Origin of the sequence: Pseudomonas sp. PB105, from assembly GCF_009764655.1 — a bacterium.
GTDB lineage: Bacteria > Pseudomonadota > Gammaproteobacteria > Pseudomonadales > Pseudomonadaceae > Aquipseudomonas > Aquipseudomonas cyclaminis.
In genome coordinates this window covers 1-55,731 of record NZ_RWIO01000042.1, presented here as the reverse complement: position 1 = coordinate 55,731, position 55,731 = coordinate 1, and the positions used below count along the sequence as shown (strand labels likewise).

At 60.2% G+C, this 55,731-nt stretch carries 55 protein-coding genes and 1 tRNA gene; 26 read left to right on the top strand and 30 right to left on the bottom strand.

The annotated features are described in order from the left end of the window. Positions 1–102: 102 nt before the first annotated feature. The 9 genes from EJD88_RS10885 to EJD88_RS10845 all read right to left on the bottom strand — a co-directional run bounded on the left by EJD88_RS10885 (position 103) and on the right by EJD88_RS10845 (position 8,257). The gene (locus EJD88_RS10885; protein WP_112193352.1) at positions 103–1,020 is read right to left on the bottom strand and encodes a sigma 54-interacting transcriptional regulator; all 918 of its coding nucleotides are present in this window, start codon (positions 1,018–1,020) and stop codon (positions 103–105) included. A gap of 323 nt (positions 1,021–1,343) precedes the next feature. Beyond that, the gene (ychF, locus tag EJD88_RS10880; RefSeq protein ID WP_099583947.1) at positions 1,344–2,444 is read right to left on the bottom strand and encodes a redox-regulated ATPase YchF; all 1,101 of its coding nucleotides are present in this window, start codon (positions 2,442–2,444) and stop codon (positions 1,344–1,346) included. Positions 2,445–2,466: 22 nt separating this feature from the next. After that, positions 2,467–3,051, bottom strand: a complete 585-nt coding sequence (pth, locus tag EJD88_RS10875; RefSeq protein ID WP_003171596.1) for an aminoacyl-tRNA hydrolase — start codon at positions 3,049–3,051, stop codon at positions 2,467–2,469. A gap of 168 nt (positions 3,052–3,219) precedes the next feature. Beyond that, positions 3,220–3,819: a 50S ribosomal protein L25/general stress protein Ctc gene (locus EJD88_RS10870; protein WP_158877931.1), complete on the bottom strand. Its 600-nt coding sequence runs from the start codon at positions 3,817–3,819 to the stop codon at positions 3,220–3,222. Between the two features lie 138 nt (positions 3,820–3,957). Then, a complete protein-coding gene (locus tag EJD88_RS10865; protein ID WP_003171603.1) occupies positions 3,958–4,899 on the bottom strand; it encodes a ribose-phosphate pyrophosphokinase in 942 nt (313 codons plus the stop codon). 46 nt (positions 4,900–4,945) lie between these two features. After that, a tRNA-Gln gene (locus EJD88_RS10860) sits at positions 4,946–5,020 on the bottom strand. 37 nt (positions 5,021–5,057) lie between these two features. Beyond that, positions 5,058–5,909: a 4-(cytidine 5'-diphospho)-2-C-methyl-D-erythritol kinase gene (ispE, locus tag EJD88_RS10855; protein ID WP_099583949.1), complete on the bottom strand. Its 852-nt coding sequence runs from the start codon at positions 5,907–5,909 to the stop codon at positions 5,058–5,060. A gap of 1 nt (position 5,910) precedes the next feature. Beyond that, entirely contained in the window at positions 5,911–6,528 is a 618-nt protein-coding gene (lolB, locus tag EJD88_RS10850) for a lipoprotein insertase outer membrane protein LolB (RefSeq protein ID WP_099583950.1), read from the bottom strand. Positions 6,529–6,532: 4 nt separating this feature from the next. After that, positions 6,533–8,257, bottom strand: a complete 1,725-nt coding sequence (locus EJD88_RS10845) for a tetratricopeptide repeat protein (protein WP_099583951.1) — start codon at positions 8,255–8,257, stop codon at positions 6,533–6,535. A 182-nt stretch (positions 8,258–8,439) separates the two neighbouring features. Here EJD88_RS10845 and hemA point away from each other — a divergent pair, with 182 nt between their 5' ends. The 6 genes from hemA to EJD88_RS10815 all read left to right on the top strand — a co-directional run bounded on the left by hemA (position 8,440) and on the right by EJD88_RS10815 (position 13,796). Then, on the top strand, positions 8,440–9,729 hold the full coding sequence (gene hemA / locus EJD88_RS10840; RefSeq protein WP_099583952.1) for a glutamyl-tRNA reductase: 1,290 nt from the start codon (positions 8,440–8,442) through the stop codon (positions 9,727–9,729). Then, complete coding sequence (gene prfA, locus EJD88_RS10835) at positions 9,726–10,808, top strand: peptide chain release factor 1 (protein WP_099583953.1); 1,083 nt, start codon at positions 9,726–9,728, stop codon at positions 10,806–10,808. Before hemA ends, prfA begins: the two co-directional genes overlap by 4 nt. After that, complete coding sequence (gene prmC / locus EJD88_RS10830; protein ID WP_099583954.1) at positions 10,809–11,639, top strand: peptide chain release factor N(5)-glutamine methyltransferase; 831 nt, start codon at positions 10,809–10,811, stop codon at positions 11,637–11,639. It abuts the gene before it with no gap. After that, positions 11,633–12,388: a molybdopterin-synthase adenylyltransferase MoeB gene (locus EJD88_RS10825; protein ID WP_158877930.1), complete on the top strand. Its 756-nt coding sequence runs from the start codon at positions 11,633–11,635 to the stop codon at positions 12,386–12,388. The genes prmC and EJD88_RS10825 overlap by 7 nt, the downstream gene beginning before the upstream one ends. Continuing rightward, a complete protein-coding gene (gene murI, locus EJD88_RS10820; protein ID WP_158877929.1) occupies positions 12,381–13,175 on the top strand; it encodes a glutamate racemase in 795 nt (264 codons plus the stop codon). The genes EJD88_RS10825 and murI overlap by 8 nt, the downstream gene beginning before the upstream one ends. Positions 13,176–13,277: 102 nt before the next feature. Continuing rightward, positions 13,278–13,796, top strand: coding sequence for an acyloxyacyl hydrolase (locus EJD88_RS10815; RefSeq protein ID WP_099583957.1), 519 nt, complete (start codon positions 13,278–13,280; stop codon positions 13,794–13,796). 126 nt (positions 13,797–13,922) lie between these two features. Here the strand turns inward: EJD88_RS10815 and EJD88_RS10810 are convergent, their stop codons facing one another. From EJD88_RS10810 to EJD88_RS10755, 12 genes are all read right to left on the bottom strand, one after another. Further along, positions 13,923–14,228, bottom strand: a complete 306-nt coding sequence (locus tag EJD88_RS10810; RefSeq protein WP_099583958.1) for a YkgJ family cysteine cluster protein — start codon at positions 14,226–14,228, stop codon at positions 13,923–13,925. A gap of 52 nt (positions 14,229–14,280) precedes the next feature. Further along, positions 14,281–14,766, bottom strand: a complete 486-nt coding sequence (locus tag EJD88_RS10805; protein ID WP_158877928.1) for a DUF2878 domain-containing protein — start codon at positions 14,764–14,766, stop codon at positions 14,281–14,283. After that, the gene (locus EJD88_RS10800; protein WP_112193362.1) at positions 14,759–16,030 is read right to left on the bottom strand and encodes a cyclopropane-fatty-acyl-phospholipid synthase family protein; all 1,272 of its coding nucleotides are present in this window, start codon (positions 16,028–16,030) and stop codon (positions 14,759–14,761) included. The genes EJD88_RS10805 and EJD88_RS10800 overlap by 8 nt, the downstream gene beginning before the upstream one ends. Further along, positions 16,017–16,826: a DUF1365 domain-containing protein gene (locus EJD88_RS10795; protein ID WP_158877927.1), complete on the bottom strand. Its 810-nt coding sequence runs from the start codon at positions 16,824–16,826 to the stop codon at positions 16,017–16,019. Before EJD88_RS10795 ends, EJD88_RS10800 begins: the two co-directional genes overlap by 14 nt. Further along, on the bottom strand, positions 16,823–18,070 hold the full coding sequence (locus tag EJD88_RS10790) for an NAD(P)/FAD-dependent oxidoreductase (protein WP_099583962.1): 1,248 nt from the start codon (positions 18,068–18,070) through the stop codon (positions 16,823–16,825). Before EJD88_RS10790 ends, EJD88_RS10795 begins: the two co-directional genes overlap by 4 nt. Next, positions 18,067–18,849 carry an SDR family oxidoreductase gene (locus tag EJD88_RS10785; RefSeq protein WP_158877926.1) on the bottom strand — a complete coding sequence of 261 codons (783 nt, stop codon included), beginning with the start codon at positions 18,847–18,849 and terminating at the stop codon, positions 18,067–18,069. Before EJD88_RS10785 ends, EJD88_RS10790 begins: the two co-directional genes overlap by 4 nt. Continuing rightward, on the bottom strand, positions 18,846–19,268 hold the full coding sequence (locus tag EJD88_RS10780) for a nuclear transport factor 2 family protein (RefSeq protein WP_099583964.1): 423 nt from the start codon (positions 19,266–19,268) through the stop codon (positions 18,846–18,848). The genes EJD88_RS10785 and EJD88_RS10780 overlap by 4 nt, the downstream gene beginning before the upstream one ends. Next, positions 19,261–20,703 (bottom strand): deoxyribodipyrimidine photo-lyase, encoded by a 1,443-nt coding sequence (gene phrB / locus EJD88_RS10775; RefSeq protein ID WP_158877925.1) that lies wholly within the window; start codon positions 20,701–20,703, stop codon positions 19,261–19,263. Before phrB ends, EJD88_RS10780 begins: the two co-directional genes overlap by 8 nt. Continuing rightward, positions 20,704–21,633 (bottom strand): MerR family transcriptional regulator, encoded by a 930-nt coding sequence (locus tag EJD88_RS10770; protein WP_158877924.1) that lies wholly within the window; start codon positions 21,631–21,633, stop codon positions 20,704–20,706. It lies immediately after the preceding gene. A 3-nt stretch (positions 21,634–21,636) separates the two neighbouring features. Next, a complete protein-coding gene (locus EJD88_RS10765; protein WP_158877923.1) occupies positions 21,637–22,596 on the bottom strand; it encodes a DUF523 and DUF1722 domain-containing protein in 960 nt (319 codons plus the stop codon). Positions 22,597–22,708: 112 nt separating this feature from the next. Next, positions 22,709–22,924, bottom strand: coding sequence for a TIGR02450 family Trp-rich protein (locus EJD88_RS10760; protein WP_099583968.1), 216 nt, complete (start codon positions 22,922–22,924; stop codon positions 22,709–22,711). Further along, positions 22,921–23,907 (bottom strand): NAD(P)/FAD-dependent oxidoreductase, encoded by a 987-nt coding sequence (locus EJD88_RS10755; protein ID WP_099583969.1) that lies wholly within the window; start codon positions 23,905–23,907, stop codon positions 22,921–22,923. The genes EJD88_RS10760 and EJD88_RS10755 overlap by 4 nt, the downstream gene beginning before the upstream one ends. A 212-nt stretch (positions 23,908–24,119) precedes the next feature. Here EJD88_RS10755 and EJD88_RS10750 point away from each other — a divergent pair, with 212 nt between their 5' ends. Together EJD88_RS10750 and hemH are read left to right on the top strand one after the other, a co-directional pair. Then, positions 24,120–25,019 carry a TIGR01777 family oxidoreductase gene (locus EJD88_RS10750; protein ID WP_112193373.1) on the top strand — a complete coding sequence of 300 codons (900 nt, stop codon included), beginning with the start codon at positions 24,120–24,122 and terminating at the stop codon, positions 25,017–25,019. A 14-nt stretch (positions 25,020–25,033) separates the two neighbouring features. After that, positions 25,034–26,059 carry a ferrochelatase gene (hemH, locus tag EJD88_RS10745; RefSeq protein WP_112193375.1) on the top strand — a complete coding sequence of 342 codons (1,026 nt, stop codon included), beginning with the start codon at positions 25,034–25,036 and terminating at the stop codon, positions 26,057–26,059. Between the two features lie 103 nt (positions 26,060–26,162). On the opposite strand, the gene EJD88_RS10740 is transcribed toward hemH, so the two are convergent. Next, entirely contained in the window at positions 26,163–28,268 is a 2,106-nt protein-coding gene (locus EJD88_RS10740) for a TonB-dependent siderophore receptor (protein WP_158877922.1), read from the bottom strand. A gap of 112 nt (positions 28,269–28,380) precedes the next feature. Next, entirely contained in the window at positions 28,381–29,535 is a 1,155-nt protein-coding gene (algW, locus tag EJD88_RS10735) for a Do family serine endopeptidase AlgW (protein ID WP_099583973.1), read from the bottom strand. A gap of 102 nt (positions 29,536–29,637) precedes the next feature. Here algW and EJD88_RS10730 point away from each other — a divergent pair, with 102 nt between their 5' ends. The 3 genes from EJD88_RS10730 to cysN all read left to right on the top strand — a co-directional run bounded on the left by EJD88_RS10730 (position 29,638) and on the right by cysN (position 33,385). Next, positions 29,638–30,396, top strand: a complete 759-nt coding sequence (locus tag EJD88_RS10730) for a Nif3-like dinuclear metal center hexameric protein (protein WP_158877921.1) — start codon at positions 29,638–29,640, stop codon at positions 30,394–30,396. A gap of 163 nt (positions 30,397–30,559) precedes the next feature. Beyond that, positions 30,560–31,477: a sulfate adenylyltransferase subunit CysD gene (gene cysD / locus EJD88_RS10725; protein ID WP_032886164.1), complete on the top strand. Its 918-nt coding sequence runs from the start codon at positions 30,560–30,562 to the stop codon at positions 31,475–31,477. 9 nt (positions 31,478–31,486) lie between these two features. Then, positions 31,487–33,385: a sulfate adenylyltransferase subunit CysN gene (gene cysN, locus EJD88_RS10720; protein WP_099583975.1), complete on the top strand. Its 1,899-nt coding sequence runs from the start codon at positions 31,487–31,489 to the stop codon at positions 33,383–33,385. 176 nt (positions 33,386–33,561) lie between these two features. Here the strand turns inward: cysN and EJD88_RS10715 are convergent, their stop codons facing one another. From EJD88_RS10715 to EJD88_RS10705, 3 genes are read right to left on the bottom strand one after another with little or no spacing between them, the layout of a single operon-like run. After that, positions 33,562–34,461 (bottom strand): acyltransferase, encoded by a 900-nt coding sequence (locus EJD88_RS10715; RefSeq protein WP_112193381.1) that lies wholly within the window; start codon positions 34,459–34,461, stop codon positions 33,562–33,564. Further along, a complete protein-coding gene (gene pta, locus EJD88_RS10710; protein WP_099583977.1) occupies positions 34,462–36,561 on the bottom strand; it encodes a phosphate acetyltransferase in 2,100 nt (699 codons plus the stop codon). 60 nt (positions 36,562–36,621) lie between these two features. Continuing rightward, positions 36,622–36,957, bottom strand: a complete 336-nt coding sequence (locus EJD88_RS10705; protein WP_099583978.1) for a DUF3565 domain-containing protein — start codon at positions 36,955–36,957, stop codon at positions 36,622–36,624. Here EJD88_RS10705 and EJD88_RS10700 point away from each other — a divergent pair. Continuing rightward, the gene (locus EJD88_RS10700; RefSeq protein WP_032886172.1) at positions 36,926–37,411 is read left to right on the top strand and encodes a peptidylprolyl isomerase; all 486 of its coding nucleotides are present in this window, start codon (positions 36,926–36,928) and stop codon (positions 37,409–37,411) included. The genes EJD88_RS10705 and EJD88_RS10700 overlap by 32 nt on opposite strands. Before the next feature lie 188 nt (positions 37,412–37,599). On the opposite strand, the gene rpsT is transcribed toward EJD88_RS10700, so the two are convergent. Continuing rightward, positions 37,600–37,878 carry a 30S ribosomal protein S20 gene (gene rpsT, locus EJD88_RS10695; RefSeq protein WP_003188401.1) on the bottom strand — a complete coding sequence of 93 codons (279 nt, stop codon included), beginning with the start codon at positions 37,876–37,878 and terminating at the stop codon, positions 37,600–37,602. Positions 37,879–38,132: 254 nt separating this feature from the next. Here rpsT and murJ point away from each other — a divergent pair, with 254 nt between their 5' ends. From murJ to ispH, 6 genes are all read left to right on the top strand, one after another. Then, complete coding sequence (murJ, locus tag EJD88_RS10690; RefSeq protein WP_158877920.1) at positions 38,133–39,671, top strand: murein biosynthesis integral membrane protein MurJ; 1,539 nt, start codon at positions 38,133–38,135, stop codon at positions 39,669–39,671. 119 nt (positions 39,672–39,790) lie between these two features. After that, positions 39,791–40,729, top strand: coding sequence for a bifunctional riboflavin kinase/FAD synthetase (gene ribF, locus EJD88_RS10685; protein ID WP_160385075.1), 939 nt, complete (start codon positions 39,791–39,793; stop codon positions 40,727–40,729). Positions 40,730–40,743: 14 nt separating this feature from the next. Next, positions 40,744–43,575, top strand: coding sequence for an isoleucine--tRNA ligase (ileS, locus tag EJD88_RS10680; protein ID WP_099583981.1), 2,832 nt, complete (start codon positions 40,744–40,746; stop codon positions 43,573–43,575). After that, on the top strand, positions 43,568–44,077 hold the full coding sequence (gene lspA, locus EJD88_RS10675; RefSeq protein WP_099583982.1) for a signal peptidase II: 510 nt from the start codon (positions 43,568–43,570) through the stop codon (positions 44,075–44,077). The genes ileS and lspA overlap by 8 nt, the downstream gene beginning before the upstream one ends. Before the next feature lie 7 nt (positions 44,078–44,084). Beyond that, positions 44,085–44,522, top strand: a complete 438-nt coding sequence (fkpB, locus tag EJD88_RS10670; protein WP_010213263.1) for an FKBP-type peptidyl-prolyl cis-trans isomerase — start codon at positions 44,085–44,087, stop codon at positions 44,520–44,522. Between the two features lie 172 nt (positions 44,523–44,694). Then, positions 44,695–45,642 (top strand): 4-hydroxy-3-methylbut-2-enyl diphosphate reductase, encoded by a 948-nt coding sequence (ispH, locus tag EJD88_RS10665; RefSeq protein WP_099583983.1) that lies wholly within the window; start codon positions 44,695–44,697, stop codon positions 45,640–45,642. On the opposite strand, the gene EJD88_RS10660 is transcribed toward ispH, so the two are convergent. Next, positions 45,596–46,177, bottom strand: coding sequence for a GspH/FimT family pseudopilin (locus EJD88_RS10660; RefSeq protein WP_158877919.1), 582 nt, complete (start codon positions 46,175–46,177; stop codon positions 45,596–45,598). The genes ispH and EJD88_RS10660 overlap by 47 nt on opposite strands. Positions 46,178–46,379: 202 nt before the next feature. Here EJD88_RS10660 and pilV point away from each other — a divergent pair, with 202 nt between their 5' ends. The 5 genes from pilV to thiO all read left to right on the top strand — a co-directional run bounded on the left by pilV (position 46,380) and on the right by thiO (position 49,692). Beyond that, positions 46,380–46,865 carry a type IV pilus modification protein PilV gene (pilV, locus tag EJD88_RS10655; RefSeq protein WP_099583995.1) on the top strand — a complete coding sequence of 162 codons (486 nt, stop codon included), beginning with the start codon at positions 46,380–46,382 and terminating at the stop codon, positions 46,863–46,865. Further along, positions 46,862–47,569, top strand: coding sequence for a PilW family protein (locus EJD88_RS10650; protein WP_158877918.1), 708 nt, complete (start codon positions 46,862–46,864; stop codon positions 47,567–47,569). Before pilV ends, EJD88_RS10650 begins: the two co-directional genes overlap by 4 nt. A 7-nt stretch (positions 47,570–47,576) precedes the next feature. After that, positions 47,577–48,107: a PilX N-terminal domain-containing pilus assembly protein gene (locus EJD88_RS10645; RefSeq protein WP_158877917.1), complete on the top strand. Its 531-nt coding sequence runs from the start codon at positions 47,577–47,579 to the stop codon at positions 48,105–48,107. Positions 48,108–48,118: 11 nt separating this feature from the next. Beyond that, complete coding sequence (locus tag EJD88_RS10640) at positions 48,119–48,520, top strand: type IV pilin protein (protein ID WP_158877916.1); 402 nt, start codon at positions 48,119–48,121, stop codon at positions 48,518–48,520. A 62-nt stretch (positions 48,521–48,582) separates the two neighbouring features. Then, positions 48,583–49,692: a glycine oxidase ThiO gene (thiO, locus tag EJD88_RS10635; RefSeq protein ID WP_158877915.1), complete on the top strand. Its 1,110-nt coding sequence runs from the start codon at positions 48,583–48,585 to the stop codon at positions 49,690–49,692. Here thiO and EJD88_RS10630 read toward each other — a convergent pair. Both EJD88_RS10630 and EJD88_RS10625 read right to left on the bottom strand, forming a co-directional pair. Then, complete coding sequence (locus EJD88_RS10630) at positions 49,679–49,912, bottom strand: PP0621 family protein (protein ID WP_099583988.1); 234 nt, start codon at positions 49,910–49,912, stop codon at positions 49,679–49,681. The two genes, thiO and EJD88_RS10630, sit on opposite strands and share 14 nt — an antisense overlap. Positions 49,913–50,036: 124 nt before the next feature. Beyond that, positions 50,037–51,062 carry an outer membrane protein assembly factor BamD gene (locus EJD88_RS10625; protein ID WP_099583989.1) on the bottom strand — a complete coding sequence of 342 codons (1,026 nt, stop codon included), beginning with the start codon at positions 51,060–51,062 and terminating at the stop codon, positions 50,037–50,039. A gap of 149 nt (positions 51,063–51,211) precedes the next feature. Here EJD88_RS10625 and rluD point away from each other — a divergent pair, with 149 nt between their 5' ends. From rluD to clpB, 3 genes are all read left to right on the top strand, one after another. Then, the gene (gene rluD, locus EJD88_RS10620) at positions 51,212–52,174 is read left to right on the top strand and encodes a 23S rRNA pseudouridine(1911/1915/1917) synthase RluD (RefSeq protein WP_032886184.1); all 963 of its coding nucleotides are present in this window, start codon (positions 51,212–51,214) and stop codon (positions 52,172–52,174) included. Further along, a complete protein-coding gene (gene pgeF / locus EJD88_RS10615; RefSeq protein WP_158877914.1) occupies positions 52,171–52,896 on the top strand; it encodes a peptidoglycan editing factor PgeF in 726 nt (241 codons plus the stop codon). The genes rluD and pgeF overlap by 4 nt, the downstream gene beginning before the upstream one ends. 131 nt (positions 52,897–53,027) lie before the next feature. Further along, a complete protein-coding gene (gene clpB, locus EJD88_RS10610; protein WP_099583991.1) occupies positions 53,028–55,592 on the top strand; it encodes an ATP-dependent chaperone ClpB in 2,565 nt (854 codons plus the stop codon). Positions 55,593–55,731: the final 139 nt, after the last annotated feature.

Sequence of the window (55,731 nt, the reverse complement as noted above, 5' to 3'; positions counted from 1 at the left end):
TGGCATACGTTGATACTTCGGTTCCTGGCAGTTTGAATATTGAATATTGCTAATTGTTTCTTCGGTCTGAATGATGTGTGAGTCGTGGTTTTGCGGCTGTTATTACGGGATTTCGAGTTGTTTCATCCGATAATACAGCGTGCGCGTTGCAACGCCCAATTCGGCAGCTGTCAAATCCACGTTGCTGCTGTGTCGTTGCAGTGACTCTTCAATCAGCGATTTTTCGATTTGTTGAAGCCGTTTTTTGAGATTCATTTTAGTTGCCTGATAGCTGATCATAGCCTCCGAAAAGGGCGGGAGGCCTAATACGAAGCGTTTGGCTGTCGAGCGTAGTTCACGAACGTTTCCAGGCCAAGGATGGCATAACAACTGTTGAAGCAAAGCGTTTGGGGGTGGGGGAGAAGGGCATTTAAAATTCTCAGCCTCTTGCTGAACCATGTTCAAAAAAAGCGAAATTATTCGGTCTCTACGCTCCCGCAAAGGGGGGAGCTGGATGTTGACTACGCTCAATCGAAAATACAGATCTCGCCGGAAAGCCCCTTGCGTGACCATGGCGTACAGTGACTGCTGTGCTGACGCAATGATGCGCATGTCCACTGGAATAAAGCGGGTTGAACCCAGTCGCTCCACACCCCGCGACTCCAATACCCGTAATAACTTGGCTTGAAGTGATAACGGCATGCTATCAATTTCATCCAGATATAAGGTGCCCAAGTGCGCGGATTCGATGAAACCTGCACGTGATTGGACGGCGCCGGTATAGGCGCCGCTGTTGACACCGAACAATTGGCTCTCTGCTAGGCTCTCCGGGATGGCAGCGCAGTTCACTGCGACAAAGCCTCCTCTTCTTCCCGACAAATCATGTATTCGATGGGCCAAGGTATCCTTGCCGGTGCCGGTTTCCCCTAATAAGAGTATGTCAATATTGAGTGATGCCGTGTGGGTAAGCGTGCTTTCAATATCTGGTATGTCAATGAATGAGATATCCGGTTCGGCTTTCCTGTGGCAGAAGGTTGACATTAAATAAGCGCCTCGTGTTGTTATTGCGCCAGGTAAATTAACGTTAAGCAAGCATGGGGCATGGGTTGATAGTATAAAAAATACTATGTCGAATTAAGGTAGGAATTTGCTGGTTTTGTGTAGGAGGAGTTTGAAGTTGCTTGATTAAAATTGAATTGGGTAATCATCGAGATTACATAGTTGAATAGGGTTGTAGGAGAAAAGCTTGAGAGGCGGTATTTGGCGGGAGTGTGACAGTTTTTATATTTACTTAAAGCTCGGCCACAAAAAAGCCGACGCACTGCGTCGGCTTTTTTGTGTGTTGCAATAAGCGCGTGTGAAGGCTACACGTTAAAGCGGAAGTGCATCACATCGCCATCTTTAACAATATATTCCTTACCTTCCAGGCGCCATTTGCCCGCTTCCTTGGCACCGGCTTCACCCTTGAATTGGATAAAGTCGTTGTAGGCGATCACTTCAGCGCGGATAAAGCCTTTTTCGAAGTCGGTGTGGATCACGCCTGCAGCCTGTGGCGCGGTGGCGCCGACCTTGACGGTCCAGGCGCGGACTTCTTCGACACCGGCGGTGAAGTAGGTCTGCAGGTTGAGCATTTCGTAGCCCGCACGAATCACGCGGTTCAGGCCAGGTTCTTCCAGGCCCAGGGCCTCAAGGAACATGTCTTTTTCTTCGCCGTCATCGAGTTCGGCGATTTCCGCTTCGATCTTGTTGCACACTGGCACTACGATCGCGCCTTCTTCGTCCGCGATGGCTTTTACCACGTCGAGCAGGGGGTTGTTCTCGAAGCCGTCTTCAGCGACGTTGGCAATGTACATCACCGGCTTGGTGGTCAGCAGGTGGAAGCCCTTGATCACGGCCTTCTCGTCGGCGCCCATGCCCTTCATAAGGCTGCGTGCCGGCTTGCCTTCGGTGAAGTGTGCGATCAACTGCTCCAGCAGGCCTTTCTGGACCACTGCGTCCTTGTCGCCGCCCTTGGCGTTACGCGCGACTTTCTGCAGTTGTTTCTCGCAGCTGTCGAGGTCGGCGAAGATCAGTTCCAGGTCGATGATCTCGATGTCGCGTTTCGGGTCGACGCTGTTGGAGACGTGAATCACGTTCTCGTCTTCAAAGCAGCGGACCACGTGGGCGATGGCATCGGTTTCGCGGATGTTGGCCAGGAACTTGTTGCCCAGGCCTTCGCCTTTCGACGCGCCGGCTACCAGGCCTGCGATGTCGACGAACTCCATGGTGGTCGGCAGGACGCGCTTGGGATTGACGATGGCCGCCAAGGCATCCAGGCGTGGATCCGGCATCGGCACGATACCGCTGTTGGGTTCGATGGTGCAGAAGGGGAAGTTCTCCGCCGCAATACCGGACTTGGTCAAAGCGTTGAACAAGGTGGATTTGCCGACGTTGGGCAGGCCGACGATGCCGCAATTGAATCCCATGGTGTTTCCCCTCGGAAAAAAGTCAGGCCTTCTGGCTGTGCAGGTTTTTCATCGCGCGGTTCCATTCCCCGGCGAAGATATCCGGCAGCACGCCGAGGGCAAAGTCGATGCTTGCATCGAGTTTTTCCTGTTCGGCGCGTGGCGCACGACCCAGGACGAAATTTGAAACCATACTGGCAACGCCTGGGTGGCCAATGCCGAGCCGCAGGCGGTAGAAATTATTCTGATTACCCAACTGCGCGATGATGTCGCGCAGGCCGTTATGCCCGCCATGCCCGCCGCCGAGCTTGAGCTTGGCAACGCCGGGTGGCAGGTCCAGTTCGTCATGGGCCACCAGGATTTCTTCGGGTTTGATCCGGAAGAAGCCCGCAAGCGCCGCGACAGCTTGGCCGCTGCGGTTCATGTAGGTGGTGGGAATCAGCAGACGAACATCCTGACCCTGGTGCGAGAAGCGCCCGGTCAGGCCAAAATACTTGCGATCGGCCGCCAGGTTTACACCTTGGGCATGGGCGATACGCTCAACAAAAAGGGCCCCCGCGTTATGCCGGGTCTGTTCGTATTCGGCGCCTGGATTTCCCAGGCCAACGATCAGTTTAATGGCAGTCACGACAGGGGCCCTTCCTTTGGAGTTGTGGATAACATCGCCGCGAACTGAGTGCGGCGAAAGTAGACGACAGGAGCTCACTTATCCAGAGATAAACTTCGCGTTGTCGCCCGCTTTCTCGCTACGTTCCGGTCCGCGATGTTTCCTCAAGCTCCGGCAATACAGAGTGAATTACTCTGCAGCGCCTTCTTCAGCTTCTGGAACAACGCGTGGAGCGTGTACGTTTGCAACAGCTTTGTCGTCACCGTGAGCCAGTGCAACGAACTCAACACCTTTAGGGGCTTTGAGGTCGGACAGGTGAACGATTGCGCCGATTTCCAGAGCCGACAGGTCGACTTCGATGAACTCAGGCAGATCTTTCGGCAGGCAGGTCACTTCGATTTCGTTCAGGACGTGAGAAATCTCGCCGCCTTTCTTGACCGGAGCTTCTTCACCAACAAAGTGCACAGGCACGATAGCGGTCAGTTTCTGACCGGCTACAACGCGTACAAAGTCAGCGTGCAGAACGTGGCCCTTGGACGGGTGACGTTGCAGGGCTTTGATGATTACGTTCTGCTTTTTGCCGCCAACGTTCAGTTCGATAACGTGGCTGTAGGCAGCATCGTTTTCGAGCAGTTTGGCAACTTCTTTAGCCAGCATGCTGATGGATTCAGGGGCTTTCTCGCCACCGTAAACTACAGCTGGAACCAGGCTTGCGAGACGACGCAGGCGGCGGCTCGCACCTTTCCCCAGGTCGGAACGCACTTCAGCATTCAGAGTAAAATCGTTCATGTTGTATCTCCAAAATAACCACATTCGCCCCAGCGTTTGCGACCAGCGCTAAAGGCGATATGGGCAAAAAAGCCCCGCCCCAACAGAATGCTGGGGCGGGGCGCTTTTCGTCAGTGAGGTGTTCCGAAGGTTTGACCCTTAGCGGAACATCGCGCTGATCGATTCTTCATTGCTGATGCGGCGAACCGCTTCGGCAACTACCGGTGCGATATCCAGTTGACGGATACGCGCACAGGCTTGTGCAGCAGCGGACAACGGGATGGTGTTAGTCACCACCAGTTCGTCCAGCACAGAGTTCTCGATGTTCTCGATCGCTCGGCCTGACAGCACAGGGTGTGTGCAGTAGGCGAAGACTTTTGCTGCACCGTGCTCTTTCAAGGCTTTCGCCGCGTGGCACAGGGTGCCGGCGGTGTCGACCATGTCATCAACCAGAATACAGGTACGCCCTTCGACATCACCGATGATATGCATCACTTCAGAGTGATTGGCTTTCTCGCGGCGTTTGTCGATGATCCCGAGATCAACGCCCAGGGATTTGGCAACAGCCCGTGCACGCACGACGCCACCAATGTCCGGGGACACGATCATCAGGTTTTCAAAGCGCTGATCTTCGATATCGTCCACCAGTACTGGCGAACCGTAGATGTTATCTACCGGAATATCGAAGAACCCCTGGATTTGGTCAGCGTGCAGGTCAACCGTGAGAACACGGTCGATGCCTACCACGGTCAGCATGTCAGCAACGACTTTCGCGCTGATAGCCACACGTGCGGAACGCGGACGGCGATCCTGACGGGCATAACCAAAGTAAGGGATTACAGCTGTGATTCGAGTCGCTGAGGAGCGGCGGAAGGCATCAGCCATCACGACGAGTTCCATCAGGTTATCGTTGGTCGGAGCGCAGGTCGGCTGAATAATGAAGACGTCTTTACCGCGAACGTTTTCATTGATCTCGGCTGTAATTTCGCCGTCGGAAAATTTACCGACAGAGATGTCACCGAGAGGGATATGCAGCTGACGTACGACACGTCGAGCCAGATCGGGGTTGGCGTTCCCCGTAAAGACCATCATCTTGGACACGCGCAGTACCTAGAGGCTGAGGGTAACCTGGATGAGTATTAGAAAATGGCAGGGGCGGCTGGATTCGAACCAACGCATGGCAGGATCAAAACCTGCTGCCTTACCGCTTGGCGACGCCCCTGTATCTGTTGCAACGAGTACCCAGTACTCGGTTCCTTTTAGAGCAGACTTTGCAGCTTGCGATGCAACATCGAAACGTTGCTTCCCTTTGCTACAAACCCTGTAAGGGTCTCTGTAAGAAGGGCCGAGACTTTATCAGCTTCAGCTTTGTTTGGGAAGCCCCCAAACACACAACTTCCAGTTCCGGTTAATTTTGCTTCGGTAAATTTACCTAACAAATTCAAAGCGTTACGTACCTCTGGATAACGCCTTGCTACAACCGGTAAGCAGTCATTTCGACTGTTTCCCTTGGGAACGGGGCGCACTTTAATGGGAGAAGAGTTACGTGTCAACAACGGATCTGAAAAAATTTCTGCTGTACTTACAGATACTTGCGGGACAAGCACGACATACCACGGCTCTTCGGGATATTCCGGGGTGAGTTTCTCCCCCACGCCCTCAGCAAAAGCGGCGTGTCCGTGCACGAAAACCGGGACGTCTGCGCCCAGTGTCAGGCCCAGTGCGGCCAGGCGATCATGGCCCCAGCCCAGTTGCCACAAGTGATTGAGCCCCAGCAACGTCGTCGCGGCATTTGAACTGCCGCCACCGATTCCGCCGCCCATGGGCAAAATTTTATCGATCCAGATATCGATGCCCAATGCACAGCCGGATTGTTCCTGAAGTTTTTTTGCCGCCTTCACGATCAGGTTGCTGTCGTGGGGCACGCCTTCGAATTCGGTGTGCAGGTGGATCACGCCATCGTCGCGCACGGCGAAGGTGAGCTCATCACCGTAGTCGAGAAATTGAAACAGCGTCTGCAACTCGTGATAGCCGTCTTCACGACGGCCGAGAATATGCAGCATCAGGTTGAGCTTGGCGGGTGAGGGCAGTGTCAGGCGTTCTGAAGTCACGTTATTGCCCCAGCTTGCGCGGTTGCCAATCCTTGATCACCAGCGTGACATCAAGGTCAGTGCCATGCAGCTTGATGCGCTCGGGCAGCCAATAACCGCCCTGTTCCACATAACTGAGGTACTCGACCTGCCAGCCATCCTGTTCCAGTGATGCGAGGCGGCTGTCACCATTGAGGCTCAGGCGACTCTTGCTGTCCGGAGCGGGCAAGCCGCGCACCCACCACACCAGGTGCGACACGGGTAGCTTCCAGCCAATCTGTTCTTCCAGCAGTGCTTCCGGCGAAGCCGCCTCATAGCGGCCCTGGTTGGCCACTTCAAGGCTGACTTGCCCCGGTCGACCTGTCAGGCGAGCGGCGCCACGGCCCAGCGGGCCCGACAAGCGAATGTCGTAGTAGTCCTGGCGTTGCAGCCAGAACAAGGTGCCGCTGCCTGAGTCCTTGGGTGCGCGCACCCCGACTTTGCCTTCGATCTGCCAGCCATCAATGCTGCTGAGCTGATCCTTGTGCTGTTGCCATTGCGCCGGGTTGCCCTGGCCTTCAACGGATTCACGGCTGCCGATGCCCGCGCAACCGGCGAGCAGGGCGATAAGACTGAACACTACAACGTGGCGCAAGAACATAAGCTTAAAGGGTCTCGGATCCGGTCAGGCGCTTGATGGTGCCGCGCAGGATGGGGCTTTCGGGTTGTTCCTTGAGGAATTTTTCCCAGATTTGACGTGCTTCGCGCTGCTTGCCATTGGCCCACAGCACTTCGCCCAGGTGCGCCGCGACTTCCTGATCGGGGAAGCGCTCCAGCGCCTGGCGCAGCAAGCGCTCTGCTTCGTCGAGGTTGCCCAGGCGGTAATTCACCCAGCCGAGGCTGTCGAGTACGGCCGGGTCTTCCGGGTTGAGCTGGTGTGCCTGTTCGATCAACACCTTGGCTTCGTCGTAGCGGGTCGTGCGGTCGGACAAGGTGTAGCCCAGGGCGTTGAGGGCCATGGCGTTGTCAGGGTCGCGCTTGATGATCAGGCGCAGGTCTTTTTCCATCTGCGCCAGGTCATTGCGTTTTTCCGCCTGCATGGCGCGCGTGTACAGCAGGTTCAAGTCGTCGGGGAATTGCAGCAAGGCTTGTTGCAGCAGTTTCCAGGCGCGCTCGCCCTGATTGTTGGCCGACAGGGTTTCGGCCTGGATCAGGTACAGCTGGATCGCATAGTCCGGCTCGGCATCGCGGGCCGCGGCCAGGCGTTTTTCGGCCTCGTCGGTACGACCGTTGCTCATCAGGATATCGGCCTGGCGCAGCTGGGCCGGCAGGTAGTCGTTACCGGGGCCAACCTGGGCGTATTCGAGCAGGGCGGCCTGAGGGTCGTTGCGTTCTTCCGCGATACGGCCCAGGTTCAGGTGCGCCGAGTCCACATGGCTTTCACGCCCGATCAGTTCTTCAAGGTAACCCTTGGCCTCGTCCCAGGCCTTGGCTTCCAGGCACACCAGCGCCAGGGAGTAACGCAGTTCGTCGTCATCGGGGTATTGCTGGACCAGGTTGGCGAACTGCACTTTGGCGTCCTCCATACGGTCCTGCTCCACCAGCATACGTGCGTAAGTCAGGCGCAGGCGTTTGTCGTCCGGGTACTTCTTGATGCTTTTTTCCAGCAGCGGAATGGCTTCCTTGCCGCGATTGAGATTCTGCAGCAAGCGTGCGCGCAGCAGGATCGGCGCGATCTCGCCCTCGTCCGGCGGGTTCTGCTCCAGCAGTTTCAGCGCGGCGTCGGCCTCGTCGTCCTGTTGCAGCAGCAGGGCCTTGCCGAAAATCAGCTGGCTGTTTTTTGGATGCTTTTGCAGCAGACGGTCGAAACTCTTCATCAGGCCATTGCGCGTGTCCTGGTCAGTGTCGGCAGCCGACAGCGCGAGGAAGTCGAAATGGGTATCGCCCTTGCCTTGCAGGACTTTCTCCATATAGACCATGGAGTCGTCATAGCGCCCGGCCCGCGCCAGTTGAATGGCCGCCGCCCGTTGCGCTTCCAGATCGTCCGGCGCGTTTTTCGCCCAGATCAGCGAGGTGTCCAGTGCGGCCTGATCGGCGCCCAGGTACTCGGCGATGCGAAATGCCCGTTCGGAGATGCCAGGATCCTGTGTGTTGATGGCCTGGGTCACATAGTTGTCCAGCGCAATGTCGAAGCGATTGCGCTGGCCGGCCAGTTCCGCACTCAGCAGGCTGAACACCGTTTCTTCACTGAATGAGGAATAAACCTTGGGCTTTTCAGGGGCGGGGGTGCTGTCTTCTACCGGCGGCGTACCGTCCGGCGACACGGGGGCCAAGGTCTGGCAGCCGCTGAGGAAGACAAAAGCAAGGAGCAACGCGGAAGATCTATTCATATAGGAAGAGGACGACTAACCTGCGGTCGGATCATCATGACACAAGCCTTCGGCCAAACATAACCGAGTCTCAGTTGGTGCCTTTATAGACACAAGGCATTAGGACAATAGACGACGGTGGTTGTTCTGAATCTTTCGAAGTAGGACAATTGTCGGCTTCCCGACATCATCAGCGATATTGAATGGCCTTCCTCGCACTCGGTATTAACCACAAGACTGCCTCCGTAGACGTGCGCGAGCGCGTGGCGTTTACGCCAGAGCAGCTGGTTGAGGCCTTGCAGCAGCTCTGCCGGCTCACCGACAGTCGCGAAGCTGCGATCCTTTCGACCTGCAATCGCAGCGAGCTTTATATAGAGCAGGAACATCTTTCAGCGGATGTCGTCCTGCGCTGGCTGGCCGATTTCCACCATTTGAGCCTCGACGACCTGCGCGCCTGCGCTTATGTGCACGAAGAGGATGCGGCAGTTCGTCACATGATGCGCGTGGCTGCCGGTCTCGATTCGCTGGTGTTGGGCGAACCGCAGATTCTGGGGCAGATGAAATCCGCCTACGCTGTGGCGCGTGAGGCCGGCACCGTCGGCCCGCTGCTGGGCCGGCTGTTCCAGGCCACGTTCAATTCCGCCAAGCAGGTGCGCACCGACACCGCCATCGGCGAAAACCCGGTCTCGGTGGCATTTGCCGCCGTCAGCCTGGCCAAACAGATTTTCAGCGACCTGCAACGCAGCCAGGCCTTGCTGATTGGCGCCGGCGAGACCATCACCCTGGTCGCCCGTCACCTGCATGACCTGGGTGTGAAGCGCATCGTGGTCGCCAACCGCACCCTGGAGCGCGCCAGCATCCTCGCCGAACAATTCGGTGCCCACGCCGTTCTGCTGGCGGATATCCCCGCCGAACTGGTGCGCAGTGACATCGTCATCAGCTCCACCGCCAGCCAATTGCCGATCCTCGGCAAGGGCGCGGTGGAAAGCGCGCTGAAGCTGCGCAAGCACAAACCGATTTTCATGGTAGACATCGCCGTTCCCCGGGATATCGAACCCGAAGTCGGCGAGTTGGACGACGTTTACCTCTATAGCGTCGACGATCTGCACGAAGTCGTCGCCGAAAACCTCAAGAGCCGCCAGGGCGCAGCCCAGGCCGCCGAGGAAATGGTCAGCACCGGCGCCGAAGATTTTATGGTGCGCCTGCGTGAACTGGCGGCAGTGGACGTGCTCAAGGCGTATCGTCAGCAGGGCGAACGCCTGCGCGACGAGGAACTGATCAAGGCCCAGCGTTTGCTGGCCAACGGCAGCAGCGCCGAAGAAGTGCTGATGCAACTGGCCCGTGGCTTGACCAACAAGTTGCTCCACGCACCCAGCGTACAGTTGAAAAAGCTTACCGCCGAAGGCCGCCTCGATGCGCTGGCCATGGCTCAGGAACTCTTTGCCCTCGGTGAGGGCGCGTCAGAAAGCTCTTCGGATAAAAAACCGCAATGAAAGCGTCACTGCTCAATAAACTGGATGTGCTCCAGGACCGTTTCGAAGAACTGACCGCCTTGCTCGGCGATGGCGAAGTCATCTCCGATCAGACCAAGTTCCGCACCTATTCCAAGGAATACGCCGAAGTTGAACCGATCGTAACCACCTACGGGCAATGGCTGAAAACCCAGGCCGACCTTGAAGGTGCCCAGGCGCTGCTCAAGGACAGCGACCCGGATATGCGCGAAATGGCTGTGGAAGAAGTCCGCGAGGCCAAGGACAAGTTGATCGCGCTGGAAGGCGACCTGCAACGCATGCTGCTGCCCAAGGATCCAAACGACGGGCGCAACGTGTTCCTCGAAATCCGCGCCGGCACCGGTGGCGACGAGGCGGCGATTTTCTCCGGCGATCTGTTTCGCATGTATTCGCGCTATGCCGAGCGACGTGGCTGGCGTGTGGAGATCCTGTCCGAAAACGAGGGCGAGCACGGCGGCTATAAAGAAGTCATCGCGCGGGTCGAAGGCGAAAATGTCTACGGCAAGCTGAAGTTCGAATCCGGCGCGCACCGCGTACAGCGTGTCCCGGCGACCGAATCCCAAGGCCGTATCCACACGTCGGCGTGCACCGTGGCTGTATTGCCTGAGCCGGATGAGCAGGAGGCCATTGAGATCAACCCGGCGGACCTGAGGGTCGACACTTACCGCTCGTCGGGTGCCGGTGGTCAACACGTCAACAAGACCGACTCGGCAATCCGTATCACCCACTTGCCGTCGGGCATCGTGGTCGAATGCCAGGAAGAACGTTCCCAGCACAAGAACCGGGCCCGGGCCATGTCCTGGCTGTCGGCCAAGCTCAATGACCAGCAGACCAGCGCCGCCGCCAACGCGATTGCCAGCGAGCGCAAGTTGCTGGTGGGTTCGGGCGACCGTTCCGAGCGCATCCGTACCTACAACTTTGCCCAGGGCCGGGTCACCGACCACCGGGTCAACCTGACCCTTTACTCCCTCGACGAGATTCTCGCCGGCGGCGTCGATGCGGTGATCGAGCCCTTGCTCGCCGAGTACCAGGCCGACCAATTGGCCGCGATAGGTGAATAAATGACCATCATCGCCAGCCTGCTGCGCGCCGCCGACCTGCCCGACTCGCCCACCGCGCGCCTGGACGTGGAATTGTTACTGGCGGCGGCCCTGGGCAAGTCCCGCAGCTACCTGCACACCTGGCCGGAAAAAATCGTCAGCAGCGAAGACGCGCTGACCTTTGCCGACTACCTCCAGCGCCGCCGCGCCGGGGAGCCGGTCGCCTATATTCTCGGCCAGCAGGGCTTCTGGAAGCTAGACCTGGAGGTCGCGCCCCACACGCTGATCCCGCGTCCGGACACCGAGTTGCTGGTAGAGGCCGCCCTGGAATTGTTGCCGGCCACGCCCACCCAGGTCCTCGACCTCGGCACGGGTAGCGGCGCCATCGCATTGGCCCTGGCCAGCGAGCGCCCGGCCTGGCACGTCACGGCCGTCGACCGCGTGCTGGAAGCCGTGGCGCTGGCCGAGCGCAATCGCCAGCGCCTGCACCTCAATAACGCCACAGTGCTGAGCAGTCATTGGTTCAGCGCGCTGCAAGGTCGCCGTTACGACCTGATCATCAGTAATCCGCCGTATATCGCCGACAATGACCCGCATCTGGTCGCGGGCGATGTACGTTTTGAACCGGCCAGCGCCCTGGTGGCGGGCCATGACGGTTTGGACGACCTGCGGTTGATCATCAACGAGGCCCCGGCCTACCTGAATGCCGGTGGTTGGTTGCTGCTCGAACACGGTTACGACCAGGCCCTGGCCGTGCGTGATCTGCTGCTGGGCCAGGGTTTTGAGGGCGTGCACAGTCGCATCGACCTCGGCGGCCACGAACGCATCACCTTGGGGCATCGCCCGTGCTGACCGATCAGGAACTGTTGCGCTATAGCCGACAGATTCTGTTGCAGCATGTCGACATCGAAGGCCAGTTGCGCCTTAAAAACAGCCGTGCGCTGATCGTCGGCCTTGGTGGCCTGGGCGCGCCAGTGGCGCTGTACCTGGCCGCTGCGGGCGTGGGCGAACTGCATTTGGCCGACTTCGACACCGTCGACCTGACCAACCTGCAACGCCAGATCATCCATGACACCGACAGTGTCGGGCAGACCAAGGTCGACTCGGCCCTGCGCCGCCTGACCGCCATCAACCCTGAAATCACGTTGGTCGCCCATCGCACCGCGCTGGACGCCGACTCGCTGGCGGCGGCAGTGGCTGCGGTGGACGTGGTGCTTGATTGCAGCGACAACTTCTCCACACGCGAAGCGGTCAACGCCGCCTGCGTTATCGCGGCCAAGCCGTTGATCAGCGGGGCAGCGATTCGCCTGGAAGGCCAATTGTCGGTGTTCGACCCGCGTCGCGCCGACAGTCCGTGTTACCACTGTTTATACGGGCACGGCAGCGACACCGAACTCACCTGCAGCGAAGCGGGCGTGGTCGGGCCGTTGGTGGGGCTTGTCGGCAGCCTGCAAGCCTTGGAAGCCTTGAAGTTGCTGGCCTGTTTCGGTGAACCGCTGGTGGGCCGCTTGCTGCTGATCGACGCCTTGACCACACGTTTTCGAGAATTGCGCGTCAAGCGTGATCCCGGTTGCAGTGTCTGCGGGACGCAACATGGTTAAGGACGCGCCAATCGGTGTGTTCGATTCCGGCGTCGGCGGTTTGTCGGTGCTGGATGAAATCCAACAGCTATTGCCCCACGAATCGCTGTTGTACGTGGCCGATTGCGGGCATATCCCCTATGGCGAGAAAACCCCCGAATTTATTCGTGAGCGTTCGCGACGGGTCGCTGAGTTTTTCCGCGAACAGGGTGCCAAGGCTTTTGTGATTGCCTGCAACACCGCCACCGTCGCCGCCGTTGCAGATTTACGCCAGGACTACCCAGACTGGCCGTTGGTGGGCATGGAGCCCGCCGTCAAGCCAGCGGCTGCCGCCACCCGCAGTGGCGTGGTCGGCGTGCTGGCCACCACCGGCACCCTGCAAAGTGCCAAGTTCGCCGCGTTGCTCGACCGTTTCGCCACCGATGTGCGGGTGATCACCCAGCCGTGCCCCGGCCTGGTGGAACTGATTGAAACAGGCGACCTGAACAGCCCGGCCCTGCGCCAGTTGTTGCAGGGCTACATCGAGCCGCTGCTCAACGCCGGTTGCGACACCATCATCCTCGGTTGCACCCACTATCCCTTCCTGAAGCCCCTCCTGGCACAGATGCTGCCCCCCAGTATCGCCCTCATCGACACCGGCGCCGCCGTGGCCCGCCAGCTCAAGCGTTTGTTGGGCGAACGCAACCTGCTGGCCCATGGCGATCCTGAACCTGCCGAGTTCTGGACCAGCGGTGATGTGTGTCATCTAAGAAATATCCTACCCACACTTTGGAAACATTCCGCAGTTGTGCGAAGCTTCGGCTCGTGAAAATTTCGTGAAATGTCGCTGAACTTCTGGCTCTGAGTCAGCTTCTATAGCGAGATGGCCTGTAAAAAATCATACAACTTCGTTCTCAAAGGACTGTTTCTTATGAAGCGCTTGTTCTGTTTGGCCGCAATTGCGGCCGTAGTGGTGGGACACTCGGTTTCGGCCCAGGCTGCTGGCCTGGAATTTGGCGTAGGCAGCACCAGCGACTCGACCATGACCTACCGATTGGGGCTCACGTCGGACTGGGATAAAAGCTGGTGGCAGAGCGATGTGGGTCGCCTGACCGGTTACTGGAGCGGCGCTTATACCTACTGGGATGGCGACAAGCGCGCCAGTGCCAGCAGCCTGTCGTTCTCGCCGGTGTTTGTGTATGAGTTTGCCGGGGAATCGGTCAAGCCATACATCGAGGCGGGGATCGGTGTGGCGGTGTTCTCCCGCACGAAGTTGGAAGACAACAACATCGGCCAGGCTTTCCAGTTCGAAGACCGTCTGGGGTTCGGCCTGCGGTTTACCGGTGGGCATGAAGTGGGCATTCGTGCCACGCACTATTCCAATGCCGGCATCAGCAGCAACAATGATGGGGTAGAGAGCTACGCGCTGCACTACACCCTGCAGTTGTAATTGCGCAAATCCCTTGTGGGAGGGGGCTTGCCCCCGATTGGGCTGTATCAGCCAGCGAATTTTTGTCTGACACACTGCAATCGGGGGCAAGCCCCCTCCTGCATTTGATCGTCATCGGTGTTTAGGTCAGCGGTAGGCCGTCGCAATCCCCTGGCGCTCTTCGATGCACTCCGGTGCGCCCATCTCGAATTCCCGGCAAATCAGCGGCCGACGCTCATAGATCGTGCACATCATCGTGTCCCGATCCAGTGCCGCGCACCAGCCGTCGTCCAGGCGCAGCATCACTTCGCCGCCCCAATCGTCGGTGTCGATATAGCGCTCCGGCACGCCGGTGTCGGTGATCAGCATGACTTCCAGCTGGCAGCAGCAGGCCGCGCACGTCGAGCAGGTGACGGCGGGTTCGGCGATTTGAGTGTGGGGGATGTTGGTCATGGCGGCAGCTTCAAGCTTTGAGCGGCAAGCTGCAAGAAAAAGCCGACCGGCTTCAGTATTTTGTCGCGGCGCGAGCAAGCAGTGCGAAGAGCACAGCCCACAGCAGTGCCAAGCCGAACAGGCTCGGCCACAGGGCGTAACCGAAGCTCACCCCTGCCAGTTGGCTGCCTGCGTAATAAGACATGGGGCCGCCCACGGCGCCCAATAATGCTGCGCGCCAGCGAGGCCGGGTGCTCCAGGCCAGACAATGACGCAGTGTGGTTGCCAGTAGCGCCCACAGCAGCATCAACCAGAACGGGATAAGCGGGCCCGGCTCGGTGAAATGAAACACGCCCACCGTGCGTAACGCCGTATCCAGCAATGTGCCCAGCACCGTCACGCCGAGAATCAGTCTGCCGTCTTCGGCCCATGAACTTATCCACAGCAGATGAATAGCCAGCGCAGCGAGCCCCACGAGTAACCACACGCTGTCGCCGCCCAGCACACAGGCAAACCAGCCGCACTGGAACAGCGCGGCATTGGCCAGGTTTTTAAGCATTGAAGCGCCCGAGCAACGGCGGGTTGATCGCTGCCGGTTTGGCCAGCAGCAATTGCGCGGTGCCGATGGTGCGCTCCATAAAGCCACCTTCGCAGTAACACAGGTAAAACTCCCACAACCGCAGGAAGTATTCGTCGTAGCCCATTTCTGTCAGGCGGCCGTGAGCGCGACGAAAGTTCTCATGCCACAGGCGCAGGGTTCGCGCGTAGTGCAGGCCAAAGTCTTCCATGTGCAGCAGGTTCATATCGGTGTCGCGGCTGACGATTTGCAGCATGTTCTGCACACTGGGCAGGGCGCCGCCCGGAAAAATGTAGCGCTGGATAAAGTCCACGCTGTTCTTGGCCTGCTCAAACCGTTGCTCGCGGATGGTGATGGCCTGCAGCAACATCAGCCCATCGCTCTTGAGCAAGTGCGCGCATTGCTTGAAGTAGGTCGGCAGGAAGCGATGGCCAACGGCTTCGATCATCTCGATGGACACCAGCTTGTCGTACTGGCCGGTGAGGTCGCGATAGTCACTCAGCAGCAGCGTGACCTGGCCTTGCAAGCCGAGGGTTTCGATGCGTTTTTCGGTGTAGGCAAACTGCTCCTTGGACAAGGTCGTGGTGGTGACCTTGCAGCCATAGTGTTGCGCCGCATACAGCGCCATGCTGCCCCAACCGGTGCCGATTTCCAGCAGGTGGTCGGTGGGCTTGAGCGCGAGCTTCTGGCAGATGCGTTCCAGCTTGTTCAGTTGCGCCTGTTCCAGGGTGTCGTCAGGGCTCAGAAATTGCGCCGCCGAATACATCATGGTCGGGTCGAGGAATTCTTCGAACAGGTCGTTGCCCAGGTCGTAGTGCGCGGCGATGTTTTTCTGCGAGCCCTTGCGTGTGTTGCGGTTGAGCCAGTGCAGGCCTTGGGTGAGCGGGCGTGCCAGCCGTGCCAGGCCACCTTCCATGGCGTCGAGCACGTCCAGGTTGCTGACCATCACACGCACTACGGCGGTCAGGTCCGGGCTGCTCCAATACCCGTGGATAAACGCCTCGCCGGCGCCGATGGAGCCGTTGGCCGCCACCAGTCCCCAAACCGCAGGGTCGAGGATCTGGATTTCCCCCAGCAAGTGCGCTTCCCGTGCGCCGAACACTTGCCGTTCGCCGTCCTCGATCACCACCAGTTGGCCGTGGCGCAATTGGCTGAGTTGACGCAGCACGCCCTTGCGCAACAGCGCACTGGTCACACCGTTGACGTTCAGGCGGTTGGCCTTGACCGATAAGCTAGGGGATTTCATGGCGGCGATCCTTGGTATACCCGACGGCTGTACGAGAGGCGCCATCGGCGGCCCGGTGGGAAAAAATCGGTGTGCGCTTAAGAAAAAGGCGCAGCGCCTGCCAGTAAATGGCCAGGCACGTCTTGGCGGTCATCCACGGAAAGCGCCACAAGTAGCGATGCAGGCTGGCGCGATCCAACACTTCTTTTTGCAGGCTCAAGGTGGCGTCGAACACTTTCAGCTCGCCCTGCCAGTCGGCCATGTGCACGCCGAGCCTGGCGGCGGGCGGGCTGAAGCTCATGCGGTATTCCAGGTCGCGGGGCAAGAACGGCGACACATGGAAGGCCTTGGCCACGGCGAAATGCTGGTGCTCATCAGCGCCCAGGGCTTGGGCCGGCAGCACGTAGTGGTAGCGCTCGCGCCACGGGGTGTTGGTCACTTCACACAGTATCGCGGCCAGTTGCCCATCGGCCTCGAAGCAATAGAAGAAACTCACCGGATTAAAAGCCAGGCCCCAACTACGGGCCTGGGTCAGTAGGCAGATAACGCCCTGAGGCGTACGCCCCAGCGCCTTGCCGACTTCCTGGCGCACGGCATCGCTCAAGCTCATGCCGTGGCGCGTGAATTCACGCAGGTAATCCTGCTGACGAAAACCGAAGGGCGCCAGGCGACTGCGCCCCGCCAACGGCGACAGCCCGAGGACTTCGTCTTGTTCGCTCAAGTCCAGGTACAGCAGGCCGATGCGGTAGCGAAAGGCATGGACCTTGGGCGCAAACCGTCGATGGGCAATCCAGCCGCTGTACAGGGCGCTGTTCACAGGGTTTCCCCAAAGGCCTGGGCCACGCGCAGGGCGCTGACCACGCCGTCTTCGTGGAACCCATTGGCCCAGTAGGCGCCGCAGTAAAAGGTGTTGCGCGCCCCGGCCAGTTCTTCCCAGCGGTTTTGCGCGGCCACCGCCGCCAGGCTGTATTGCGGATGGGCGTAGGTGTAGCGCGCGAGGATCTTCAGCGGGTTGATCATTGGCGTCTGGTTGAGGCTGACGCAAAAGGTGGTGGCGCTGTCGATGCCCTGCAGGATGTTCATGTCATAAGTGACGGCCGCCTGGGTCTGGGTGTTGCCGCTCAGCCGATAATTCCAGCTGGCCCAGGCGAGTTTGCGGTCGGGCAGCAGGCGGGTGTCGGTGTGCAGGACCACGTCGTTGTCGGCGTAGGGCAGGGCACCGAGAATCTCCTGTTCGGCCTGGCTGGGGTCGGCGAGCAATGCCAGTGCCTGGTCGCTGTGGCAGGCGAACACCACCCGATCAAACGCCTCGCTGCCGGCAGGGCTGTGGATAACTACGCCGTCCTCGGTGCGCTCGACATTATGCACAGGGCAATTCAGGCGAATCTGCTCGCGAAAGCGGCGCGTCAACGGTTCGATGTAGCGGCTGGACCCGCCTTCGATCACACACCACTGCGGCCGGTTGTTCACCGACAGCAAGCCGTGGTTCTTGAAGAAGCGCACAAAGAACTGCAACGGAAAGCCCAGCATGTCTGCCAGGGACATCGACCAGATCGCCGCGCCCATCGGCACGATGTAATGCCGCACAAAGCGTTCGCCGTAACCGCCGGCTGCGAGGTAATCGCCCAAGGTCATCTCGGCGCTGATGCGTTGCTCCTGCAGATCCAGCGGCGCCTGGCGGTTGAAGCGCAGGATGTCGCGCAACATGCCCCAGAAGCCCGGCGACAGGATATTGCGGCGCTGGGCGAACAGGCTGTTGAGGTTATTGCCGTTGTATTCGAACCGGGTGCTTTCGTCGCACACCGAGAAGCTCATCTCGGTGGGTTTGAACGTCACGCCAATCTGCCCCAGCAAGCGGATGAAGTTGGGGTAGGTCCAGTCGTTGAACACGATAAAGCCGGTGTCCACCGCGTAGCTTTTGCCGTCGACGCTGACATCGACTGTATGGGTATGCCCGCCGATACGATTGCCCGCTTCAAACACGGTGACCTCGTGACGGCGGCTGAGCAGGTAGGCGCTGGTCAGGCCAGCAATGCCGCTGCCGATAATGGCGATCTTCACTGGTCGTCCTTTTTCGGTGGCGGGCTGCGCAGCATGCGTTTGCCGATGATCAATTGCGCGCGGTTAGGCAGTTTCGACAGCGGCCACAGGGTCGCAATGAACAACGCCGGGAAGGCGATTTCCAGTGGGCGTTTGTCCAGCTTGGCGAAAATGTGCCGAGCCGCCTTGTCGGCAGGCCAGCTCAGGGGCATCGGGAAGTCATTGCGCTCGGTCAGTGGCGTGTCGACAAAGCCAGGGCTGATCACGGTGACGTCGATGTTTTCCGTCGACAGGCTGATGCGCAGGGATTCGAACAGGTAACGCAGCCCGGCCTTGGACGCGCCATAGGCTTCGGCGCGGGGCATCGGCAGGTAGGTCACGGCGCTGGCAACACCCACCAGATGCGGGGTGCGCCCGGCACGCAACAACGGCAGGGCCGCTTCGATGCAATAACTGCTGGCCAGCAAGTTGGTGCGCACCACGTGCTCGATGATCGATGAATCAAACTGCTTGGCGTCGACATACTCACAGGTGCCGGCGTTGAGGATCACGGTGTCGAGCGACCCCCAGGCAGCACCGATATGCTCCCCGATCTCGCGTACCGTCTGGCTGTTGGTCAGGTCACCGGCCACCACCAGCACTTGGCCGGGGTAACGTTGGGCCAGTGCGTCCAGCGGCGCGTGGGTGCGGGAACTCAAGGCCACATGGGCGCCGCTGTCAAGCAACTCCACAGCCAAGGCGGCACCAATCCCACTGCTGGCACCGGTCAGCCAATAACGACGTGGCGACACTGCGTTCATCCCACTCTCCTTTTCAACCAACTGACGACTTTGCCCAGGACGGGAAGGTGTTCGTAGAGCATGGCGCCCGCATCGAAGTAATCGCGGTGGCGGTACACCTTGTCCCGCCACATCAGGTGCGAGCACCCCTCCACCCGGATGACTTGGCCGTTGGCCAGGCGTGGGTGGCAAAAACTCATTTTCCAGCGCAGGTAGCCTTCGCCTTCGGCCACTTGGTCGAAACCGTGGAAGTCGAAGCGCAGTTGGCTGACATTGCTGTACAGCTCGGCGAAATAGCTGTGCAGCGCGGTCAGGCCATGGACCTCGTGCAGCGGGTCGGTAAAGGCAATGTCCTTGCTGTATAGGCTGTCGAGCAGGTGCAGGTTGTGCTTGTCCAGCGTGGCGAAGGTCTGGGCGAAGCGTTGCAGGAAGTCACTCATGTTCGGCCACCGACTGCCGCGAAGGCAGGCTGCGAAAGGCGGCCAGGGCTCGCTCGCGGGACTTTTTCAGGTCGACAATCGAGCGCGGATAATCCGCCACGCCAAACAGGCCACCGGCGGCTTCGGGGTTGTGCACTTCCTTTTTATTCAGTGCGGCCAGTTCCGGCAGCCAGTGCTTGATGAATACACCTTCGCTGTCGAACTTTTCCGACTGGCTCAGGGGGCTGAAGATCCTGAAGTACGGCGCCGAGTCGGTGCCGGTGGACGAACTCCACTGCCAGCCGCCGTTGTTGGCCGCCAGGTCGCCGTCGATCAGGTGGCGCATAAAGAAGCGCTCGCCCTCACGCCAGTCGATCAGCAGGTTCTTGGTCAAGAACATCGCCACCACCATGCGCAGCCGGTTGTGCATCCAGCCGGTTTCCAGCAGTTGGCGCATGGCGGCGTCAATGATCGGCAGGCCCGTGCGAGCTTCTTGCCAGGCCGCCAGGTCCTTGGGCGCATCACGCCAAGCCACGGCTTCGGTTTCGGGGCGGAACGCACGGTGGCGCGACACCCGTGGGTAGCCCACCAGGATGTGTTTGTAGAACTCACGCCAGAGCAATTCGTTGATCCAGGTGATGGCGCCGATGTCGCCACTTTCGAATTCGCCCTGGTTGGTCTGCAACGCGGCATGCAGGCACTGGCGCGGCGAGACCACGCCGGCCGCGAGGTAGGCCGATAACTGGCTGGTGCCGGGCTTGGCGGGGAAATCGCGCTCGTCTTTGTAGTAGCTGATCTGCTGGTCGGCGAAGGTGTCAAGGCGGCGCCGGGCTTCGTCTTCACCGGCAGGCCAGAGCGCGCGCAGGGTGTTGCTGGGCGGCTCGAAACCGGCAACGGTGGTCGGGACCGGATCGCTGTTGAGGTCGAGTCTGGCCTGGGCCTTCGGCGTGGGCACCAAGCGTGGCAGGGCGCTGTGCAGCCGTGTGTAGCAGACTTTGCGGAACTGACTGAAGACCTGGAAGTAGGTGCCGGTCTTGGTCAGCACACTGCCCGGTTGGAAGAACAATTGGTCAAGGTAGCTGTGGAACGTCACGCCATCGGCCTCCAGCGCCTGGGCGACGGCGGCGTCACGGCGGCTTTCGTGAATGCCGTACTCCTCGTTGACGTGCAGCGATTGCACCGACAGCGCCCGGCACAGTTCGCCGAGCACAGCGGGCGCCTGATCCCAAGTGGCCGCCGTGCGGATCAACAGCGGGATGTTCAGCTCGCCCAAGGCCTGGCTCAGGTGCTGCAGGTTGCGTAGCCAGAAGTCGACTTTGCACGGCGCGTCATCGTGGGCCAGCCATTGCTCAGGCGTGATCAGGTACACGGCAGCGACCGGGCCACGCTGGCTCGCGGCGGCCAGGGCGGTGTTGTCGTGTAGGCGCAGGTCGGTGCGCAGCCAGATCAAATGCATTTAGATAAGTCCACGCTGGATCAATAACTGGTGAGCCGACAGCACCTCTTCGGCCACGAACAATTCAGGAGTGTCACGGGTTAATACGGCTAACTCAGCCTGGTGGATGCACACCGTTGGTCCGACGAGCAGCGTCGGGCAACTGACGCCCATCAACAGTTTGGTCAGCGTCGGCAAGTGCAGGGCCTTGCTCGAATACAGCAGCACCGCGCGCGGTTGCAGATGCTCCACCGCCAGGGCCAGTTCGCCGGCGGGCAGCGGCCAGTCGAACACTTCCACCGGGCAATCGGCGCTGCTGGCCAGCCAGGCGCTGAGCCACAGGTGCGGCTCCAGTGGCAGGTCGGACTGGTTGACCAGCAACAGCGGCGCACCGTGCAGTTGGCGATTGTTGTGGTAGATACGCGCACCGAACTTGCTGCGCAGCCAGGACAGGAAAAACACCCGTTCCATCTGCGCGCCGAACTGGCCCTGCCAACGCTGCTCCAGGTCCATGATCAGTGGCAGCAGCAGTTGTTCGCACAGGGTGCGCGGCGGGTACAGCGCCATGGCCTGGTTGAAGGCGTCGTCGACCCGGCGCTCGGTCAGTTCGCTGATGGCCTGCACCAGGGTCTGGCGCAGGGTGTGCCATTCATTCTCTGCCGTGTCGGGGCTGGTCTGGGCAGTGTCAATCAGGTGTTTCACCTGGCTGACCGGCACGCCGCGATTGAGCCAGGTGAGAATGGCGTGGATACGTTGCACATGGTCGGCGCTGAACAGCCGATGGCCCTTGGGCGTGCGCTGGGGCACGATCAGGCCATAGCGGCGTTCCCAGGCGCGCAGGGTCACGGCGTTGACACCAGTCTGGCGCGCCACTTCGCGGATCGGCAGCCAGCCGTCTTGCAGGGCTTGGGCGATGTCTTCACCGGGTTCGTCTTGCAGGGCAACTTTCATGGTCTAGATCGCATTGCGCAGGCTGAGGTTTTCCGGGTGCGGTTGCAGGTACGCCTGCTGCGCGATGTAGCGGTCCGGGTGTTGGCGAAAGTGATGTTTGAGCAGGGTCAACGGCACCACCAGTGGCACGATGCCGTGGCGGTATTGGCCGATAACGGTCTGCATTTCCTGCTTGTCGTCGGCGCTGATGACCTGCTTGAGATAGCCACTGATGTGTTGCAGCACATTGGTGTGGGTGCCGCGGGTGGCGCATTTGGTCAGGCCGGTCATCAAGTCGCTGAAGTAACACGCGGCCAGTTCACTGAGGTCGGTGCCTTTGCCCATGCTGCCCAGCAGGTGACCCAGGCTTTTGTAATGGACAGGGCTGTGGGCCATCAGCAGGTATTTGTAGCGCGAGTGAAAAGCCAGCAAGCCGTGACGGGTCAGTCCGTCGGCCTGCAGCTGCTGCCAACTGGCGTAGACGAACACGCGGGTCAGGAAGTTTTCCCGCAGCACCGGGTCATTCAATCGGCCGTCTTCTTCGACCGGCAGGTTGGGGTGGCGCGCGCAAAACGCCCGGGCATAGATGCCGCGCCCGCCGCCGTCGACCGGGGTGCCGTTTTCGCGGTACACCTTGACCCGCTCCAGGCCACAGGACGGCGACTTCTGCATAAAAATGTAACCGCACAGGTCGGTGTGTTCCTGGGCCATCTGCTGGCCGTAGTCGTCCAGCGGCTGGGTCACGTTGAGCTCACGGCGCACCGTGCCCACGGCCTGCGGGTGGGCAGGGTCGCCGACCAGGCGGATCGGTTCGCGGGGGATGCCCAGGCCAATCGCAACTTCGGGGCACAGCGGCACAAAGTCGAAATAGTCGGCGAGGGTCTGGCTGCAGAGCAGGGATTGTTTATGACCGCCGTTGAAGCGCACGTTCTCGCCCAACAGGCAGGCGCTGATCGCGATCTTCGGTTTTGCGCTGCTGGACATGGGCAAACCCCTGATAAATTCCTGTACAAGCTTTAGGCGTTGTACAACTAAATCTCATCATAGGTTTGATGCTGTACAAGTCAAATTATTTGTACAGGTTTTTTCGTGGGGATTATTTCCAGCCGATTTTCCAGGCCTCGGCATTCTGCAACGTCTGCCACGGCAGGCGTTCGGCCCGTTTGGTCATGATCGCCTGCAGCTCGATTTCCAGCACGGTGCCTTCTTCGTCCCGGAACAATTCGGTGACCAGAAAGTGTTTTTCCTTGTGGCGGGGGTGGGCTGCTGTCCACTTCGACAGCAGCAGTTTGGCGGGGTTGAGACGGTTCATTGCAGGTGCTCGATCAATCGTCGCGCGGCTTCCTGGCCACTGAGCCAGGCACCTTCGACCCGACCGGACAGGCACCAGTCGCCACACACGTACAGGCCCAGGTCAGCATCGGCCAGCACACCGAATTCGTGACTGCTGGACGGGCGCGCATAAAGCCAGCGGTGCGCCAGGCTGAAGGACGGCGCAGGCATGGCGCTGTGCAGCAATTCGGCGAAGGCGCCGTGCAGGTGTTCGATCACGGCTTCCTTGGGCAAGTCCAGATGGGCTTTGCTCCACGCGCTGGTGGCATGTAGCACCCAGGTATCGAGGGTGGTGTCGCGCCCAGGTTTGCTGCGGTTGCGCGCCAGCCAGTCGAGGGGACTGTCTTGTACGAAACAGCCTTCCATCGGTGTATCCAGTGGCTTGTCGAAGGCCAGGGCGACAGCCCACGTGGGGTCCATTTTCACCCCCGCGGCGGCGCTGGCCAGCTTGGGCGCAGCAGCCAGCAGGGCGGTGGCTTGGGGCGCTGGCGTGGCGATGACCACATGGCTGAATGGGCCATGGCTGCCGCCGTCCGCGTCGAGCAGGTTCCAGTGCTGAGTGCCTTGGAACACCTCGGTAATGCGGCAACCGAATTCCACCGGCAAGTCATCGAGCAGGGCGCGGGTGATGGCACTCATGCGCGGGGAGCCGACCCAGCGGATCTGCTCGTCGGGGGAGGGCGTGAGCTGGCCGGATTTGAAGTTGTACAACTGCGGTTTCCATTGCTCGGCCCAGCCGTTGCTTTGCCAGCGTTGCACTTCGTTGACGAAGCGTCGGTCGCGGGCGGTGAAGTACTGGGCGCCCATGTCCAGCGCGCCGGCATCGCTGCGCTTGCTGGACATGCGGCCACCGCTGCCGCGGCTCTTGTCGAAAAGTTTTACAGCGTGCCCGGCGTCTCGTAACGCTTGGGCGGCGGAGAGACCGGCGATGCCGGTACCGATGATCGCGATGGGGACAGTCATGGGAGGCCTCGTTTTACCGTTGGGTACAGACTACGCCGACACCAATAGCTGTACAATATTGTTTTTTGGTATAAGTTTTGGCGTACCTGAACGTCTGGCGTGACCTATGGTTAAAGCTGAGGCTTAAACAACAGCCACGCCCGATTACAAATTGATCCCTGCTTATAAAATAGACCAGTGATCGGCGGCGAACGTTACATGAGGAGGATCCCATGCATATTTTGCTGACCGGCGGTACCGGCTTGATCGGCCGCCAACTCTGCCAACACTGGCTCGCCCAAGGCCATCGCCTGACCGTGTGGAGCCGCCATCCGGAAGAGGTTGCCGCCCTGTGTGGCGCGCAGGTGCTGGGCGTTGCGCGCCTGGAAGAGGTGATCGGCGCCGTGGACGCGGTGGTCAATCTCGCCGGCGCCGCCATCGCCGACCGCCCCTGGACCCACAAACGCAAGGCGCTGTTGTGGAGCAGCCGCATCGGCCTTACCGAAACCCTGCTGGCGTGGCTCGAAGGCCAGGCGCAGAAACCGGCAGTGTTGATTTCCGGCTCGGCGGTGGGCTGGTACGGCGACGGCGGTGAGCGCGAACTGACCGAGGCCAGCGGCCCGGTGCAGGACGACTTCCCCAGCCAGCTGTGTATCGCCTGGGAAGAAACCGCCCAGCGCGCAGAAGCCCTGGGCATCCGTGTGGTGCTGGTGCGGACCGGCCTGGTGCTGGCGGCCGAGGGCGGCTTTTTGTCGCGGCTGCTGTTGCCGTTCAAACTGGCGCTGGGCGGGCCGATCGGCAATGGTCGGCAGTGGATGCCCTGGGTGCATATCAAGGATCAAATCGCCCTGATTGATTTTCTTCTGCACAAGGATGACGCCAGCGGTCCGTATAATGCCTGCGCGCCACACCCGGTGCGTAACCGCGAGTTCGCCAAGACCCTGGGCCAGGTGCTGCACCGCCCGGCGTTCATGCCGATGCCGGCCTTTGCGCTGAAAGTCGGCTTGGGCGAGTTGTCGGGGCTGTTACTGGGCGGGCAGAAGGCGATCCCCGAACGCTTGATGGCCGCCGGTTTCATTTTCCAGTTCACTGAGTTGCATGCGGCTCTGGACGACTTGTCCAGCCGCCTCTAGAGATAGGATGTTGCATGACGGATCACGCGTTGTTACTGGTCAACCTGGGTTCACCGGCGTCCACTTCGGTGGCCGATGTGCGCAGCTACCTCAACCAGTTTTTGATGGACCCTTATGTGATCGACCTGCCATGGCCGGTGCGGCGCTTGCTGGTGTCGCTGATCCTGATCAAGCGCCCCGAGCAGTCGGCCCATGCCTATGCGTCGATCTGGTGGGATGAAGGCTCGCCGCTGGTGGTGCTCAGTCGCCGCCTGCAACAGCAGATGACCGCGCAGTGGACCCAGGGCCCCGTAGAGTTGGCCATGCGTTACGGCGAGCCGTCCCTGGAAACGACCCTCACCCGGCTGGCCGCCCAAGGCATTCAGAAGGTCACCCTGGCGCCTTTGTACCCACAGTTCGCCGACAGCACCGTGACCACGGTGATCGAAGAGGCCCGGCGCGTGGTGAAAGACAGGAAACTGAATGTACAGTTCTCGATCCTGCAGCCGTTCTACGATCAGCCCGAATACCTCGATGCCCTGGCGGCGAGCGCACAGCGTTATATCGAGCAGGATTACGACCACTTGCTGCTGAGCTTTCATGGTTTGCCCGAGCGCCATCTGACTAAGCTCGACCCGACCGGCCAGCATTGCTTCAAGGATGCCGACTGCTGCAAGAACGCGTCGCCGCAAGTGCTTGCCACATGCTATCGCGCGCAATGTTTCAGTGTTGCCCGCGATGTAGCCGAGCGCCTGGGCTTGCCGGATGGCAAATGGTCGGTGGCGTTTCAATCGCGCCTGGGCCGTGCGAAGTGGATCGAACCCTACACCGAAGCGCGCTTGGAGGCGCTGGCTCAACAAGGCGTGAAAAAGCTGCTGGTGATGTGCCCGGCGTTTGTGGCCGATTGCATCGAGACCCTGGAAGAGATTGGCGATCGCGGCCTGGAGCAGTTCCGCGAGGCCGGAGGCGAGGAATTGGTATTGGTACCGTGCTTGAATGATGATCCGCAGTGGGCGGCGGCGCTCAATACGCTGTGTGAAAGAGCGCCTCTTTCACTGTAATTGAACCTGGCGCAGATCCAAATGTGGGAAGGGGCTTGATCCCGCTACACGTAATTCGTAGCAGCTATCGGGAGCACGCCCCCTCCCACATGTTTGATTTGTATTAGAGATTGAGGGTCAGGCTGACCGTGAAATTGCGCGGTTCGCCGGGGTTGACCCAGTAATTGCTGTAGGACCGCTCGTAGTATTTTTCATCAAACAGGTTGTTCAGGTTCAGGCCCACCGTCACGTTCTCGGTCGCCTTGTAATGCGCCAGCAAATCCACGGTGTGGTAGGCCGGCAGTTCAAAGCTGCCGCCTGCTTCACCTGAGCGGTCTCCCACATAGGTGAACGCTGCGCCCAGGTCTGAGCCGCGCAACGCGCCATCCTGGAATTCATACACCCCCAACAGACTGCCGCTGCGCTTGGCCACGCCGAGAATGCGGCTGCCGGCCGCAATGGCCTTGTCACCTTTGGTCACTTCGGCGTCGATGTAGGCGAACGCGCCGATCACCCGTATCGCGTCGGTCAGTTGCCCGGTCAGTTGCAAGTCAACGCCCTGGCTGCGCGCCTTGCCCATGGCGCGGTTGGTGTTGGTGGCCGGGTCCAGGGCCAGCACGTTTTCCTTTTCGATATGGAACGCGGCGACGGTGGTGCTGAGGCGGTCGTCGAACAGCTCGCTCTTGATCCCCACTTCATAACCCACGCCTTCTTCGGGCTTGAAGGTGTTGCCCGTGGCGTCCAGGCCGCTGTTGGGTTTGAACGAGGTCGAAGCGTTGGCGAACACGCCGACTTCGGGCGTGAGTTGATAAAGCAGGCCGGCGCGCTGGGTGAGGGCGTCGTGGGTTTGCCGGCTCGGCGGGGCGTTGCGGGTGAAGTCGTCGACGGTTTGCTCGAAATGCTCGAAGCGTGCGCCGACCATGCCGCGCAGGCGGTCGGTAAAGACGATCTGGTCTTGCAGGTTCAGGGCGTGGCTTTTGGTCTGCTCGAAAAAGTCGGTGCCGGAACGTACGCCATTGGGTTTGGCTTGGCCGTAGACCGGGTTGTAGATGTCGATCGCGTATGAGCTGCCCGGGCTGCCGGCGATGGCGGTCACGCGTTCCTTCTTGCGGTAGTCCTCGTATTCGGTGCCCACCAGCAGTTCATGCTGCCAGCTGCCGACGTCGAACAAACCGCGCAGCTCCAATTGGGTGATGCTGTCGTGCCAGCCCATGGAGCGTTCGCGGTAGCGGCGGTTGAGGGTATGGCCGTCGGCGCTGAGTGGCCGATTTTCCGAGGCATCGCCCCATAGGCTGCCTTGTTTGTAATGGCTGGCCAGGCGCAGTTTCCAGGCGTCGTTGAGGTGATGTTCGAGGGTCGCCTGGATGCGGTTGTTGTGGTTGTCGATGTCGCCGTCGTTGGGCTCGCCGAGGAAGGTGGAGCGCGACAGACCGGGCGCATCGACGATGCCACGGTCGAACGTGGAGCTGTGGCGCACGAATTCGCTTTCCACCAGCAGGCTGGTGTCCGGGTCCAGTTGCCAACTGAACGAGGGCGCAACGAAAACGCGCTTGCTCTGCACGTGATCGCGAAAGCTGTGGTTGTCCTCTACTGCCAGGTTGACCCGCGAGAGCACGTGGCCTTCGTTGTCCAGCGGCGTGTTGACGTCGATGGCGGTGCGGTAACGGTCCCAACTGCCGGCGCTGGTTTGCAGGGTGGTGAAGGCGTCTGGCTGAGGTTTTTTGGTGACGATATTCACGGTGCCGCCTGGGTCGCCGCGCCCGTACAAACTGGCCGCAGGGCCTTTGAGTACTTCAATGCGTTCGATGTTGGCCGCGTCCGGTGTGCTCGGGTAACCACGGTTGGCGCTGAAACCGTCCTGGTAGAACTCCGAGGTGGTGAAACCACGCACGCTGTATTCGTAGAGGGTCAGGCCACCAAAGTTGTTTTGCTTGGACACGCCGCCCGCAAATTCCAGGGCACGTTCCACGTTGGTGCTGCCCAGGTCCTTGAGCACCGTGGCGGGAATCACGCTGATGGATTGTGGGATATCGCGCAGGGCCGTGTCGGTTTTAGTCGCGCTGGCCGAACGAGTGGCGCGATAGCCCTTCACCGGGCCGGTGGCGGATTCATAGGCGTCGGTAGTGACGCTGATGGTATCGAGTTCGACGGTGGTGTCTTCGGCAAAGGCGGGGTCGAGCAGCAAACCCAAGGCCAAGCCAGCCAAGGGGGCAATTCTTCGAGACGGCATGATAGAGCGTTCCAATAGCGATATTGAAACAATATAACATGACTAATGAGAATGAATCGCTGTGAAACATTAACTTACAGGTGCCCGCTAAGGGGCACCTGGACGAGGCGGCTTATTCTTCTTCTTTTACCGGAGCCGGCGGCGGGCGCAGGCCGATTTCCGCCGACAACTTGATCTCTTTACCGTTGCGCATCACCAGGATCGCCACCTTATCGGTCGGTTTGATCCGCGCCACCTGGTTCATCGACTTGCGACCATCGCCGGCCGGTTCGCCGTTGATGCTCAGGATCACGTCACCCAATTGCAGGCCGGCTTTCTGCGCCGGTCCGTCGCGGAAGATCCCGGCGACTACGATGCCTGGGCGCCCGGTCAGGCCAAACGACTCGGCCAGTTCCTTGGTCAGCGGTTGTACTTCGATCCCCAGCCAGCCGCGAATAACCTGGCCGTGCTCGATGATCGACTTCATCACTTCCATCGCCAGCTTCACCGGGATCGCAAAACCGATGCCCTGGGAGCCGCCGGACTTGGAAAAAATCGCGGTGTTGATACCGGTCAGGTTGCCATTGGCATCCACCAGCGCGCCGCCGGAGTTGCCAGGGTTGATCGCCGCGTCGGTCTGGATGAAGTCTTCGTAGCTGTTGAGGCCCAACTGGTTACGGCCGGTGGCGCTGATGATGCCCATGGTCACCGTCTGGCCCACCCCGAACGGGTTGCCGATGGCCAGCGCCACATCACCCACCCGCAAGCCATCGGAACGGCCGAGGGTGATGGAAGGCAGGTTTTTCAAATCGATCTTCAACACCGCCAGGTCCGTTTCCGGGTCGCTGCCCACCACGCGGGCCAGGGTTTCGCGGCCATCACGCAGGGCCACCACAATTTGGTCGGCGCCGGTGGTCACGTGGTTGTTGGTGAGGATGTAGCCTTCGGGGCTCATGATCACCCCGGAACCCAGGCTGGATTCCATGCGCCGCTGCTTGGGCCCGTTGTCACCGAAATAGCGGCGGAACTGCGGATCCTCGAACAACGGATGCGCCGGCTTGTTGATGACCTTGGTGGTGTACAGGTTGACCACCGCCGGAGCGGCAATGACCACTGCGTCGGCGTACGTCACCGGGCCTTGCACCACCGCGCTGGTCTGCGGCGCCTGTTGCAGGTTGACATCAAGGCTGGGTAAGCCCACCCACTGGGGATAACGCTGAATAATCAGCATCGCGATCAGCACGCCAGCCAGCAATGGCCATCCAAAAAAACGCAGTGCCTTGAGCATCAAGTAAGTCCTGACAGGTTGCAGGGGGCGGGAGAGCGCCCATAATGTCGCGCATTATACGAGGCTGCGAGCGCCTCGGAACGGGATATTTAGGAGTCTTTTATGGCCGTCCCCCTTACCACCCTCGTCGAGGAAGCGGACCGCTACCTCGGCAGTGCAAAAATCGCCGACTACTGCCCCAACGGCCTGCAAGTCGAAGGCCGTCCGCAGGTGATGCGCATCGTCAGCGGCGTGACCGCAAGCCAAGCCCTGCTGGACGCAGCCGTTGAAGCCCAGGCCGATTTGATCCTGGTGCACCACGGCTATTTCTGGAAAGGCGAGAACCCCTGCATCACCGGCATGAAGCAGCGCCGCCTGAAAACCCTGCTCAGGCACGACATCAGTTTGCTGGCCTATCACCTGCCGCTGGACCTGCACCCCGACGTCGGCAACAACGTGCAGCTTGCCAAGCAGTTGGACATCACCGTCGAAGGCCCTCTCGACCCGACCAACCCCAAGATCGTCGGCCTGGTCGGCTCCCTCGCCGAACCCCTGTCGCCCCGCGACTTTGCCCGCCGCGTGCAGGACGTCATGGGCCGCGAACCGCTGCTGATCGAAGGCAGCGAAATGATCCGCCGCGTCGGCTGGTGCACCGGCGGTGGCCAAGGCTACATCGACCATGGGATTGCCGCCGGCGTCGACCTGTTCCTCAGCGGCGAAGCCTCCGAGCAAACCTTCCACAGCGCGCGGGAAAACGACATCAGCTTCATCGCCGCCGGCCACCACGCCACCGAGCGCTATGGCGTACAGGCACTGGGCGATTACCTGGCGCGGCGTTTTGCGCTCGAACATCTGTTCATCGACTGCCCCAACCCAATCTGAATGTGGGAGGCGGTTTGACGGCATGGCAGGCCAAACCTGGCGGCATATTCATATACCGTTTCGATCTAGCCAGCTCCCTGAATAGAAGAAGGTGCTGTGCTAGCATGCCTCGCTCGAACACGGCCCGCTGGCCGTCCATAAGATCGTTTTTCCGTGAGTAACCATGGTCGACAAACTGACGCATCTGAAACAGCTGGAGGCGGAAAGCATCCACATCATCCGCGAGGTCGCCGCCGAGTTCGACAACCCGGTGATGCTCTACTCGATCGGTAAAGACTCCGCCGTGATGCTGCATCTGGCACGCAAGGCCTTCTTCCCGGGCAAACTGCCGTTCCCGGTGATGCACGTCGACACCCGCTGGAAATTCCAGGAGATGTACGCATTCCGCGACAAGATGGTCGAGGAACTGGGCCTGGACCTGATCACCCACGTCAACCCCGATGGGGTTGCGCAGGGCATCAACCCGTTCACCCACGGCAGCGCCAAGCACACCGACATCATGAAGACCGAAGGCCTCAAGCAGGCCTTGGACAAGCATGGTTTCGACGCAGCGTTCGGCGGTGCCCGTCGTGATGAAGAGAAATCCCGCGCCAAAGAGCGCGTGTACTCGTTCCGCGACAGCAAGCACCGCTGGGACCCGAAGAACCAGCGCCCCGAGTTGTGGAACGTCTACAACGGCAACGTCAACAAGGGCGAGTCGATCCGTGTATTCCCGCTGTCCAACTGGACCGAGCTGGACATCTGGCAGTACATCTACCTGGAAGGCATCCCGATCGTGCCGCTGTACTTCGCCGCCGAACGCGACGTGATCGAGAAGAACGGCACGTTGATCATGATCGACGACGACCGCATCCTCGAGCACCTGTCCGACGAAGACAAAGCCCGCATTGTCAAAAAGAAAGTACGTTTCCGTACCCTTGGCTGCTACCCGTTGACGGGCGCGGTGGAGTCCGAAGCCGAGACGCTGACGGACATCATTCAGGAAATGCTCCTGACGCGAACTTCCGAGCGCCAGGGCCGTGTCATCGACCACGATGGCGCAGGCTCAATGGAAGATAAAAAACGTCAAGGCTATTTCTAAGGGGCTGTCATGTCGCATCAATCTGATTTGATCAGCGAGGACATCCTCGCCTACCTGGGCCAGCACGAGCGCAAAGAGATGTTGCGCTTCCTGACCTGCGGCAACGTCGATGACGGCAAGAGCACCCTGATCGGGCGCCTGCTGCACGACTCCAAGATGATCTACGAAGATCACCTGGAAGCCATCACCCGCGATTCGAAGAAGTCCGGCACTACCGGTGACGACATCGACTTGGCCTTGCTGGTCGACGGCCTGCAGGCCGAGCGTGAGCAGGGCATCACCATCGATGTTGCCTACCGCTACTTCTCCACCGCCAAGCGCAAATTCATCATTGCCGACACCCCCGGCCATGAGCAGTACACCCGCAACATGGCCACCGGTGCGTCCACCTGTGACCTGGCGATCATCCTGATCGACGCCCGCTACGGCGTGCAGACCCAGACCCGTCGCCACAGCTTCATCGCCTCGTTGCTGGGCATCAAGCACATCGTGATCGCCGTCAACAAGATGGACATCAATGGCTTCGACCAGAGCGTGTTCGAGCAGATCAAGGCCGATTACCTGAAGTTCGCCGACGGTATCGCCTTCAAGCCGAGCACCATGGCCTTTGTGCCGATGTCGGCGCTCAAGGGCGACAACGTGGTGAACAAGAGCGAGCGTTCGCCTTGGTACACCGGCCAGTCGCTGATGGAAATCCTCGAAACCGTCGAGATCGCCAACGACCGCAACTACACCGACCTGCGTTTCCCGGTGCAGTACGTCAACCGTCCGAACCTGAACTTCCGTGGTTTCGCCGGCACCCTGGCCAGCGGCATCGTGCACAAGGGCGACGAGATCGTGGTTCTGCCGTCGGGCAAGAGCAGCCGCGTCAAATCCATCGTCACCTTCGATGGTGAGCTGGAACACGCCGGCCCAGGCCAGGCCGTGACCCTGACCATGGAAGACGAGATCGACATCTCCCGTGGCGACCTGCTGGTGCATGCCGACAACGTGCCGCAAGTAACTGACGCCTTCGACGCCATGCTGGTGTGGATGGCCGAAGAACCGATGCTGCCGGGCAAGAAATACGACATCAAGCGCGCCACCAGCTACGTGCCGGGTTCCATCACCAGCATCGTGCACCGCGTGGACGTGAACACCCTGGCCGAAGGCCCGGCGAGTTCGCTGCAATTGAACGAGATCGGCCGGGTCAAGGTCAGCCTCGACGCCGCCATCGCGCTGGATGGTTACGACAGCAATCGCACCACGGGCGCGTTCATTGTTATCGACCGCTTGACCAACGGCACCGTTGCCGCAGGCATGATCATCGCACCGCCGGTCACTCACGGCAGCGCGGCGCAGCATGGCAAGTTGGCGCATGTGGCCACCGAAGAGCGTGCCCAGCGCTTCGGCCAGCAACCGGCCACCGTGCTGTTCAGCGGCCTGTCCGGCGCTGGCAAGAGCACCTTGGCCTATGCGGTCGAGCGCAAGCTGTTCGACATGGGTCGTGCGGTCTTCGTGCTGGATGGTCAGAACCTGCGTCACGACCTGAACAAAGGTCTGCCACAGGATCGTGCCGGGCGTACGGAAAACTGGCGTCGTGCCGCTCACGTGGCGCGCCAGTTCAACGAAGCCGGCCTGCTGACCCTGGCCGCGTTCGTTGCCCCGGATGCCGAAGGCCGTGAACAGGCCAAGGCGCTGATTGGCGGTGATCGTCTGCTGACTGTGTACGTGCAGGCGTCGCCGCTGGTATGCGCCGAGCGTGATCCGCAAGGCCTGTACGCGGCCGGCGGGGATAACATCCCTGGCGAATCCTTCCCGTACGACGTGCCGTTGAATGCCGACCTGGTGCTCGACACCCAGGCGCTGTCGCTGGAAGACAGCGTCAAGCAAGTGCTGGAACTGTTGCGTCAGCGCGGCGCGATCTAAACCTCGCGGCCACAAAAAAAGCCCGCCACCGAGTGATCGGTGGCGGGCTTTTTCACATCTTCAAGATCGGGCGCGGTCAAATGTGGGAGGGGGCTTGCCCTCGATAGCGGTGGGTCAGCTACGACTGCATCAACTGATGCTCCGTCATCGAGGGCAAGCCCCCTCCCACAGGTTGATCATCGTTTGCCTGGGAAGTCTTTATGCAGCTTTTCCAGCAACGCATCCTTCTCTTCCCATAACCGGTTGATCCAGCCCTGGAACGCCAACCGATACTCCCCATCCTGCTCATAATTCTTGCCAATAAACTCGGCCGGAATCTGCACCTCTTCAAACTGCACCACCACGTCCTTCACATTCCCGCATAGCAAATCCCAATAACCAGGACGCCCGCCAGGGTAGTGAATGGTCACATTCACCAGTGACTTCAGTTGCTCGCCCATGGCGTCCAGCACAAATGCGATGCCGCCAGCCTTGGGCTTGAGCAGGTAACGGAATGGCGATTTTTGCTGGGCATGTTTGCCATCAGTAAACCGTGTGCCTTCGGCAAAGTTGAAAATCCCGACCGGGTTGTCGCGAAACTTCGCACAGGTCTTGCGGGTGGTTTCCAAGTCTTTGCCTTTCTTCTCCGGGTGCTTCTCCAGATAAGCCTTGGTGTAGCGCTTCATGAACGGAAAGCCCAGTGCCCACCACGCCAGACCAATCACCGGCACCCAGATCAATTCCTGCTTGAGGAAGAACTTCAGCGGGCGAATCCGTCGATTGAGCACGTATTGCAAGACCATGATGTCGACCCAGCTCTGGTGGTTGCTGGTCACCAGGTACGAGTGTTGATAATCCAGCCCTTCAAGGCCTTTGAGGTGCCAGCGCGTGCGCTGTACCAGGTTCATCCAGCCCTTGTTGTTGGTGACCCAGGCTTCGTGGGTGTGGTTCATCAGCCATTCGCTGAAGCGCTTGGCAAACGGCAACGCCTTGAACAGCGCAACGATGAACAGGAACGAACACAGCAGGATCGTGTTCAGCGCCAGCAACAGCGAAGCGATCACCCCGCGCACGGCGGCAGGTAGAAAATCCAGCATTTAGATATCCATTGGTCGGTTGGCGGCTTGGATCGCGGTCAGGGCGATGGTGTACACGATGTCGTCAACCTGGGCGCCGCGGGGCAGGTCGTTGACCGGTTTGCGCAGGCCCTGGAGCATCGGGCCCAGGCTTACGCAATCGGCGCTGCGTTGTACGGCCTTGTGGGTGGTGTTGCCGGTGTTCAGGTCAGGGAAGACGAACACGGTGGCCTTGCCGGCGACCTGGCTGTTGGGCGCCAGTTGTCGGGCTACGTCCTCGTTGGCGGCGGCGTCGTATTGCAGGGGGCCGTCGATCAACAGCGAGCTTTGCTGTTCATGGGCGAGCAGGGTGGCTTCGCGAACTTTTTCCACTTCCTCGCCGCTGGCCGAATCACCGCTGGAATAGCTGATCATCGCCACGCGCGGGGTAATGCCGAACGCCGCCGCCGAGTCGGCACTTTGCAGGGCGATTTCCGCGAGTTCCGCAGCGCTTGGGTGCGGGTTCATCACGCAGTCGCCGTACACCAGCACCTCTTCGGGGAACAGCATGAAGAACACCGACGACACCAGCGTGCAGCCCGGCGCCGTTTTGATCAGTTGCAGGGCAGGGCGGATGGTGTTGGCGGTGGAGTGGATAACGCCAGAAACCAGGCCATCCACTTCATCCAGTGCGAGCATCATGGTGGCGATCACCACAGTGTCTTCCAATTGTTGCTCGGCCATCGGCGCGTTGAGGCTTTTGCTTTTGCGCAGCGCGACCATTGGTTCGACGTAGCGTTGGCGGATCAGGTCCGGGTCGAGAATTTCCAGGCCTTCCGGCAATTCGATGCCCTGGGCGCGGGCGACGGCTTCCACATCGGCTGGTTTGGCCAGCAACACGCAACGGGCGATGCCTCGGGCCTGGCAGATGGCGGCGGCCTGGACGGTAAGTGGCTCGCTGCCTTCGGGCAGCACGATGCGTTTGTTGGCGGCTTGGGCGCGTTGGATCAACTGGTAGCGGAACACCGCTGGCGACAGGCGCATTTCCCGTGGTGTGCCGCAACGCTGATGCAGCCAGCGCGCATCAAGGTGGCTGGCGACGAAATCGGTGATGATCTCGGCGCGCTCGCGGTCATCGATGGGGATTTCTTTGTTCAGGTTGTTGAGCAGGTTGGCGGTGTCGTAGGAGCCGGTGCTCACCGACAGCACCGGTAGCCCGGCCTGAAACGCTCCGCGACACAGATCCATGATGCGCGGATCGGGCAGTGTATCGCTGGTCAGCAGCAGGCCGGCCAGCGGCACGCCGTTGATCGCGGCCAGGCTGACGGCGAGGATGATGTCGTCGCGGTCGCCTGGGGTTACCACCAGCACGCCGGGTTTGAGCAGCTCGACGGTGTTACGCATGGTGCGGGCGCAGATGATGATCTTCGTCATGCGCCGGGTTTCGTAGTCGCCGGCGTTGAGGATCTGCGCGCCCATCAGGTCGGCCACGTCGCGGGTGCGCGGCGCGTTGAGTTCCGGTTGATACGGAATGCAGCCGAGCAGGCGGAAGTCACCGCTGCGCAGTAAAGGCGAATGCTCTTTAAGGCGCGCTGAAAACGCCTCCATGCTTTCGTCGGTGCGCACCTTGTTGAGGATCACGCCGAGTACTTTCGGGTCTTTCGGGCCGCCGAACAGTTGGGCCTGCAATTCCACGCGGCCGGAGAGTTCGGTGAGCACTTCGTTTTCCGGAGCGGAGACCAGGATCACTTCCGCGTCCAGGCTCTTGGCCAGGTGCAGGTTGACCCGTGCCGCATAGCTGGCGTTGCGGGTGGGCACCATGCCTTCGACGATCAGTACGTCCTTGCCCACGGCGGCCTGCTGATAGAGGGTGATGATCTCTTCGAGCAGTTCGTCGAGCTGGCCGTCGCCGAGCATCCGTTCAACGTGTGCCAGGCCCAAAGGCTGTGGTGGCTTGAGGCCGTGGGTGCGTGCCACCAGTTCGGTGGAGCGTTCGGGGCCGGTGTCGCCGGGGTGCGGCTGGGCAATCGGCTTGAAGAAGCCGACTTTCAGCCCGGCCCGCTCAAGGGTGCGCACCAGCCCAAGGCTGATGGAGGTCAGACCCACACCAAAATCGGTGGGCGCGATAAAAAAAGTCTGCATGCGAATTCTCTGGAGGTGCATGGCTTCGGTGGCGCTCTATAGCTGAGTGCCTACCGGGAATCAGGCGTCAAGGTTATCGTTATTCGGCGCTTGCGCACACCAGCCGCAGGCAAAGGGCTGGCCTATTTTTTCCAGACGCTGTGCGGGGTCGAGTACCCAGGCGCGGGATTGCCATGGCGGCTGGTGGCGCAGATGCTGGGTGTGGCCGCAGGACAGCTCGGCCACCCAATGCCGTTCTTCGTCCAGATGAAAACCGACGACCGTGACCCTTGATCGGTCCCGTCTGTCCGGGTTCTGTTCGCTTTCGGGCAAATCCTTGTTTAGACTTGTCCGTTCTTCATTCTTATGCAAAAGGTCTCGCCCCATGACGATCGCCGCTAACAAGGCTGTCTCCATCGACTATACCCTGACCAACGACGCTGGTGAGGTCATCGACAGCTCCGCCGGCGGCGCGCCGCTGGTCTACCTGCAAGGCGCAGGTAACATCATCCCAGGCCTGGAAAAGGCACTGGAAGGCAAGGCAGTTGGTGATGAACTGACCGTTGCCGTAGAACCTGAAGATGCCTACGGCGAATACTCGGCTGAGCTGGTCAGCACTCTGAGCCGCAGCATGTTCGAAGGCGTTGACGAGCTGGAAGTGGGCATGCAGTTCCACGCTTCCGCGCCGGACGGCCAAATGCAGATCGTGACTATCCGTGATCTGGACGGCGACGACGTAACCGTCGACGGCAACCACCCTCTGGCAGGCCAGCGCCTGAACTTCCAAGTGAAGATCGTTGCCATCCGCGATGCTTCCCAGGAAGAAGTGGCTCACGGCCACGTTCACGGTGAAGGCGGTCATCAGCACTGATTGATGCGTTAATCAGCTGATAGCAAAAACGCCCCGACTGGTTCGGGGCGTTTTTTTTGCGCTTAAAAAAGCACTGAAGTTCAAATGTGGGAGAGTTGTACTTCAGAAAACAAAAATGCCCCGGACCTTTCGGTACGGGGCATTTCTTAACTGTTTCGCAACCAGGGTTGCGTTGCAGTTGTTACCACTTAGGCGGCAGCAGGAACGCTCAGAGCCTTGATGTGGCCGTTCAGGCGGCTCTTATGACGAGCGGCCTTGTTCTTGTGGATGATGCCTTTATCGGCCATACGGTCGATAACTGGCACAGCCAGAACGTAAGCTGCTTGAGCTTTTTCAGCGTCTTTGGTGTCGATGGCTTTAACTACATTCTTGATGTAGGTACGAACCATGGAACGCAGGCTGGCGTTGTGGCTGCGACGCTTCTCAGCCTGTTTTGCACGTTTTTTGGCGGAAGGTGTGTTGGCCACCGTCGAGCTCCTCGAAAGACTTTTTAGGAAATAGCAAACAAAATAGGCCGCGAATCATGCCGATGACTTGATGTGTTGTCAAGGGCGGCTGATGCGAACTGCTGAGTGGTCGATCTGAAGAGGCGGGTGATTTATTTCCGGCGCTTGACCTGTAAACTCGCGAGCTTTGGCTCTGTGCTGTTGCAGGCGCGCAGTATCGCATAAGTAGGCGCACAGTTCGCCTGCTCTTTATCTAATAGGCGCAAACTCTTTCAATGAATCTGCTCAAATCGTTGGCCGCCGTCAGCTCTATCACGATGATCTCCAGGGTTCTGGGGTTTGTGCGTGACACCCTGCTGGCACGCATTTTTGGCGCCAGCATGGCCACGGATGCCTTCTTTATTGCCTTTAAATTGCCCAATCTGCTGCGGCGTATCTTCGCGGAGGGAGCATTTTCCCAAGCATTCGTGCCGATTCTGGCGGAATACAAGACCCAGCAAGGCGAGGAGGCCACCCGCACCTTTATTGCCTACGTCTCAGGCCTGCTGACCCTGGTTTTGATGCTGGTGACTATCCTCGGCATGCTCGCCGCACCTTGGGTGATCTGGGCCACGGCGCCCGGTTTCGCCAATACGCCGGAAAAGTTCGCGCTGACCGCTGATCTGCTACGGGTTACCTTTCCTTATATATTGCTGATTTCCCTGTCATCCCTGGCCGGGGCGATCCTCAATACCTGGAACCGTTTCTCGGTGCCGGCGTTTGTGCCGACCCTGCTAAACGTCAGCATGATCATTTTCGCGCTGTTCCTCACCCCGTATTTCGATCCGCCGGTCATGGCGCTCGGCTGGGCTGTATTGGCCGGCGGCCTGGCACAATTGCTCTACCAACTGCCGCACCTGAAAAAGATCGGCATGCTCGTACTGCCGCGCCTGAATCTTAAGGACACCGGCGTCTGGCGCGTGATGCGCAATATGCTGCCGGCGATCCTCGGCGTATCGGTCAGCCAGATTTCCCTGATTATCAACACGGCCTTTGCCTCGCTGCTGGTATCGGGCTCGGTGTCGTGGATGTATTACGCCGACCGCCTGATGGAGCTGCCGTCCGGCGTGCTGGGCGTGGCCTTGGGCACAATCCTGCTGCCTACCCTGGCGCGCACTTATGCCAGCAAGGACCGGCAGGAGTACTCGCGCATCCTTGATTGGGGCCTGCGCCTGTGTTTTGTCCTGGTGTTGCCGTGTGCCCTGGCGCTGGGCATCCTGGCCGAGCCGTTGACGGTTTCACTGTTCCAATACGGCCAATTCGACGCCCATGACGCCTTGATGACGCAGCGCGCGCTGGTTGCCTACTCCGTCGGCCTGCTCGGCATCATCGTGATCAAAGTGCTGGCGCCTGGCTTTTATGCCCAGCAAAACATCCGTACACCCGTGAAAATCGCGATCTTCACGCTGATCGTCACGCAACTGCTCAATCTGGTGTTTATCGGTCCATTGGCTCATGCCGGCCTGGCCCTTGCGATCAGCGCGGGTGCCTGCATCAATGCGGGCTTGCTGTTTTATCAACTGCGCAAACAGCAGATGTTCCAGCCGCAGCCGGGCTGGGGCATGTTTGCCCTCAAGCTGCTGGTGGCGGTGGCAATGATGTCGGCGGTGTTACTGGGCTTGATGCACTTTATGCCGGCGTGGGACCAAGGCCCTATGTTGGAACGCTTCATGCGTCTGGGCGTGTTGGTTGTCGCTGGCGTGGTGGTGTACTTCGGAATGTTGCTGCTGCAGGGTTTCCGCCTGCGGGATTTCAATCGCAAGTCATTGAACTAGAGAGTTTGCCGCGATAAAAGCGGTGTTTTATCGATTCGATCCATTTGCCCTGCGCTGTTGCCTGTCGTCTGAGGCTGGGTGTGGTTATAATCGACCACTTTATGAGCAAGAAGCGCGTTATGCAGCTGGTTCGAGGTCTCCACAACCTGCGCCCCCAGCATCGGGGCTGCGTCGCCACTATTGGCAACTTTGACGGTGTTCACCGTGGTCACCAGGCTATCCTGGCCCGGCTGCGCGAGCGTGCGGTCGAGTTGGGCGTGCCCAGCTGCGTGGTGATTTTTGAGCCACAGCCGCGGGAATACTTCACCCCGGAGACGGCGCCGGCCCGCCTGGCCCGCTTGCGGGACAAGCTGCAACTGCTGGCCGAAGAAGGCGTGGACCGCGTCCTCTGCCTGGCTTTCAACCAGCGCTTGCAAAGCCTCAGCGCCGCCGAGTTCGTCGACCGTATCCTGGTGGATGGCCTGGGCGTGCAGCATCTGGAGGTCGGCGACGACTTCCGTTTTGGTTGCGATCGGGTTGGGGATTTCGAATTCCTGCAGCACGCCGGCGTTACCCAGGGCTTTACCGTTGAAGCCGCGCAAACCGTCGAACTGGACGGCCTGCGTGTGAGCAGCACCCAGGTGCGTAATGCCCTGGCGGCTGCCGACTTCGCCCTGGCCGAGCGTCTGCTGGGTCGCCCGTTCCGCATTGCCGGGCGGGTACTGCACGGCCAGAAGCTGGCGCGCCAACTGGGCACGCCAACCGCCAACGTGCAACTCAAGCGTCGTCGTGTGCCGCTTACCGGGGTTTACCTGGTGAGCGTCGACATCGACGGCCAGCCGTGGCCGGGAGTCGCCAACATAGGCGTCAGGCCCACGGTTGCAGGTGATGGCAAGGCCCACCTGGAAGTTCACCTTTTGGATTTTGCCGGTGATTTATACGACCGGCGTTTGACGGTGGTTTTCCACCAGAAGCTGCGTGAAGAGCAGCGTTTCGCCTCCCTTGAGGCGTTGAAAACGGCGATCAATGCGGATGTCGCCGCCGCCCGTGCACTAGCCGCACCTAGCGCCCATCGCTAACCGAAGAGCCTTAAATGACCGACTATAAAGCCACGCTAAACCTTCCGGACACCGCCTTCCCAATGAAGGCCGGCCTGCCACAGCGCGAACCGCAGATCCTGCAGCGCTGGGACAGTATTGGCCTGTACGGAAAGTTGCGCGAGATTGGCAAGGATCGTCCGAAGTTCGTCCTGCACGACGGCCCTCCTTACGCCAACGGCACGATTCACATCGGTCATGCACTGAACAAAATTCTCAAGGACATGATCCTGCGTTCGAAAACCCTTTCGGGCTTCGACGCACCTTATGTTCCGGGTTGGGACTGCCACGGCCTGCCGATCGAACACAAGGTCGAAGTGACCTACGGCAAGAACCTGGGCGCCGATAAAACCCGCGAACTGTGCCGTGCCTACGCCGCCGAGCAGATCGAAGGGCAGAAGTCCGAGTTCATCCGCCTGGGTGTGTTGGGCGAGTGGGACAACCCGTACAAAACCATGAACTTCAAGAACGAGGCCGGTGAGATCCGCGCCTTGGCAGAAATCGTCAAGGGTGGTTTCGTGTTCAAGGGCCTCAAGCCCGTGAACTGGTGCTTTGACTGCGGTTCGGCATTGGCCGAAGCCGAAGTCGAGTACGAAGACAAAAAGTCCTCGACCATCGACGTGGCGTTCCCGATCGCCGACGACGCCAAGCTGGCCCAGGCATTCGGCCTGGCAAGCCTGAGCAAACCAGCGGCCATCGTGATCTGGACCACCACCCCGTGGACCATCCCGGCCAACCAGGCGCTGAACGTGCACCCGGAGTTCACCTACGCGCTGGTAGACGTCGGTGATCGCCTGCTGGTGCTGGCCGAGGAAATGGTCGAGGCGTGCCTGGCGCGTTACGAGCTGCAAGGTTCGGTCATCGCCACCACCACCGGCTCCGCGCTTGAACTGATCAACTTCCGTCACCCGTTCTATGACCGTCTGTCGCCGGTGTACCTGGCTGACTATGTCGAGCTGGGCTCGGGCACTGGCGTGGTCCACTGCTCGCCCGCCTATGGCGTTGACGACTTTGTGATCTGCAAGAAGTACGGCCTGGTCAACGATGACATCATCAACCCGGTGCAAAGCAACGGCGTGTACGTGCCTTCGCTGGAGTTCTTCGGTGGTCAGTTCATCTTCAAGGCCGACCAGCCGATCATCGAAAAGCTGCGTGAAGTCGGCGCATTGATGCAAACCGACACCATCAAGCACAGCTACATGCACTGCTGGCGCCACAAGACTCCGCTGATCTACCGCGCCACCGCGCAGTGGTTCATCGGCATGGACAAAGAGCCAGCCAGCGGCGATACCCTGCGCAACCGCGCGATCAAGGCCATCGAAGACACCAAGTTCGTCCCGGCCTGGGGCCAGGCGCGCCTGCACTCGATGATCGCCAACCGTCCGGACTGGTGCATCTCCCGCCAGCGTAACTGGGGCGTGCCGATCCCGTTCTTCCTGAACAAGGAAAGCGGCGAGTTGCACCCGCGTACCGTCGAGCTGATGGAAGTCGTGGCCCAGCGCGTTGAACAGGAGGGCATCGAAGCCTGGTTCAAACTGGACGCCGCCGAACTGCTTGGCGACGAAGCGCCGCAGTACGACAAGATCAGCGACACCCTCGACGTGTGGTTCGACTCGGGCACCACCCACTGGCACGTGCTGCGTGGCTCGCACCCGATGGGCCACGAGACCGGCCCGCGTGCCGATCTGTACCTGGAAGGCTCGGACCAACACCGTGGCTGGTTCCACTCCTCGTTGCTGACCGGTTGCGCCATCGACGATCACGCCCCGTACCGCGAATTGCTGACCCACGGCTTCACCGTCGACGAGACGGGTCGCAAGATGTCCAAGTCGCTGAAAAACGTGATCGAGCCGAAGAAGATCAACGACACCCTGGGCGCCGACATAATGCGTCTGTGGGTGGCCTCGACCGATTACTCGGGCGAGATCGCCGTATCGGACCAGATCCTGGCCCGCAGCGCCGATGCCTATCGTCGCATCCGCAATACCGCGCGCTTCCTGCTGTCGAACCTGACCGGTTTCAACCCGGCCACCGACATCCTGCCGGCCGAGGACATGCTCGCCCTGGACCGTTGGGCCGTGGACCGCACCCTGTTGCTGCAGCGCGAGTTGCAGGAACACTACGGCGAATACCGCTTCTGGAACGTGTACTCGAAGATCCACAACTTCTGCGTGCAGGAACTGGGTGGTTTCTACCTCGACATCATCAAGGACCGCCAGTACACCACCGCTGCTAACAGCAAAGCACGCCGTTCGGCGCAGACTGCGCTGTACCACATCAGCGAAGCGCTGGTGCGCTGGATCGCGCCGATCCTTGCGTTCACCGCCGACGAACTGTGGGAATACCTGCCGGGCGAGCGCAACGAATCCGTGATGCTCAACACCTGGTACGAAGGCCTGACCGAACTGCCTGCCGACTTCGAACTGGGTCGCGAGTACTGGGAGGGCGTGATGGCCGTCAAAGTTGCGGTGAACAAGGAGCTGGAAGTTCAACGTGCGGCCAAGGCCGTCGGTGGCAACCTGCAAGCTGAAGTCACCCTGTTTGCCGAGGAAGGCCTGACCGCCGACCTGGCCAAACTGAGCAACGAGCTGCGCTTCGTGTTGATCACCTCCACGGCGAGCCTGGCGCCATTTGCTCAAGCACCGGCTGATGCCGTGGCTACCGAAGTGCCGGGCCTCAAGCTTAAAGTGATGAAGTCCGCCTTTGCCAAGTGCGCCCGTTGCTGGCACTGCCGTGAAGATGTGGGTGTGAACCCTGAGCATCCGGAAATCTGTGGTCGTTGCGTCGACAACATCTCCGGTGAAGGCGAGGTTCGCCACTATGCCTAACGCCAGTCGTTTCGGACGCCTGGGCTTGCTCGTGTTGAGTTTGCTGGTCCTGGTCATTGATCAGGTCAGCAAGGCTCACTTCGAGGGCTCCCTGGAAATGTTCCAGCAGATCGTAGTGATCCCCGATTACTTCAGCTGGACCCTGGCCTACAACACCGGCGCCGCGTTCAGCTTCCTCGCTGATGGCGGTGGCTGGCAGCGCTGGCTGTTTGCCGTTATCGCGCTGGTGGTCAGTGCGGTGCTGGTGGTGTGGCTCAAGCGCCTGGGTCGCGATGACACCTGGCTGGCCGTTGCCTTGGCCCTGGTGCTGGGTGGTGCGCTGGGTAACCTGTACGACCGCATTGCCCTTGGCCATGTGATCGACTTCATCCTGGTGCATTGGCAGAACCGTCATTACTTCCCGGCGTTCAACTTCGCCGACAGCGCCATCACCGTCGGCGCAATCATGTTGGCGCTGGATATGTTCAAAAGTAAGAAAACCGGAGAGACCGTCAATGACTGATCAGGTATTGGCTGAGCAACGCATCGGCCAGAACACGGAAGTCACTTTGCACTTTGCATTGCGCCTGGAGAATGGCGACACGGTCGACAGCACGTTCGACAAAGCCCCTGCGACCTTCAAGGTCGGTGACGGCAACCTGCTGCCGGGTTTTGAAGCGGCCCTGTTCGGTTTCAAGGCCGGCGACAAGCGCACCCTGCAGATTCTGCCGGAAAACGCCTTTGGCCAGCCCAACCCGCAAAATGTGCAGATCATCCCGCGTTCGCAGTTCCAGGACATGGACCTGTCGGAAGGTCTGCTGGTGATCTTCAACGACGCGGCGAATACCGAACTGCCTGGCGTGGTGAAAACCTTCGATGACGCGCAAGTGACGATCGACTTCAACCACCCGTTGGCCGGTAAGACCTTGACCTTTGACGTTGAAATCATCGACGTTAAAGCACTTTGATCAACGCCCCGGTCTAAAATGTGGGAGGGGGCTTGCCCCCGATGGCAGCGGCTCAGTCAAAGATGTATCAATTGACACGCAGCCATCGGAGGCAAGCCCTCTTCCACTTTTGATCTCTATTGTCAGTTCAGTAGCATCAACTCTGACCCCAGCGCCAGACACGAGGCACAGCATGCAAATCAAACTCGCCAACCCCCGTGGCTTCTGCGCCGGCGTGGACCGTGCGATCGAAATCGTCAATCGCGCCCTGGAAGTCTTCGGTCCGCCGATCTACGTGCGTCATGAAGTCGTCCACAACAAGTTTGTGGTCGAAGACCTACGCGCACGCGGCGCGATCTTTGTCGAAGAGCTAGACCAGGTGCCGGACGACGTGATCGTCATCTTCAGTGCCCACGGTGTTTCCCAGGCCGTGCGTACCGAAGCAGCAGGCCGTGGCCTCAAAGTGTTCGATGCCACCTGCCCTCTGGTCACCAAGGTGCACATCGAAGTCGCGCGCTACAGCCGCGACGGTCGGGAATGCATCCTGATCGGTCATGCCGGTCACCCGGAAGTCGAAGGCACCATGGGCCAATACGATGCCAGCAATGGCGGCGCCATCTACCTGGTGGAAGACGAGAAAGACGTCGCCAACCTGCAGGTGCACAACCCAGATCGTTTGGCCTTCGTCACCCAGACCACCTTGTCCATGGACGACACCAGCCGTGTGATCGATGCCCTGCGCACCCGTTTCCCGGCCATCGGCGGCCCGCGTAAGGATGACATCTGCTACGCCACCCAAAATCGCCAGGACGCGGTCAAGCAATTGGCTGACGAGTGCGATGTGGTTCTGGTGGTCGGCAGCCCCAACAGCTCCAACTCCAACCGTCTGCGTGAGCTGGCTGAGCGCATGGCTACCCCGGCGTACTTGATCGACGGAGCTGAAGACATGCAGCGCAGTTGGTTCGATGGCGTCCAGCGTATCGGCATCACAGCAGGTGCTTCTGCCCCTGAAGTACTGGTGCGCGGTGTTATCCAGCAACTGCACGCCTGGGGGGCTACCGGCGCTGATGAGTTGGCGGGACGTGAAGAGAACATCACTTTCTCCATGCCCAAGGAGCTGCGGGTTCGCTCACTGCTCTGAATGCCAGGGTGCCGGAGGTACTCCGGCACAACGCCTGTTCGGCTTTATCGCTGCGCAGGCTGATGCGCCCACTGGGCGCCAGCACCACTTGGTGCACACTTTGCGCCGAGTCCTTGGCGCATATGTGCACAGTGCCGGCACGAAAACCTCCCCCTGAAAATACCGGTTCGCCCAACCCGCTGAACCGCACCTGGCTTTTGACCGGGCCATTTCCCACTATCGGCACACGACCGCTGTCCTGGCGCTCCAGCAGCACCGGGTTGTTGTCGTCCAGATCGCCGCGCCCGCTGATGTCCACTATCACCCGCCAACCTCGACTCCAGTCATCGTCCAGTGCGTGAATGACCACCGCGCGGTTACGCGTGATGGCTTCGGTGCGTGCGAAGCGGAGTCCGTTGGTCAGCGATTGCGCCGCGCTTTGTCGCTGCTGTGACTCCAGCAGCCCCGCGAAACCCGGCACTGCCAGATGCGCCAGGATGCCGCTCACGATCAGTCCGAGCAGCAGTTCGATCAGGGTGAAACCTCGTTGTCCCATTGGTCGTCCCTCCGTGGACGTGTGCAGAAAGCAGGTTGAGACATAGGTATAGCGCCCGGCGCGGAGTGCCGAATGATGGCCTTCATGTCCAAAGTATTTCCCTTTGTTCCATCGGCAGCGCGGGCGAAAAACCGACGCTAGTCTTGGGCCGCACCGCAGGATTTCCTGCTTTTTTTGCCCTTCGACACGGATGACGACGGTAATGCTTGCCTGCCTGAATACCTGTTTTCCCCACGCTGTAGCGCGACATCAAATCGGCATGACGTTGATTGAGGTGCTGGTAGCGGTGCTGATTCTCGCGGTCGGCCTGTTAGGCGCGGTGGTGCTCCAGCTCAATGCCCTCAAATACACCGACAGTTCGAGGATGACCAGTCAGGCCAGTTTCATTGCCTACGATATGCTCGACCGAATCCGCGCCAATTCCGGCGCCGACTACTCATCGCCAGGGAGGGTAAGGGCTCCGGCCAATACCGCGACTGCCAGTGTGCGTGACCTGGATCTGCATGATTTCGAGGCCAATATTCGCGGTTTTGCCGGGGAGAGTGCCAAAGGCTCTGTGGTGGTCAGTAGAAATGAGGTGACGGTCAGTATCAGTTGGGATGACCGATCGAGTTCGAACATCCCTGATGCGCGGGAAACCTTTACCCTGACCAGTCGCATCGACCCAGGGCCAGAGGTGGCGCAATGAGGCCTGTGGCGAGGGGTTTCAGCTTGATGGAGTTGCTGCTGGCCCTGGCAGTCGGTTTGGTGCTGGTGCTTGGGGGCAGCCAAGTGGTGATCGGTTCCCGAATGACCCACGCCAGCCAGCAGGCAGCCATGTTGCTGCAGGACGACGCTCGGTTTGCGCTGGGCAAGATGCTCCAGGACATCCGTCAGGCGGGCATGTTTGGCTGTATGGCTACTGCATTTATCGACAATGCCCCACCGGCCTTTGATCGGCCGGTTGGCTGGAGTGCCGGGGGCGGTTCAACGTCGCTGACGCTGTTGACTGCGGACGTGGGTGCTGGCGGTGGCAAACCTGACTGGACGGTGTTGTCCGACTGCACGGGTACGGCCTATGCATACGGCGGGACCTCACCTTCGCCAGTTCCCGGGCAGATTCGCTTTGCCATTCGCCAACTCACCTACACCTTCGAGGCCGGCCAGTTAAAGGTCAGCACGCCTGCTGCGCCGGCCAGGGCAGTGTTGGTGGATAACGTGGGGGCGCTCGATCTCAGTTTCGGTGTGGCGGCCGGGCCGACATCGGCGCAGGTAGTGCGCTACGACGCCATGCCGTCTGACGAGTCGTTGATCCGCAGCGTACGCATCCGCATGACGCTGCGAGACCCGACGGGCCGGGTGAAAGATCAAACCTATAGCGTCGTGGCGGCGCTGCGTAACCGTGTGGGGTAGGGCGGTCATGGTGCTGACTGACGGTATTTCTTCGCAGCAGAGGGGAATGGTGCTGCTGATAAGCCTGGTGTTTTTGCTGCTGTTGTCACTGATTGGCTTGTCGTCAATCCAAGGTGCGGTGGCCCAGCAAAAGATCAGCGGCAGCCTGTGGCAACGAAACCAGTCGCTTCAAAACGCCGAAAGCGGCTTGAGGCTGGGAGAGCAGGCGGTGCAGCGAGCGGGTGTCGGGTGGCCGCAGTGCTGGTCGATCGTTACCTGCGCGCCGCCGGACGAGGCGTTTTTGCTGGTGGCTGCAGGGACGAACCCTGTTTCGGCAGTGTCCTGGGTTGCCGTCAGGGGAGGGCTCTACGGCATTCAAGCCTTGGGTCCTGGCGTAGGGCTGGCGCATCTGCCGCCTCATGCCTCGGCGGCGGTCTACCGGGTGACGGCAGTTGGGTTCAGCGGCCAGTCGCGCACGGTATTGGAGACTGTATATGCGCGGGTGGAATTGGAAAGTGGCCCGCGGTTTCGGCGGGTGTCATGGCGACAGCTTCAATGAGGAACAGTGGCATGGGCATGGACTGCCGGGGCTTTACCCTGATCGAGTTACTTATCTGCGTAGCGATCATCGCGTTTCTGGCCGGGATCGCTTACCCCGGCTACACCCGTCATGTAAAAAAGGTCTATCGCGCGGAAATTGTCGCGCTACTGACCGAGCAAGCTCAGCACCTTGAGCGTTTTTATACGAGGAACGGCACTTTTATTGACGCCAGCGGCGTCAGCACCGGCAATGATCGCTATAGAATCACCGCTGCGTTGAACCCTCAGGATTTCTACCTGGTCGCTACGCCGGGCGTCGATTCGTTGATGGTGGGTGACGCTTGTGGTGACTTCAGCCTTAGCAGCACGGGTGTGCGGGCCAATCCGGGGGCAGCACCTGAAATGTCGCGCCAGACATGCTGGGGGCAATGATGGGGGTGCTGGATGATTGGGCGCCAGGTGCGCTTGTTCCTATTTATCGGCTGGATCGAATGATGGCTAAGCAACAGCAAGTGGTGATTGTCGGCGGCGGAGTCATTGGCCTGCTGACGGCGTACAACCTGGCGAGCCAGGGGCAGGCGGTGGTCCTGTTGGAGCGGGCCGATGTGGGGCAGGAGTCTTCATGGGCGGGCGGTGGCATTGTGTCTCCGCTGTATCCTTGGCGCTACAGCCCGTCGGTCACTGCATTGGCCCATTGGTCCCAGGATTTTTATCCGCAACTGGCTGAGCGCCTGTTTGCCGCCACCGGCATCGACCCTGAGGTTCATACCACCGGCTTGTACTGGCTGGACTTGGAAGATGAGGCCGAGGCGCTGGCATGGGCGGTCCGTGAAGGTCGGCCTCTAGGCAAAGTGGATGTGTCGGCCGCCCATGATGCGGTTCCGGTGCTGGGGGGCGGGTATTCCAGCGCGATCTATATGGCTGACGTGGCCAATGTGCGCAACCCTCGCTTGGTCAAATCCCTCAAGGCTGCGTTGTTGGCACTGCCTGGCGTAACTGTTCACGAACAGTGTGAAGTCACTGGATTTGTCATGGAAGGCGACAATGTGGTGGGCGTAAACACGGCAGGGGGGGCGATTGTCGGGGAGCAAGTGGTACTGGCAGCAGGCGCGTGGAGCGGTGAGTTGCTCGGCACGCTGGGCTTGGTGCTGCCGGTGGAACCGGTCAAGGGGCAGATGATTTTGTACAAATGCGCCTCGGACTTCTTGTCGAGCATGGTCCTGGCCAAGGGCCGTTATGCCATCCCCCGGCGCGACGGGCATATTCTCATTGGCAGTACCCTGGAACACGAGGGCTTCGACAAGACCCCCACCGATACTGCGCTGGAAAGTCTCAAAGCCTCGGCTGTGGAGCTGATTCCCGCCCTGGCAGACGCCGAAGTAGTGGGGCATTGGGCCGGTTTGCGCCCAGGCTCACCGGAAGGTATTCCCTATATCGGCCAGGTTCCCGGCTTTAAAGGGCTGTGGCTCAATTGCGGGCATTACCGCAACGGCCTGGTACTGGCGCCGGCGTCCTGTCAGTTGTTTGCAGACTTGCTGCTGGGGCATGCGCCGATCATCGATCCTGCGCCTTACTTGCCTGAAGGTCGCATCAGCGCTGTATAGACTTCGGTCCCTGCTCCAGATGCGCCTGAGTGCAATACCACTCCTGGCGCAAGCTTAGGGCGCGATCCTGTGGCAGGTGCACGCCGCAGTGGGCGCAACGCACCATCAACGCAGCGTCAGGCTCGTTGTTGCGTTGTTGCTTGGCGGCCGGGTTTTTGAATTTGCGCCAGAACCATACCGCGGCAGCAATAACGGCAATCCAGAACAGAAGACGAAGCATGATGGGCGGTTTCTCGATAAGGAATGCGCCAGTTTAGCCAAGGACGTGGCAGACGCACAGCGCAATAATACTGCCCATAAAAAAGGAGCCCCGAGGGGCTCCTTTTTTGCGTTGCATCGACAGATCAGTCGAACACACCGAAGGTCATGTAGCTGAACCACGAGCGGTCCTGGTTGTTGCCCAGAGCCTCTGGCTCTTCTTCTTCGATCACGTCGCCGTTCTCGTCGTGCGGCTTGAGCTCCGACGGAATGGCTTCCTTGGCGTCCTGGTATTGTTTGATCACGTCCTGATTGGCGCGGGTTTCGCCCGGCGGCAACGGAGGGCGCGACTCGATCAGGCCCAGGGTGTACTTGCTCAGCCACGAACGGTTGTCGGCTTCGGCAACCTGAGGCACGAACTGGCCGTCTTTCAGGCTAGGGTGATCCGGGTAGTTGAGCTTGAGGGTCTCCAGGCTGGTGTTGGCCAGGTCGTCCAGGTGCAGCCGCTGGTAAGCCTCGGTCATCACTGCCAGGCCGTCACCCACGGAAGGGGTTTCCTGGAAGTTCTCTACGACATAGCGGCCACGGTTGGCGGCAGCCACGTACGCCTGACGGGTCAGGTAGTAGTGAGCTACGTGGATTTCGTAGGACGCCAGCAGGTTGCGCAGGTAGATCATGCGCTGCTTGGCGTCCGGCGCGTAGCGGCTGTTCGGATAGCGGCTGGTCAACTGGGCGAACTCGTTGTAGGAGTCGCGGGCAGCACCTGGGTCACGCTTGGTCATGTCCAGCGGCAGGAAGCGCGCCAGCAGGCCAACGTCCTGGTCGAACGAGGTCAGGCCCTTGAGGTAGTAGGCGTAGTCCACGTTCGGGTGTTGCGGGTGCAGGCGGATGAAGCGCTCGGCGGCGGACTTGGCAGCTTCCGGCTCGGCGTTCTTGTAGTTGGCGTAGATCAGCTCAAGCTGAGCCTGGTCGGCGTAGCGCCCGAACGGATAACGCGACTCCAGTGCCTTCAGCTTCGCTGTGGCGCTGGTGTAGCTATTATTGTCCAAGTCTTTCTGTGCCAGTTGGTACAGCTCGACTTCGCTCAGGTTTTCGTCGACGACGTCCTTTGTTGACGAGCAAGCAGCAGTCATGGCGAGGATGGCGATCAGCAGCAGGTGTTTCACTTGCATGGCGGCTTGCGTCCCTATGACGGCCGCTGTCTTGGGCGGGGCCGTCCTGTTATGATGAGCGCCCCGTTGAAAGCCTCGGGGCAAAAGACGCCGTATTTAACCACAAGCGCGCAGCCGAAACCAAAGGCTGTGCCACGCCTAGTCTGAGCATGTCCGATAAAATTGAACTTCGCGCAGAGGTGCCGTCCGAATTGGGCGGCCAACGCCTCGATCAAGTCGCCGCACAATTATTCGCTGAGCACTCGCGCTCGCGCCTTTCCGCCTGGATCAAAGACGGCCGCCTGACTGTGGATGGAGCGGTTATCCGCCCGCGAGACATAGTTCATGGCGGTGCGATTCTTGAGCTGACTGCCGAGCAGGAAGCCCAGGGAGAATGGGTCGCCCAGGACATCGAGCTGGATATCGTCTATGAAGACGACGACATCCTGGTCATCAACAAACCCGCAGGCCTGGTGGTTCACCCGGCGGCCGGGCACGCTGATGGCACCTTGCTCAATGCCCTGTTGCACCATATCCCCGACATCATCAACGTGCCGCGCTGCGGGATCGTGCACCGTCTGGACAAGGACACCACCGGCCTGATGGTGGTCGCCAAGACCATTCAGGCGCAGACGCAGCTGGTTACGCAGTTGCAGAGCCGTAGCGTCAGCCGGATCTATGAGTGCATCGTGATCGGCGTGGTCGTCGCGGGTGGCAAGATCAACGCCCCCATCGGTCGCCACGGCCAGCAGCGCCAGCGCATGGCGGTAATGGAAGGCGGCAAGCAAGCCGTGAGCCACTACCGTGTGCTGGAGCGTTTCCGTTCCCACACTCACGTGCGGGTCAAGCTGGAAACCGGTCGTACTCACCAGATCCGCGTGCACATGGCCCACATCAACTTCCCGTTGGTCGGCGATCCTGCCTACGGTGGCCGCTTCCGCATTCCGCCTGCGGCCAGCCAGACCATGGTCGAATCGCTCAAGACGTTCCCGCGCCAGGCACTGCATGCACGTTTCCTGGAGCTGGATCATCCGACGAGCGGTAAGCGCATGAGTTGGGAATCGCCACTGCCGGACGATTTTGTCTGGTTGCTGTCGCTGCTCAAACAGGACCGCGAGGCGTTTGTCGGATGAGTGACTGGCTGATACCTGACTGGCCCGCGCCGGCTCGGGTAAAGGCTTGTGTCACCACCCGTGCGGGTGGCGTCAGCCTGGCGCCATTCGACAGCCTCAACCTGGGCGATCATGTCGAGGACAGCCTGGAGGCTGTCCTTGAAAACCGCCGTCGTCTCAGCGACGCCTTTGCTATTCAGCCGGCCTGGCTGCGCCAAGTCCATGGGGTGAGCGTGGTCGAGGCCGATCCTGGCCACACGGCTGAAGCTGATGGCAGTTGGACCAGCACCCCTGGCATCGCCTGTACCGCTATGACTGCCGATTGCCTGCCCGCGTTGTTCTGCAACCGTGCCGGGACTCGCGTCGCTGCGGCCCATGCCGGTTGGCGTGGGTTGGCGGCCGGTGTGTTGGAGGCTGCTTTCGAAAGCCTGGAGACTGAACCTGCCGACGTATTGGTCTGGCTGGGTCCGGCAATCGGTCCGCAAGCCTTTGAAGTCGGCCCGGAAGTGCGTGAAGCGTTCATGCAGCAACTGCCGATCACGGCCGAAGCTTTTGTGCCGAGCCATAACCCTGGCAAGTTCATGGCCGACATCTACCAACTGGCCCGCCTGCGCCTCGCCGCACGGGGTGTCACGGCTGTCTACGGTGGTGGTCTGTGCACGGTGACCGACCCGCAATTCTTTTCTTACCGGCGCAGCCCGCGCACCGGTCGATTTGCCTCCCTTATCTGGCTCGAACGCTAGACTCTCCTGACTTACGTCAACTGTCCGTGGCTTGAATCTTCCAGAATCCCCCCCATCTATAAGGGTATCTGGCAGGTTTCTTCATTCAGGAATGTTTTATAGCTCCGGCCTGCTCAAAAGGAAGGTGACTAATGCGTATTGATCGTTTAACCAGCAAATTACAGTTGGCCTTATCGGACTCCCAATCGTTGGCGGTAGGTCTCGACCACCCGGCCATCGAGCCTGCGCACTTGATGCAGGCACTCCTGGAGCAGCAAGGTGGTTCTATCAAGCCCTTGCTGATGCAGGTGGGCTTTGATGTCAGCAGCCTGCGCAAGGAATTGAGCAAAGAGCTCGACCAACTGCCAAAAATCCAAAACCCGACCGGCGACGTGAACATGTCGCAGGACTTGGCGCGTCTGCTCAACCAGGCCGACCGCCTGGCCCAGCAGAAGGGTGACCAGTTCATCTCCAGCGAACTGGTACTGCTCGCCGCCATGGACGAGAACAGCAAGCTCGGCAAATTGTTGTTGGGCCAGGGCGTGAGCAAGAAAGCCCTGGAGAACGCCATCAACAACCTGCGTGGCGGCGACGCAGTAAACGACCCTAACCACGAGGAGTCGCGCCAGGCCCTGGACAAGTACACCGTCGACCTGACCAAACGCGCCGAAGAAGGCAAGCTTGACCCGGTGATCGGCCGTGACGATGAAATTCGTCGCACTATCCAGGTCCTGCAGCGTCGCACCAAGAACAACCCGGTGTTGATCGGTGAGCCTGGCGTGGGTAAAACCGCGATTGCTGAAGGCCTGGCCCAACGCATCATCAATGGTGAAGTGCCGGACGGCCTTAAAGGCAAGCGCCTGTTGTCCCTGGATATGGGCGCGTTGATCGCCGGTGCCAAGTTCCGTGGCGAGTTCGAAGAACGCCTCAAATCCCTGCTCAATGAACTGTCGAAGCAGGACGGGCAGATCATTCTGTTCATCGACGAACTGCATACCATGGTCGGCGCCGGTAAAGGCGAGGGCTCCATGGATGCTGGCAACATGCTCAAGCCCGCCTTGGCGCGGGGCGAGTTGCATTGCGTCGGTGCAACGACGCTCAACGAGTACCGCCAATATATAGAGAAGGACGCAGCTCTTGAGCGGCGCTTCCAGAAAGTGCTGGTAGAAGAGCCTAGTGAAGAAGACACCATCGCGATCCTGCGTGGCCTGAAAGAGCGCTATGAGGTCCACCATAAGGTGGCGATTACTGATGGTGCGATCATTGCGGCGGCCAAATTGAGTCATCGCTATATCACCGACCGTCAGTTACCGGACAAGGCCATCGATTTGATCGACGAAGCGGCCAGCCGCATTCGTATGGAAATCGATTCCAAGCCGGAAGTGCTCGACCGCCTTGATCGGCGCCTGATTCAACTGAAAGTCGAATCCCAGGCCCTGAAGAAAGAAGAGGACGACGCGGCGAAGAAACGTCTGGAAAAACTCCAGGAAGAAATCGTGCGCCTGGAACGCGAGTACTCGGACCTTGAAGAAATCTGGACCTCGGAAAAAGCCGAAGTGCAGGGCTCTGCGCAGATCCAGCAAAAGATCGAGCAGTCCCGCCAGGAACTGGAAGCCGCTCGCCGCAAGGGCGACCTGAACCGCATGGCCGAGTTGCAGTACGGGGTCATCCCGGACCTGGAGCGCAGCCTGCAAATGGTCGACCAGCACGGCAAGTCTGAAAACCAGCTGCTGCGCAGCAAGGTGACCGAGGAAGAAATCGCCGAAGTCGTCTCCAAGTGGACCGGCATTCCGGTGTCGAAAATGCTCGAAGGCGAGCGCGACAAGCTGTTGAAGATGGAGCATCTGTTGCACCAGCGCGTGATCGGCCAGGAAGAGGCGGTTGTGGCAGTGTCCAACGCGGTACGACGTTCGCGCGCCGGGTTGTCCGACCCGAATCGTCCGAGCGGCTCGTTCATGTTCCTCGGCCCGACCGGCGTGGGTAAAACCGAGCTGTGCAAGGCGCTGGCCGAATTCCTCTTTGATACTGAAGAGGCCATGGTGCGGATCGATATGTCCGAGTTCATGGAGAAACACTCGGTGGCCCGTCTGATCGGCGCACCACCAGGCTATGTGGGCTACGAGGAGGGCGGTTACCTGACCGAAGCCGTGCGACGCAAGCCTTACTCGGTGATCCTGCTGGATGAGGTCGAGAAGGCGCATCCGGATGTGTTCAACATCCTGCTGCAAGTGCTGGAAGATGGTCGGTTGACGGACAGCCACGGGCGTACTGTGGACTTTCGCAACACGGTAATCGTGATGACCTCCAACCTGGGCTCGTCGCAGATCCAGGAGCTGGTAGGGGACCGTGAGGCTCAGCGCGCTGCTGTCATGGACGCGTTGACCTCGCACTTCCGCCCGGAATTCATCAACCGGGTCGACGAAGTGGTGATCTTCGAGCCCTTGGCGCGGGATCAGATTGCGGGCATTACCGAGATCCAGTTGGGGCGCCTGCGCAGTCGTCTGGCTGAGCGCGAACTGTCGCTGCAGCTGAGCCGCGAGGCGTTGGACAAGCTCATCGCGGTTGGTTACGACCCGGTGTATGGCGCACGGCCTTTGAAGCGTGCGATTCAGCGCTGGATCGAGAACCCGCTGGCGCAGTTGATCCTTTCTGGCAGTTTTATGCCGGGTACCAGCGTCGAAGCCACTGTGGAAAACGACGAAATCGTCTTCCACTGAGCCTGAACAGCAGGCTGTCTAGTCCTGAAATAGGTTTACACCTGTTTGAGTCTCAAAACGCCTGATGCACCGCATCGGGCGTTTTGTATTTCAGGGATAAGTGCGGCCGCTCCCCGTTGTAGATCAGCACCGACTCATC

What these genes read in the sequence shown, in the direction of transcription:
- EJD88_RS10885 (WP_112193352.1), bottom strand. Translation starts at nt 1,020, where the DNA reads ATGTCAACCTTCTGCCACAGGAAAGCCGAACCGGATATCTCATTCATT.
- ychF (WP_099583947.1), bottom strand. Translation starts at nt 2,444, where the DNA reads ATGGGATTCAATTGCGGCATCGTCGGCCTGCCCAACGTCGGCAAATCC.
- EJD88_RS10870 (WP_158877931.1), bottom strand. Translation starts at nt 3,819, where the DNA reads ATGAACGATTTTACTCTGAATGCTGAAGTGCGTTCCGACCTGGGGAAA.
- lolB (WP_099583950.1), bottom strand. Translation starts at nt 6,528, where the DNA reads ATGTTCTTGCGCCACGTTGTAGTGTTCAGTCTTATCGCCCTGCTCGCC.
- EJD88_RS10845 (WP_099583951.1), bottom strand. Translation starts at nt 8,257, where the DNA reads ATGAATAGATCTTCCGCGTTGCTCCTTGCTTTTGTCTTCCTCAGCGGC.
- hemA (WP_099583952.1), top strand. Translation starts at nt 8,440, where the DNA reads ATGGCCTTCCTCGCACTCGGTATTAACCACAAGACTGCCTCCGTAGAC.
- prfA (WP_099583953.1), top strand. Translation starts at nt 9,726, where the DNA reads ATGAAAGCGTCACTGCTCAATAAACTGGATGTGCTCCAGGACCGTTTC.
- prmC (WP_099583954.1), top strand. Translation starts at nt 10,809, where the DNA reads ATGACCATCATCGCCAGCCTGCTGCGCGCCGCCGACCTGCCCGACTCG.
- murI (WP_158877929.1), top strand. Translation starts at nt 12,381, where the DNA reads ATGGTTAAGGACGCGCCAATCGGTGTGTTCGATTCCGGCGTCGGCGGT.
- EJD88_RS10815 (WP_099583957.1), top strand. Translation starts at nt 13,278, where the DNA reads ATGAAGCGCTTGTTCTGTTTGGCCGCAATTGCGGCCGTAGTGGTGGGA.
- EJD88_RS10810 (WP_099583958.1), bottom strand. Translation starts at nt 14,228, where the DNA reads ATGACCAACATCCCCCACACTCAAATCGCCGAACCCGCCGTCACCTGC.
- EJD88_RS10805 (WP_158877928.1), bottom strand. Translation starts at nt 14,766, where the DNA reads ATGCTTAAAAACCTGGCCAATGCCGCGCTGTTCCAGTGCGGCTGGTTT.
- EJD88_RS10800 (WP_112193362.1), bottom strand. Translation starts at nt 16,030, where the DNA reads ATGAAATCCCCTAGCTTATCGGTCAAGGCCAACCGCCTGAACGTCAAC.
- EJD88_RS10785 (WP_158877926.1), bottom strand. Translation starts at nt 18,849, where the DNA reads ATGAACGCAGTGTCGCCACGTCGTTATTGGCTGACCGGTGCCAGCAGT.
- EJD88_RS10780 (WP_099583964.1), bottom strand. Translation starts at nt 19,268, where the DNA reads ATGAGTGACTTCCTGCAACGCTTCGCCCAGACCTTCGCCACGCTGGAC.
- phrB (WP_158877925.1), bottom strand. Translation starts at nt 20,703, where the DNA reads ATGCATTTGATCTGGCTGCGCACCGACCTGCGCCTACACGACAACACC.
- EJD88_RS10770 (WP_158877924.1), bottom strand. Translation starts at nt 21,633, where the DNA reads ATGAAAGTTGCCCTGCAAGACGAACCCGGTGAAGACATCGCCCAAGCC.
- EJD88_RS10765 (WP_158877923.1), bottom strand. Translation starts at nt 22,596, where the DNA reads ATGTCCAGCAGCGCAAAACCGAAGATCGCGATCAGCGCCTGCCTGTTG.
- EJD88_RS10760 (WP_099583968.1), bottom strand. Translation starts at nt 22,924, where the DNA reads ATGAACCGTCTCAACCCCGCCAAACTGCTGCTGTCGAAGTGGACAGCA.
- EJD88_RS10755 (WP_099583969.1), bottom strand. Translation starts at nt 23,907, where the DNA reads ATGACTGTCCCCATCGCGATCATCGGTACCGGCATCGCCGGTCTCTCC.
- EJD88_RS10750 (WP_112193373.1), top strand. Translation starts at nt 24,120, where the DNA reads ATGCATATTTTGCTGACCGGCGGTACCGGCTTGATCGGCCGCCAACTC.
- hemH (WP_112193375.1), top strand. Translation starts at nt 25,034, where the DNA reads ATGACGGATCACGCGTTGTTACTGGTCAACCTGGGTTCACCGGCGTCC.
- EJD88_RS10740 (WP_158877922.1), bottom strand. Translation starts at nt 28,268, where the DNA reads ATGCCGTCTCGAAGAATTGCCCCCTTGGCTGGCTTGGCCTTGGGTTTG.
- algW (WP_099583973.1), bottom strand. Translation starts at nt 29,535, where the DNA reads ATGCTCAAGGCACTGCGTTTTTTTGGATGGCCATTGCTGGCTGGCGTG.
- EJD88_RS10730 (WP_158877921.1), top strand. Translation starts at nt 29,638, where the DNA reads ATGGCCGTCCCCCTTACCACCCTCGTCGAGGAAGCGGACCGCTACCTC.
- cysD (WP_032886164.1), top strand. Translation starts at nt 30,560, where the DNA reads ATGGTCGACAAACTGACGCATCTGAAACAGCTGGAGGCGGAAAGCATC.
- cysN (WP_099583975.1), top strand. Translation starts at nt 31,487, where the DNA reads ATGTCGCATCAATCTGATTTGATCAGCGAGGACATCCTCGCCTACCTG.
- EJD88_RS10715 (WP_112193381.1), bottom strand. Translation starts at nt 34,461, where the DNA reads ATGCTGGATTTTCTACCTGCCGCCGTGCGCGGGGTGATCGCTTCGCTG.
- pta (WP_099583977.1), bottom strand. Translation starts at nt 36,561, where the DNA reads ATGCAGACTTTTTTTATCGCGCCCACCGATTTTGGTGTGGGTCTGACC.
- EJD88_RS10700 (WP_032886172.1), top strand. Translation starts at nt 36,926, where the DNA reads ATGACGATCGCCGCTAACAAGGCTGTCTCCATCGACTATACCCTGACC.
- EJD88_RS10705 (WP_099583978.1), bottom strand. Translation starts at nt 36,957, where the DNA reads ATGGAGACAGCCTTGTTAGCGGCGATCGTCATGGGGCGAGACCTTTTG.
- murJ (WP_158877920.1), top strand. Translation starts at nt 38,133, where the DNA reads ATGAATCTGCTCAAATCGTTGGCCGCCGTCAGCTCTATCACGATGATC.
- ribF (WP_160385075.1), top strand. Translation starts at nt 39,791, where the DNA reads ATGCAGCTGGTTCGAGGTCTCCACAACCTGCGCCCCCAGCATCGGGGC.
- ileS (WP_099583981.1), top strand. Translation starts at nt 40,744, where the DNA reads ATGACCGACTATAAAGCCACGCTAAACCTTCCGGACACCGCCTTCCCA.
- lspA (WP_099583982.1), top strand. Translation starts at nt 43,568, where the DNA reads ATGCCTAACGCCAGTCGTTTCGGACGCCTGGGCTTGCTCGTGTTGAGT.
- ispH (WP_099583983.1), top strand. Translation starts at nt 44,695, where the DNA reads ATGCAAATCAAACTCGCCAACCCCCGTGGCTTCTGCGCCGGCGTGGAC.
- EJD88_RS10660 (WP_158877919.1), bottom strand. Translation starts at nt 46,177, where the DNA reads ATGGGACAACGAGGTTTCACCCTGATCGAACTGCTGCTCGGACTGATC.
- pilV (WP_099583995.1), top strand. Translation starts at nt 46,380, where the DNA reads ATGCTTGCCTGCCTGAATACCTGTTTTCCCCACGCTGTAGCGCGACAT.
- EJD88_RS10650 (WP_158877918.1), top strand. Translation starts at nt 46,862, where the DNA reads ATGAGGCCTGTGGCGAGGGGTTTCAGCTTGATGGAGTTGCTGCTGGCC.
- EJD88_RS10645 (WP_158877917.1), top strand. Translation starts at nt 47,577, where the DNA reads ATGGTGCTGACTGACGGTATTTCTTCGCAGCAGAGGGGAATGGTGCTG.
- EJD88_RS10640 (WP_158877916.1), top strand. Translation starts at nt 48,119, where the DNA reads ATGGGCATGGACTGCCGGGGCTTTACCCTGATCGAGTTACTTATCTGC.
- thiO (WP_158877915.1), top strand. Translation starts at nt 48,583, where the DNA reads ATGGCTAAGCAACAGCAAGTGGTGATTGTCGGCGGCGGAGTCATTGGC.
- EJD88_RS10630 (WP_099583988.1), bottom strand. Translation starts at nt 49,912, where the DNA reads ATGCTTCGTCTTCTGTTCTGGATTGCCGTTATTGCTGCCGCGGTATGG.
- EJD88_RS10625 (WP_099583989.1), bottom strand. Translation starts at nt 51,062, where the DNA reads ATGCAAGTGAAACACCTGCTGCTGATCGCCATCCTCGCCATGACTGCT.
- rluD (WP_032886184.1), top strand. Translation starts at nt 51,212, where the DNA reads ATGTCCGATAAAATTGAACTTCGCGCAGAGGTGCCGTCCGAATTGGGC.
- pgeF (WP_158877914.1), top strand. Translation starts at nt 52,171, where the DNA reads ATGAGTGACTGGCTGATACCTGACTGGCCCGCGCCGGCTCGGGTAAAG.
- clpB (WP_099583991.1), top strand. Translation starts at nt 53,028, where the DNA reads ATGCGTATTGATCGTTTAACCAGCAAATTACAGTTGGCCTTATCGGAC.